General features: G+C 35.0%; 56 protein-coding genes and 1 CRISPR repeat array (2 of these 57 cut by a window edge). Of the genes, 19 read left to right on the top strand and 37 right to left on the bottom strand.

All coding sequences use genetic code 11. The features are described from left to right. From secA to csaB, 5 genes are all read left to right on the top strand, one after another. Positions 1 to 1910 carry the 3' portion of a preprotein translocase subunit SecA gene (gene secA, locus CKV65_RS03275; RefSeq protein WP_027889707.1) on the top strand. Its footprint begins 604 nt before the window's first position, so the window shows 1910 of its 2514 coding nt (coding positions 605-2514); its start codon lies off the left edge, out of view; the stop codon is at positions 1908 to 1910. Between the two features lie 104 nt (positions 1911 to 2014). After that, a protein-coding gene (prfB, locus tag CKV65_RS03270) for a peptide chain release factor 2 (RefSeq protein WP_197695388.1) occupies positions 2015 to 3122 on the top strand; the annotation gives its coding sequence in 2 pieces (ribosomal slippage) (positions 2015 to 2083 and positions 2085 to 3122; 1107 coding nt in all). A gap of 22 nt (positions 3123 to 3144) precedes the next feature. Continuing rightward, entirely contained in the window at positions 3145 to 3834 is a 690-nt protein-coding gene (locus CKV65_RS03265; protein ID WP_027889705.1) for an LmeA family phospholipid-binding protein, read from the top strand. A gap of 20 nt (positions 3835 to 3854) precedes the next feature. Next, entirely contained in the window at positions 3855 to 5909 is a 2055-nt protein-coding gene (locus CKV65_RS03260; protein ID WP_027889704.1) for a DUF5693 family protein, read from the top strand. After that, the gene (gene csaB, locus CKV65_RS03255) at positions 5902 to 6999 is read left to right on the top strand and encodes a polysaccharide pyruvyl transferase CsaB (protein ID WP_027889703.1); all 1098 of its coding nucleotides are present in this window, start codon (positions 5902 to 5904) and stop codon (positions 6997 to 6999) included. The genes CKV65_RS03260 and csaB overlap by 8 nt, the downstream gene beginning before the upstream one ends. A gap of 115 nt (positions 7000 to 7114) precedes the next feature. On the opposite strand, the gene eno is transcribed toward csaB, so the two are convergent. Continuing rightward, entirely contained in the window at positions 7115 to 8416 is a 1302-nt protein-coding gene (gene eno, locus CKV65_RS03250) for a phosphopyruvate hydratase (RefSeq protein WP_027889702.1), read from the bottom strand. A 201-nt stretch (positions 8417 to 8617) separates the two neighbouring features. Between eno and CKV65_RS03245 the strand changes: the two genes are divergently transcribed. The 6 genes from CKV65_RS03245 to CKV65_RS03220 all read left to right on the top strand — a co-directional run bounded on the left by CKV65_RS03245 (position 8618) and on the right by CKV65_RS03220 (position 12184). Beyond that, a complete protein-coding gene (locus tag CKV65_RS03245) occupies positions 8618 to 9166 on the top strand; it encodes an NUDIX domain-containing protein (RefSeq protein WP_027889701.1) in 549 nt (182 codons plus the stop codon). A gap of 15 nt (positions 9167 to 9181) precedes the next feature. Continuing rightward, positions 9182 to 9808: a site-2 protease family protein gene (locus tag CKV65_RS03240; protein WP_027889700.1), complete on the top strand. Its 627-nt coding sequence runs from the start codon at positions 9182 to 9184 to the stop codon at positions 9806 to 9808. 1 nt (position 9809) lies between these two features. After that, positions 9810 to 10577, top strand: a complete 768-nt coding sequence (locus CKV65_RS03235; protein ID WP_051177583.1) for a segregation and condensation protein A — start codon at positions 9810 to 9812, stop codon at positions 10575 to 10577. Between the two features lie 190 nt (positions 10578 to 10767). Continuing rightward, positions 10768 to 11121 (top strand): DMT family transporter, encoded by a 354-nt coding sequence (locus tag CKV65_RS03230; protein ID WP_036254456.1) that lies wholly within the window; start codon positions 10768 to 10770, stop codon positions 11119 to 11121. Next, positions 11114 to 11440 carry an SMR family transporter gene (locus CKV65_RS03225; RefSeq protein WP_027889698.1) on the top strand — a complete coding sequence of 109 codons (327 nt, stop codon included), beginning with the start codon at positions 11114 to 11116 and terminating at the stop codon, positions 11438 to 11440. The genes CKV65_RS03230 and CKV65_RS03225 overlap by 8 nt, the downstream gene beginning before the upstream one ends. Positions 11441 to 11554: 114 nt before the next feature. Beyond that, positions 11555 to 12184, top strand: coding sequence for a hypothetical protein (locus CKV65_RS03220; RefSeq protein WP_036254453.1), 630 nt, complete (start codon positions 11555 to 11557; stop codon positions 12182 to 12184). Between the two features lie 215 nt (positions 12185 to 12399). Here the strand turns inward: CKV65_RS03220 and CKV65_RS03215 are convergent, their stop codons facing one another. From CKV65_RS03215 to ylxM, 4 genes are read right to left on the bottom strand one after another with little or no spacing between them, the layout of a single operon-like run. Then, positions 12400 to 12630 carry a KH domain-containing protein gene (locus CKV65_RS03215; protein WP_027889696.1) on the bottom strand — a complete coding sequence of 77 codons (231 nt, stop codon included), beginning with the start codon at positions 12628 to 12630 and terminating at the stop codon, positions 12400 to 12402. A 15-nt stretch (positions 12631 to 12645) separates the two neighbouring features. After that, on the bottom strand, positions 12646 to 12921 hold the full coding sequence (gene rpsP / locus CKV65_RS03210; protein WP_027889695.1) for a 30S ribosomal protein S16: 276 nt from the start codon (positions 12919 to 12921) through the stop codon (positions 12646 to 12648). Between the two features lie 45 nt (positions 12922 to 12966). After that, positions 12967 to 14337: a signal recognition particle protein gene (ffh, locus tag CKV65_RS03205; protein ID WP_027889694.1), complete on the bottom strand. Its 1371-nt coding sequence runs from the start codon at positions 14335 to 14337 to the stop codon at positions 12967 to 12969. Positions 14338 to 14339: 2 nt separating this feature from the next. Further along, positions 14340 to 14675 (bottom strand): YlxM family DNA-binding protein, encoded by a 336-nt coding sequence (gene ylxM / locus CKV65_RS03200; RefSeq protein ID WP_231922708.1) that lies wholly within the window; start codon positions 14673 to 14675, stop codon positions 14340 to 14342. A 232-nt stretch (positions 14676 to 14907) separates the two neighbouring features. Here ylxM and CKV65_RS03195 point away from each other — a divergent pair, with 232 nt between their 5' ends. Further along, complete coding sequence (locus CKV65_RS03195) at positions 14908 to 15756, top strand: AraC family transcriptional regulator (RefSeq protein ID WP_027889692.1); 849 nt, start codon at positions 14908 to 14910, stop codon at positions 15754 to 15756. Here the strand turns inward: CKV65_RS03195 and CKV65_RS03190 are convergent. The 5 genes from CKV65_RS03190 to CKV65_RS03170 all read right to left on the bottom strand — a co-directional run bounded on the left by CKV65_RS03190 (position 15753) and on the right by CKV65_RS03170 (position 21317). Then, positions 15753 to 17390, bottom strand: coding sequence for a glycoside hydrolase family 36 protein (locus CKV65_RS03190; protein WP_027889691.1), 1638 nt, complete (start codon positions 17388 to 17390; stop codon positions 15753 to 15755). The genes CKV65_RS03195 and CKV65_RS03190 overlap by 4 nt on opposite strands. Before the next feature lie 121 nt (positions 17391 to 17511). After that, a complete protein-coding gene (locus CKV65_RS03185) occupies positions 17512 to 18774 on the bottom strand; it encodes a dicarboxylate/amino acid:cation symporter (protein WP_027889690.1) in 1263 nt (420 codons plus the stop codon). A gap of 164 nt (positions 18775 to 18938) precedes the next feature. Next, the gene (gene iadA, locus CKV65_RS03180; RefSeq protein ID WP_027889689.1) at positions 18939 to 20129 is read right to left on the bottom strand and encodes a beta-aspartyl-peptidase; all 1191 of its coding nucleotides are present in this window, start codon (positions 20127 to 20129) and stop codon (positions 18939 to 18941) included. A gap of 45 nt (positions 20130 to 20174) precedes the next feature. After that, positions 20175 to 20663, bottom strand: coding sequence for a YjiG family protein (locus tag CKV65_RS03175; protein ID WP_027889688.1), 489 nt, complete (start codon positions 20661 to 20663; stop codon positions 20175 to 20177). A 12-nt stretch (positions 20664 to 20675) separates the two neighbouring features. Beyond that, positions 20676 to 21317, bottom strand: coding sequence for a hypothetical protein (locus tag CKV65_RS03170; protein ID WP_027889687.1), 642 nt, complete (start codon positions 21315 to 21317; stop codon positions 20676 to 20678). A 265-nt stretch (positions 21318 to 21582) separates the two neighbouring features. On the opposite strand from CKV65_RS03170, the gene CKV65_RS03165 reads away from it, so the two are divergent. Next, complete coding sequence (locus tag CKV65_RS03165; protein WP_027889686.1) at positions 21583 to 23547, top strand: sigma-54 interaction domain-containing protein; 1965 nt, start codon at positions 21583 to 21585, stop codon at positions 23545 to 23547. 52 nt (positions 23548 to 23599) lie between these two features. Beyond that, the gene (locus CKV65_RS03160) at positions 23600 to 24628 is read left to right on the top strand and encodes a DUF362 domain-containing protein (RefSeq protein WP_027889685.1); all 1029 of its coding nucleotides are present in this window, start codon (positions 23600 to 23602) and stop codon (positions 24626 to 24628) included. 88 nt (positions 24629 to 24716) lie between these two features. On the opposite strand, the gene CKV65_RS03155 is transcribed toward CKV65_RS03160, so the two are convergent. The 4 genes from CKV65_RS03155 to CKV65_RS03145 form a co-directional block, all read right to left on the bottom strand. Beyond that, a complete protein-coding gene (locus tag CKV65_RS03155) occupies positions 24717 to 26972 on the bottom strand; it encodes an alpha-galactosidase (protein ID WP_027889684.1) in 2256 nt (751 codons plus the stop codon). Positions 26973 to 27656: 684 nt separating this feature from the next. After that, on the bottom strand, positions 27657 to 28079 hold the full coding sequence (locus CKV65_RS03150) for a DUF2335 domain-containing protein (RefSeq protein WP_051177582.1): 423 nt from the start codon (positions 28077 to 28079) through the stop codon (positions 27657 to 27659). Then, positions 28079 to 28252 carry a hypothetical protein gene (locus CKV65_RS10765; protein WP_155909547.1) on the bottom strand — a complete coding sequence of 58 codons (174 nt, stop codon included), beginning with the start codon at positions 28250 to 28252 and terminating at the stop codon, positions 28079 to 28081. The genes CKV65_RS03150 and CKV65_RS10765 overlap by 1 nt, the downstream gene beginning before the upstream one ends. Positions 28253 to 28499: 247 nt before the next feature. After that, a complete protein-coding gene (locus CKV65_RS03145; protein ID WP_027889683.1) occupies positions 28500 to 28700 on the bottom strand; it encodes a hypothetical protein in 201 nt (66 codons plus the stop codon). Positions 28701 to 28967: 267 nt separating this feature from the next. Here CKV65_RS03145 and clpB point away from each other — a divergent pair, with 267 nt between their 5' ends. Together clpB and CKV65_RS03135 are read left to right on the top strand one after the other, a co-directional pair. Continuing rightward, on the top strand, positions 28968 to 31556 hold the full coding sequence (gene clpB / locus CKV65_RS03140) for an ATP-dependent chaperone ClpB (protein ID WP_027889682.1): 2589 nt from the start codon (positions 28968 to 28970) through the stop codon (positions 31554 to 31556). A gap of 151 nt (positions 31557 to 31707) precedes the next feature. Beyond that, positions 31708 to 32256 (top strand): flavodoxin family protein, encoded by a 549-nt coding sequence (locus CKV65_RS03135; protein ID WP_027889681.1) that lies wholly within the window; start codon positions 31708 to 31710, stop codon positions 32254 to 32256. 208 nt (positions 32257 to 32464) lie between these two features. After that, positions 32465 to 33151: direct repeats of the CRISPR family, unit length 30 nt; unit sequence GATAAACCATAACAATTCTTGTACGAATAC. 127 nt (positions 33152 to 33278) lie between these two features. On the opposite strand, the gene cas6 is transcribed toward CKV65_RS03135, so the two are convergent. The 19 genes from cas6 to prmA form a co-directional block, all read right to left on the bottom strand. Then, positions 33279 to 33971 carry a CRISPR-associated endoribonuclease Cas6 gene (cas6, locus tag CKV65_RS03130; protein ID WP_027889680.1) on the bottom strand — a complete coding sequence of 231 codons (693 nt, stop codon included), beginning with the start codon at positions 33969 to 33971 and terminating at the stop codon, positions 33279 to 33281. A gap of 166 nt (positions 33972 to 34137) precedes the next feature. Continuing rightward, the gene (gene glyS, locus CKV65_RS03125; protein WP_027889679.1) at positions 34138 to 36195 is read right to left on the bottom strand and encodes a glycine--tRNA ligase subunit beta; all 2058 of its coding nucleotides are present in this window, start codon (positions 36193 to 36195) and stop codon (positions 34138 to 34140) included. A gap of 1 nt (position 36196) precedes the next feature. Further along, positions 36197 to 37075: a glycine--tRNA ligase subunit alpha gene (glyQ, locus tag CKV65_RS03120; protein ID WP_027889678.1), complete on the bottom strand. Its 879-nt coding sequence runs from the start codon at positions 37073 to 37075 to the stop codon at positions 36197 to 36199. A 274-nt stretch (positions 37076 to 37349) separates the two neighbouring features. Further along, positions 37350 to 37886, bottom strand: coding sequence for a flavin reductase family protein (locus tag CKV65_RS03115; protein ID WP_027889677.1), 537 nt, complete (start codon positions 37884 to 37886; stop codon positions 37350 to 37352). Between the two features lie 77 nt (positions 37887 to 37963). After that, on the bottom strand, positions 37964 to 38728 hold the full coding sequence (gene recO / locus CKV65_RS03110; protein ID WP_027889676.1) for a DNA repair protein RecO: 765 nt from the start codon (positions 38726 to 38728) through the stop codon (positions 37964 to 37966). Beyond that, entirely contained in the window at positions 38728 to 39372 is a 645-nt protein-coding gene (locus CKV65_RS03105; protein ID WP_027889675.1) for a DUF502 domain-containing protein, read from the bottom strand. The genes recO and CKV65_RS03105 overlap by 1 nt, the downstream gene beginning before the upstream one ends. A 45-nt stretch (positions 39373 to 39417) precedes the next feature. Then, positions 39418 to 40317, bottom strand: a complete 900-nt coding sequence (era, locus tag CKV65_RS03100) for a GTPase Era (protein WP_027889674.1) — start codon at positions 40315 to 40317, stop codon at positions 39418 to 39420. 79 nt (positions 40318 to 40396) lie between these two features. Beyond that, a complete protein-coding gene (ybeY, locus tag CKV65_RS03095; RefSeq protein ID WP_027889673.1) occupies positions 40397 to 40858 on the bottom strand; it encodes an rRNA maturation RNase YbeY in 462 nt (153 codons plus the stop codon). A 24-nt stretch (positions 40859 to 40882) separates the two neighbouring features. Further along, a complete protein-coding gene (locus CKV65_RS03090; protein WP_027889672.1) occupies positions 40883 to 41884 on the bottom strand; it encodes a PhoH family protein in 1002 nt (333 codons plus the stop codon). Between the two features lie 148 nt (positions 41885 to 42032). Then, on the bottom strand, positions 42033 to 42455 hold the full coding sequence (locus CKV65_RS03085) for a hypothetical protein (protein WP_155909545.1): 423 nt from the start codon (positions 42453 to 42455) through the stop codon (positions 42033 to 42035). A gap of 100 nt (positions 42456 to 42555) precedes the next feature. After that, complete coding sequence (gene floA, locus CKV65_RS03080; protein ID WP_027889670.1) at positions 42556 to 43554, bottom strand: flotillin-like protein FloA; 999 nt, start codon at positions 43552 to 43554, stop codon at positions 42556 to 42558. A 23-nt stretch (positions 43555 to 43577) separates the two neighbouring features. Then, a complete protein-coding gene (locus CKV65_RS03075; RefSeq protein WP_027889669.1) occupies positions 43578 to 44213 on the bottom strand; it encodes an NfeD family protein in 636 nt (211 codons plus the stop codon). Positions 44214 to 44390: 177 nt separating this feature from the next. Continuing rightward, positions 44391 to 45764, bottom strand: coding sequence for an MATE family efflux transporter (locus CKV65_RS03070; RefSeq protein ID WP_027889668.1), 1374 nt, complete (start codon positions 45762 to 45764; stop codon positions 44391 to 44393). A gap of 70 nt (positions 45765 to 45834) precedes the next feature. Next, positions 45835 to 46284: a GatB/YqeY domain-containing protein gene (locus CKV65_RS03065; RefSeq protein ID WP_027889667.1), complete on the bottom strand. Its 450-nt coding sequence runs from the start codon at positions 46282 to 46284 to the stop codon at positions 45835 to 45837. Between the two features lie 26 nt (positions 46285 to 46310). Next, on the bottom strand, positions 46311 to 46493 hold the full coding sequence (gene rpsU, locus CKV65_RS03060; protein WP_027889666.1) for a 30S ribosomal protein S21: 183 nt from the start codon (positions 46491 to 46493) through the stop codon (positions 46311 to 46313). A 122-nt stretch (positions 46494 to 46615) separates the two neighbouring features. Then, the gene (locus tag CKV65_RS03055; protein WP_027889665.1) at positions 46616 to 46966 is read right to left on the bottom strand and encodes a histidine triad nucleotide-binding protein; all 351 of its coding nucleotides are present in this window, start codon (positions 46964 to 46966) and stop codon (positions 46616 to 46618) included. A gap of 82 nt (positions 46967 to 47048) precedes the next feature. Then, entirely contained in the window at positions 47049 to 48344 is a 1296-nt protein-coding gene (gene mtaB, locus CKV65_RS03050; protein WP_027889664.1) for a tRNA (N(6)-L-threonylcarbamoyladenosine(37)-C(2))-methylthiotransferase MtaB, read from the bottom strand. 158 nt (positions 48345 to 48502) lie between these two features. Then, positions 48503 to 49231 carry a 16S rRNA (uracil(1498)-N(3))-methyltransferase gene (locus CKV65_RS03045; protein WP_027889663.1) on the bottom strand — a complete coding sequence of 243 codons (729 nt, stop codon included), beginning with the start codon at positions 49229 to 49231 and terminating at the stop codon, positions 48503 to 48505. Beyond that, the gene (gene prmA / locus CKV65_RS03040; RefSeq protein WP_027889662.1) at positions 49228 to 50169 is read right to left on the bottom strand and encodes a 50S ribosomal protein L11 methyltransferase; all 942 of its coding nucleotides are present in this window, start codon (positions 50167 to 50169) and stop codon (positions 49228 to 49230) included. The genes CKV65_RS03045 and prmA overlap by 4 nt, the downstream gene beginning before the upstream one ends. Before the next feature lie 124 nt (positions 50170 to 50293). Here prmA and CKV65_RS03035 point away from each other — a divergent pair, with 124 nt between their 5' ends. From CKV65_RS03035 to hcp, 3 genes are all read left to right on the top strand, one after another. Further along, positions 50294 to 51115 carry a carbon-nitrogen hydrolase family protein gene (locus tag CKV65_RS03035; RefSeq protein WP_027889661.1) on the top strand — a complete coding sequence of 274 codons (822 nt, stop codon included), beginning with the start codon at positions 50294 to 50296 and terminating at the stop codon, positions 51113 to 51115. A 142-nt stretch (positions 51116 to 51257) separates the two neighbouring features. Then, complete coding sequence (locus CKV65_RS03030) at positions 51258 to 52307, top strand: YeiH family protein (RefSeq protein ID WP_036254448.1); 1050 nt, start codon at positions 51258 to 51260, stop codon at positions 52305 to 52307. Positions 52308 to 52425: 118 nt separating this feature from the next. Beyond that, on the top strand, positions 52426 to 54066 hold the full coding sequence (hcp, locus tag CKV65_RS03025; RefSeq protein WP_027889659.1) for a hydroxylamine reductase: 1641 nt from the start codon (positions 52426 to 52428) through the stop codon (positions 54064 to 54066). Positions 54067 to 54131: 65 nt separating this feature from the next. Here the strand turns inward: hcp and CKV65_RS03020 are convergent, their stop codons facing one another. From CKV65_RS03020 to CKV65_RS03005, 4 genes are all read right to left on the bottom strand, one after another. After that, positions 54132 to 54644 carry a hypothetical protein gene (locus tag CKV65_RS03020; RefSeq protein ID WP_027889658.1) on the bottom strand — a complete coding sequence of 171 codons (513 nt, stop codon included), beginning with the start codon at positions 54642 to 54644 and terminating at the stop codon, positions 54132 to 54134. 207 nt (positions 54645 to 54851) lie between these two features. Next, entirely contained in the window at positions 54852 to 56264 is a 1413-nt protein-coding gene (locus CKV65_RS03015) for a glycoside-pentoside-hexuronide (GPH):cation symporter (RefSeq protein WP_027889657.1), read from the bottom strand. Between the two features lie 57 nt (positions 56265 to 56321). Then, positions 56322 to 56921 (bottom strand): cytidylate kinase-like family protein, encoded by a 600-nt coding sequence (locus CKV65_RS03010; protein WP_027889656.1) that lies wholly within the window; start codon positions 56919 to 56921, stop codon positions 56322 to 56324. Between the two features lie 355 nt (positions 56922 to 57276). Next, positions 57277 to 57671: the 3' portion of a glycoside-pentoside-hexuronide (GPH):cation symporter gene (locus CKV65_RS03005; RefSeq protein WP_027889655.1), read on the bottom strand. Its footprint extends 1018 nt past the window's final position; the window shows 395 of its 1413 coding nt (coding positions 1019-1413); the start codon falls outside the window, past its right edge — the gene reads right to left on this strand; the stop codon is at positions 57277 to 57279.

Raw genomic sequence — 57671 nt, 5'->3', positions numbered from 1 at the left:
TACACTATGCTATCATCGATGAAGTGGACAGTATCTTAATCGATGAAGCTCGTACTCCGCTCATCATTTCTGGCCCTGGTGCAAAATCTACTGAAATGTATGCTATCATGGCAAGAGCTGTAGCTAATTTAAAAGAAGGCGAAGATTATACTTTAAATGAAAAAGAAAAAACTGTTTCGCCAAATGAATCTGCTGTAGCTAAAGTAGAAAAAGCATTAAATATCAAAAACCTTTATGATAGCTCTAATATCGAAATGTCCCATTGCTTCACTCAAGCATTGAGAGCTAAAGCAATGATGAAACGCGACCGCGACTACGTTGTTCGCGATGGTGAAATCGTCATCGTCGATGAATTTACTGGTCGTTTAATGTTTGGTCGTCGCTATTCTGATGGTTTACACCAAGCAATCGAAGCTAAAGAAGGCGTAAAAATTCAGCGTGAATCCCAAACTTTAGCGACAATTACATTCCAGAATTATTTCCGTATGTATAAAAAATTAGCTGGTATGACTGGTACTGCTAAAACAGAAGAAAATGAATTCTTGAAAGTCTATAAATTGCCAGTTATTGTAATCCCTACAAATAAACCAATTCAGCGTATAGATTATCCTGATGTAATTTACAAAACAAAACGCGCTAAAATCAAAGCCGTTATCAATAAAATTAAAGAATGTAATGAAAAAGGTCAGCCAGTGCTCGTTGGTACGACTTCCATCGTTCAATCTGAAGAAATCAGTGGTTTCTTAAAACGTCAAGGCATTGAACACAAAGTATTAAATGCTAAATACCATGAAATGGAAGCTGAAATCATCAAAGACGCTGGTCAAAAGGGCGCTGTAACTATCGCTACAAACATGGCTGGTCGTGGTACAGATATCACGCTCGGCGAAGGTGTAGCAGAACTCGGTGGTCTCTTCGTAATCGGTACAGAACGCCATGAATCCCGCCGTATTGATAACCAGTTACGCGGTCGTTCCGGTCGTCAAGGTGACCCAGGTGCTTCTCGCTTCTATTTATCCTTAGAAGATGATTTAATGCGTCTGTTTGGTTCTGATAACATTGCTAATATCATGGATAAACTCGGCATGGGCGAAGATGACCCAATCGAACACAAACTTGTAACTCGTTCTATTGAACAGGCACAGAAAAAAGTTGAAGCTCGCAACTTTGATATTCGTAAACACGTTATTGAATACGATGATGTTATGAATCAACAACGTGAAGTTATTTATGACCAACGTCGTAAGATTTTACTTGGCGAAAACTTGCATGAAAACATCATCGATATGATACACCGCACTATCGATAGTGAAATGGATAGATTTGCTAATGAAAAACTTTATCCAGAAGAATGGACTTTAGATGGACTCATCACTGAAGCTGAAGGCATCTATGCACCAAAAGGTTCTTTAGTAAAATCTGAACTCGAAGCTATGAGCCGTGATGAACTCAAAGCAAAACTTTACAAAACAGCTGAAGACAATTACAATCAACGTGAAAAATTATTCGGCTCCGAAATCATGCGTGATTTGGAACGTCTCATCATGCTTAAAGTTGTCGACAATAAATGGATGGAACACCTCGACCACATGGATATGCTCCGCGAAGGTATCGGCTTACGCTCTTACGGTCAGAGAAATCCTCTCGTAGAGTATAAAATTGAAGGTCATAATATGTTCCAAGAAATGATTGACAATATTCAAGATGATATCGTTAGCCTTATGTATCGTGTAAATGTCGTTCGCGAACAACCACCACAACCAGAAGATAGATTGAAAAATGCTACTGTAAACCATGGCGAAAGCATTTCTAAATCCCCACAGGCGAAAAAAAATACTGTAGGCAGAAATGACCCTTGCCCTTGCGGTAGTGGTAAAAAATATAAAAATTGTTGTGGCAGAAATAAATAAATTCTGTATAATATACAAAGAAGGCTTTATTTGATTAATTTCAGTTGAGCAAATAGAGCCTTTCGTCAATTTAAATAAAATTTTATTTATAAGGAAGTGACATGATGCTCGAAGACTTACGTACTACAATTGTAGCCATAGAGAAAAAGCTAAATGAAATGGGGGATTCACTTTGACATCGCTCGCAAAGAAGAAAAAATTGCTGAGCTAGAATATAAAATGGGTGAGCCTACATTCTGGGATAATCCAGAACAGGCACAAAAAATAACCCAGGAATTAAACGATGTCAAAGCTGGTGTAGATAAATACAAGCACATTCTCAATAAATTCGAAGATATGCAAGTCCTTTGGGAAATGGGCATGGAAGACAAGGACGAATCTGTTCTTGATGATGTTGAAAATGAAATAAAAGAAATCAACAATGAAATGGAACAGTTAGAACTTGAATTGCTTTTATCTGATAGATATGATGCCAACAACGCAATTTTAACACTTCATGCTGGTGCAGGCGGAACAGAAGCACAAGACTGGACACAAATGCTACTACGCATGTACGGTCGTTGGGCAGAACGCAATGGTTTTTCTGTTGAAACAGTTGACCTTTTACCAGGTGATGAAGCTGGCGTAAAATCCGTTACTCTCATGATAAAAGGCCATAATGCTTACGGTTATTTAAAATCTGAAAAAGGCGTACACCGTCTTGTTCGTATTTCTCCATTTGATGCTAACTCTCGCCGTCATACATCATTTTCTGCTTGCGATGTAATGCCAGAAATCGATGATGATGTAGAAGTAGATATCAATATGGCTGATGTTCGTGTTGATACTTACCGTGCCAGCGGTGCCGGCGGTCAGCACATCAATAAAACAGACTCCGCAGTACGTATGACACATATACCAACAGGTGTTGTTGCACAGTGCCAAAGCGAACGTTCTCAGCTTCAAAACCGTGAACAGTGCTTGCGCTTATTACGTGCTCGTTTATTTGAATTAGAACAACAGAAAAAAGAAAAAGAATTAGCTGCACTTGAAGGTGACCAGCAAAAAATCGAATGGGGTAGCCAAATTCGCTCCTATGTATTCCATCCATACAACTTAGTAAAAGACCATCGTACTAATACAGAAACGAGTGATACGCAAGGCGTAATGGATGGCGATATCAATAGATTTATTGAAGCTTATCTCCATGCAAAAGCAAACCATCAAATTTAAAATAGAATAAGGTTGTGGTAATTTGCGCAAATTATTAATAACTATTGTCATTGTCCTTGTTCTCCTTTTCGGTGGCACAGTATTTTTCTTGCCATCACTTATCAACAGTCAGATATCTTCAAAATTACAGCAAAATATCCATGCTGAGAATATAACATCTTCTGTTGAAACCTCACCTAATTTCATGTTTTTATTCGGACAAGTTGATACGCTGAAAATTTCAGCTGACAATATTGATTTAGATAAAGTCAAATTAAACAATCTGACTTTGAGTGGTCAAGATATACAAATCAGTATATCAGATTTACTTTTAGCTCGTCATCTCGTAGTAAATTCTGCCCAAAATCTCACAGTAACTGGCACTATGGACGAAGCTAATTTAACTCGTTTCTTAAATGAAAAAGTAGAAAATATCTCTGATATACAAGCAAAAATTGCGCCTGATGGCATAGAAGCCACTGGCAAGGTTTCATTTTTAGGTAGAGAAGCTACTGTTCATGTAAAAGGACATGTTCTTATTGAAGGCAATGATTTAGTATTCCGCATCACAGATGCAGATACACAAAGCAGTTTATTTGGCAAAATCGGTTTGAGCTTTACAAAAGACATTCCAATTGTTCAAGCTACTTCATTGCCATTTGAAGGAATGCAATTTACTAATGTAGAACAGCAAAATGGTCAAGTGCTTATTGTAGCAACTATCAATAAGTAATATGAGTAAGGTGGAAAAAAATGACAAAGTTTAACTATAACCGTTTGTTAATCGTTTGCATAATAATTGGCCTAATAGCTGCTATTGTAGTAAATGTTCAGCGTTACAATGTTGAACAATCTAATAAAACTGTTGATTTAGCTATTGACTATGAAGATATGTTGAAATTGGCGCAAATGGAAGGTTTACCTGTAGAAGAAGTGCTTTCTCGTGCCAAAGAAGCAGGCATAACTTCATTAGCAGTATATGAAACGACTTTTGAAAAATTAAATAAAAGCGGTAAAACTATAGCTATTCCAGGCAGTCAACTATTAGAAAACTATTATAGTGGCACAATGAGTGACCCTGCTTGGCGCGCTTTGGTATCTAACGGCACGATTAAAGGCGACGAATCCTATGTAGTAGGTAATGACTTACAGACATACACAGAAGTAAAAGCAGATTTAATCCGCAGATTGGGTGAAGACCGTGTAACTGTTCTTCATGCGGGCGGTCAAGAATTTTTAGCAGTTAAAGCCAATCATACTGAACTGTTAAAAATGAATTTAGGTATGCCTACTGATGAAATGAAAGCCGTTAATGATGCGGGCTTTTATGTATTAGCTCGTCCAAGTAATTACAAAAATGTAACTGATGACGATATCGATGCTGTTTTTAAACGCTTAGACGGCATCAATGTATCTGAAATCGTATTTTCTGGCTCAGAAACATTGGGTGGCTTACACAATACAGCTCGCACTATCGAACAGATGAAAGAACGCGGTATTGCACTCGGTGCGATTGAACACGTAACACAGCTACAATTTTATCCACAAGATGGCTTATACGATATAATCCGTGGACTTGATTACAATGTAGCGCGTCTTTATGCCATTCCAAAAGATGAACAGCCAAAATTAAAGATGGATGTTGCTGTTGAACGTTGGGCAAACACTGACCAAGAACGCAATATCCGCATAAACTTAATGCGTATCTATGAAAAACCAGTCGATGATTTATCTTTATTAGATACGAATATGCAGTATATTTCCTTGACAAAAGATAAATTAATCGAAAAAGGCTTTACTATTGATAAAGCCAGCTGTTTTGAACCATACTTTGGCAACAAAGTTCTTCAAATCTTAATGCTCTTAGGCGTTTGCGCTGCGGGTGTTTTATACATTTCACTCGTATTCCCTAAAGTACCAAACAAAAATCTTTATGCATTGCTTGGTGTATGCTTTGTAGCTTGTTTGATATTTATCTTCCTAGGTAAAGGCTCTTTAATACGTGTAGCAGGAGCATTAGCAGCTGCCAATATCTTCCCAACTTTGGCTATGATTAGCCAACTTGATGTAATTCGCAAAAATCGCTTAATCGGTAAATTGAAATTTACTGCATTACTGCTCAAATCCGTAAAAGCCATAGTTTGTGCTTCTATTATTTCTTTAATGGGCGCAATGTTCTTATCAGGTATTTTATCTGATGTAGAATTCTTCTTGGAAATGAATATATTCCGTGGCATAAAACTCACTTTTGTTTTACCGTTAATTTTAGTAGCACTTGCCTTCATGCAACGCTTTGATATTTTCGGTGAAAAATTATTAAATCCGCCAAACATTAAAGTACAGATAAAGCGCATTTTAAATATGAATGTTTCTGTAAAAGTTTTGGCAGGTTTCGTTGTAGCATTGATTGCTGCTGTAATTTTTATCGGCCGTTCCGGTCATACAGCAGGTGTTCCAGTTCCTGGTATCGAACTTAAATTAAGAGCTTTCTTAGAACAAGCTTTTTATGCTCGTCCACGTTCTAAAGAACTCTTTATCGGTCACCCTGCTTTTATTCTCATGATGATGGCTTGGTATCGTAAATGGCCATCAGCTGTATTTTTCATTTTAACTATAATCGCTACTATTGGACAGGGTTCAATGGTTGAAACCTTCGCCCATATGCGTACGCCTGTATTTATGTCCTTGGTGCGTGGTATTGATGGCGTTATCTGGGGATGTATTTTAGGCTGTATTATCATGGGTGCTCTGTACTTATGGCAATATTTTACATCTTCGACAGACAGGAGCAAATCTTTGAATGAGTAATATTGTAATTTCCGGGTATTACGGTTCTAAAAATGCAGGAGATGAAGCAATGCTCTCTGCAATGTTAGAAATATTCTCGGAGCTTGACCCAAAACTGAATATTACCGTTATTTCATCTGACCCGGATTACACTAAAATCCGTCATGGCGTAAATGCTGTCAATTGGCTCAATGTCATCGATATCTTAAAAGTATTGTACAAAGCTGATTTACTGATAAGTGGTGGTGGCAGTTTATTACAGAATGTAACAAGCGGTCGTAGCTTATATTATTATATGGGTATATTATTTCTGGCTAAACTTGTGCGTACTCCAATAATGCTGTACGCACAGGGCATTGGCCCTATATATGGCAGATTTGCCCGTCGTTTAATGCGCTGGTTCGGCAATCATAGCAGTTTAATCACAGTACGCGATGAAGACTCTTTAAAAGAGCTTGCCATGCTAAAAATTATCAAACCACCTATAAAAGCAACAGCCGACCCTGTACTTGCGATAAAACCAGTAGACAAACAAGCAGGAAAAAATATTTTTCTCAAAGCGCATGTAGATATCTCCAAACCAATAATCGGGATATCCGTACGCGAATGGCGTGATTGGACTCATTATAAAGAAATTATTGCACAAGCTGCTGATTGTGCTACAGAAGAATTTAATGCTCAAATTGTATTCATGCCAATGCAATATCCAGAAGATGTAAAAGCGGCTAAACAAATTGCTGCTAAAATGAAAAATCCCGTTTATATTTTAAAAGAGGATTTTACTACAGCTCAGCTCATGTCATTAGTAGGCAATATGGACTTAATGATAGGTATTAGACTGCATGCACTTATATTTGCTGGTGTTATGGGAACGCCAATGATTGGTATTTCCTATGACCCTAAAATTGACAGATTTTTAAAATCCATTGATGAAGAAGTTGCTGGCGATTTACAAAATATAACAGTAGATGCCTTGATGGAGCAAATTCGTCAAAAATGGCACTACAAAGAATGCTATCGCCAAGCTAATTTAAAACGTATGAAAAATTTACGTATATTAGCAAAATCTAACGCTGAAATGGCTTTGGATTTCATTAACAGACAAAAATAAAAACCTTGCTGGAGGATATCAATATCATTTATCTTTCAGCAAGATTTTTTTATAGCTAAAATAAAAAACCTGCTCTACATAGTAGAACAGGTTTTTCTTATATCAATATTAAATTTTAATGTTTTTGATTATATGCACCAAAACCAGGATATACAGCAGCTTCGCCTAATGCTTCTTCAATGCGTAAAAGCTGATTATATTTCGCTACACGTTCACTTCTACTCGGAGCACCTGTTTTAATTTGACAAGTGTTAAGTGCAACGGCTAAATCTGCTATCGTTGTATCTTCTGTTTCACCAGAACGATGGGAAGTTACAGCCGTATAGCCTGCTTTATGTGCCATCTTAATAGCTTCTAACGTTTCTGAAATAGATCCAATCTGATTTAATTTAATCAAAATGGAATTACCGCAACCTTCTTTGATACCTCTAGCTAATCTTTCAGTATTCGTCACAAATAAATCATCGCCAACAAGTTGAACTTTATCGCCAATGGCAGCTGTCAATTTTTTCCAGCCTTCCCAATCTTCTTCATCAAGTCCATCTTCTAAAGAAACGATAGGATATTTTTCCACTAAGTTTTTCCAATGAGCAATCAGTTCATCAGTTGTAAATTTCTTGCCAGCTTTCGGCAATACGTATTCACCTTTTTGACTGCCTTTCCATTCACTAGCCGCAGCATCAATTGCTATCATGAAATCTTTACCCGGTGTATATCCTGCTTTTTCTATAGCTTCTAAAATCACTTCGATTGTTTCTTCATCACTAGCAAGGTTCGGTGCAAAACCACCTTCATCACCCACAGAAGTTGCAAGACCTCTTGTCTTTAACAATTTTTGTAAAGCATGGAACACTTCTGTGCACCAACGAAGCGCTTCTTTAAAGCTTGGCGCACCTGCAGGCATAATCATGAATTCTTGAATATCCACTGTATTTGTAGCATGAGCGCCGCCATTTAAAATATTCATCATCGGCACTGGCAATCTATTGCCAGAAATACCACCAAAGAAGCGATATAAAGGAATACCCAATGATTTTGCAGCCGCTTGAGCGCTGGCAATGGAAACAGCTAAAATAGCATTTGCACCTAATTTAGATTTATCTTTCGTGCCATCAGCTTTAATCATAGCATTATCAACGGCGTAAATATCAGTAGCATCTAATCCTACAACAGCATCATTGATGATTGTGTTGATATTTTCCACAGCTTTTGTAACACCTTTACCAAGAAAACGATTTTTATCGCCATCACGCAATTCTAAAGCTTCAAATTCTCCAGTAGAAGCACCACTAGGAGCACAACCTCTGCCCACTGTTCCATCAGCTAAAATAACTTCAGCTTCCACTGTTGGATTGCCACGAGAATCAATGATTTCTCTACCAATAACTTTTTCTATTTTTGTTTTATTAAAAATCATTTACAAAACTCCTTTATCATTTAAATATCAGATAAAATTTTATCTAAATAATCTCAACTTGATGTACCTAATATAACATAAATGATAAAAATTATCAATATCGTTTTGTAAAATAATTTTCATAGCTTGCTGACAACTTTAATGATATAATTGATGATATCAGTAAATTAAAATTTTTTCTGTTTAATGGAGGATTTTGGTATGTACGAAGATTTAATTGAAGAAAAAATTTCTTCAGAAGATATTTTTGACGGAGTTTTGCTCCATGTAAAACGCGATTATGTAAAATTACCGAATGGCAACAAAGCTGTACGTGAATGGATTAAACATCAAGGTGCTTCCGCTGTAATTCCACTTCTTCCTAATGGCAATATCATCATGGTTCGTCAATATCGTTATCCAATCGGCAAAGTAACTTTAGAAATTCCAGCAGGCAAACTCGATAGCATAGATGAAGACCCATTGGTTTGTGCTAAACGTGAATTATCTGAAGAAACTGGTTACAGCGCTGAAAAATACACTTTACTTCATAAATTAGCTACAACAGTTGGTTTTTCTAACGAATGGATTTACATTTATTTAGCTGATGGCTTAACAAAAGGCAAACAACATACAGATGATGACGAATTTATTAATTTAGTAGAAATTCCATTGAGTGAAGCTGTTGAACTCGTCAATAAAGGTGAAATTTATGACGCAAAAACCGTGACAGCTATTTTAATGGTAAATAATTTACAAAACAATAAATAATTTTGGAGGTATTCAATGTTTGGTTTCGGTCCCGATATGATTTATGCTATACCAGGACTTTTAATTGCAATGACAGTACACGAATGGGCACATGCTAAGGTTGCGGATAATCTTGGCGACTATACGCCTCGCATGCAAGGACGTTTGACACTCAACCCAATATCACATATTGACCCAATTGGATTGATTATGCTGTTTTTCGCTCAAATCGGCTGGGCAAAACCTGTGCCGATTAACCCTAATAATTTCTCTAATTATCGTAATGGTATGATGCAGGTCTCACTAGCTGGCCCACTTTCTAATTTGATTGTTGCCCTGGTTGCAACTGTCTTATTTGCACTCACTTTTAAATACAATATGTCTGCACATTGGCTCACAGCCATTTTGCAACTTATTATTATTTACAATGTCAATTTTGCTATTTTCAATTTAGTGCCAATCCCACCACTTGATGGTTCTAAGGTCTTGCTTTCACTTTTGCCAGGCGAAATGGCATATAAATATGAAACATCTATAATTGCTAGATACAGTTTTATTTTGCTTATTCTGCTCGTATTTACTGGCATTTTAGGCTTCATCATTCGTCCGATTAGCGGACTTATCATCAGCTTTTTAAATATAATCGTATCTCTCATCGTTTAATATGCAAAAAGAACAATATAAAGTACATCTTAAAAGTTTTGAAGGACCACTCGATTTACTCCTACATTTAATCGAAAAAAATCGCATCGATATTTATGATATCCCAATCGCTCTATTAACAGAGCAATACATGGATTATTTAAACACATTCAAGAAATTCAATATTGAAATTGCCAGTGAATTTCTCGTAATGGCTGCGACTTTATTACAGATTAAATCAAAGATTTTATTACCTGATACAAAGATAGAAACGGATACAACAGAAGAAGATGAAATCGACCCTCGTCAAGAATTAGTGGAACGACTTTTGGAATATCGCCGCTACAAAGAAATCAGTAGCATATTAAGCGATATGGCAGAAGAAGCAGGACAGAGATATTTCCGCAAATCTACGCTGCCTGAACCAAAACATCTGCCACCGGTCGGTCTTGATGTAAAACTTCTCTGGCAAGCTTTTCAAAATGTACTAGAAGGACAACTTGAACATACGCCAATCGTTGCCAATGTAGCGCGCGAACAATACACTATAGAAGATAAAATCGTATATTTGCTCGCACTATTAAAAGAAAATAACGGCAACATCTGCTTTAATTCGGTATTTACAACGAAGACATCAAAAGCAGAATTAATCACGACATTTTTGGCAATGCTCGAGCTTATAAAAATTAAACGCATAACAGTTTATCAAACAGGGTTATTTTCCCCGATTTATTTAAAAATCAATGATACTGATGATACTATACAAGAAAATATTTCCCAGAATAAATAAAAATAACGGCTTTAACTGATTTAAAGGTTAGAGCCGTTATTTTTTATAAAATACTTTTTTATCTTATTTAAAAATATTAGTAAAAATAATTTTTATGCACTTGACTATGGTTTTATACCATAGTTTAAAATAGATATATAAGCTAAAAATCCCTATCATTACTAAATTCTTGTGAAAGGAAGTGCATAATATGGCTAAGACAACTGCATGGTATATGCTGTTTCTGGCGATTGCCTTAGAAGTAACAGGAACATCCACGATGAAATTTTTCGCCACGCATGGACGAATGGAAGGTTATGTTTTCATGCTCATATTCATCGGTCTGTCCTATTTTGCTTTGAGCAAGGCCGTCATTAGAATTCCCATCAGCGTAGCCTACGCCACCTGGGAAGGTGTCGGTCTAATCGGAACGGCGTTTGTCGCCTGGTTTGTTTTCAACGAGAATATGCCGCCGCTGAAAATTTTAGCCTTTGCCGTTATTCTAAGCGGTCTTTTAATGATAAAAAAAGGCACGCATACTGCCGGAGGTGATAAAAATGACTGACGGTATTCTCGGCACAATCCTCATAATCTGTTCTGTCTGCTTTGATGTGCTTGCCAATATTTTTCTAAAAAAATCGCATGGTTTCAAACGCAAATTATACGGTATAGCAGCAATAGGCTGCGTCGGCATCGCTTTTTTATTTCTAGCCAAAGCCATCACTGTTATGGATTTAAGCATAGCCTATTCGCTTTTCGGCGCATTCGGACTGCTGCTTACCACCTTTGTCGACAAAACATTTTTTCACTTAAAAATAACGTCGCTGGGCGTCGCCGGCATAATTACGATGATTTCCGGCATAATATTAATAAAAATGATTTGACCAGAAAAACAGCCGCGGAGGCTGTTTTTTTGATTAGACAAAAAGCTCCGATTATAGTAAACTTTAGACAAAGATACATCTTTAATCCAAATTTGCTTACAGGAGTTGAAAGTTATGTTAAAAAAAATATGCCGCTTAATAGTGCTTCTCATATGCTTGACGGCGGCTCCTCTATGTGTACAGGCAGCTCCCGCTACACCAGATACAGGGATTAATGCTGCTGACATGAATAGTGCGCTGGATGCGGAAAAAGTCCGGCTGCACGGCGAAATCATGCAAATGCTACAAAATGAACAACAAAAAAAAGAGTTGCAAGATTATCTCATAGCTACACGACCTATAATCGAACAATATCAAGAATATTTTAATACAGCTTCTCGTTTCGCCATTTGGTCAGAAGAAAACATTCCAATAATCGGGCATTTGCTCTCTAATGTAACTATGAGTATTGTAAATCATTTCTATCAAAATGCCTTGCAAGAAGTAGCTCAAACAGAAGTGGCTCAAAAATTTGCTGAACTCCGCTCTTATGGTATTAATATTGATTTAAATATATTCCAGCAAGCAATAGCCGATTACTTATTAAAACAAGGTGTAGATTTATCTTTAGTTTTGGATTTACAACAATTACTCAATCAAAAATCAGAAGTTCATGATTTCATGCAATCAATTATAAAATCTTCTGGCGCCGAATTTATGCCGATTGATGAAGGCGATATTTTACCAAAAATGCCAGATATTTAAACTTAATCTATAAAATACTAAAAGACGAAAAACCTAAATGGATTTTCGTCTTTTTTTATTAAAAATAAACACTAATTTAATCAAAAATTACTTTCAAATTTGTAAACGACACCTAAATGGCACCTAATAAAAAAGTTACCAATGATATATGTAAAATAAAAACGCCGAAAGTCTTGATTTAAAAGACTTTTCGACGTTAGATAGCTATTTAAAAACTATTCGACAATGTCGACGGTAACTTTTTTATTTTCACAGGCTGCAACGGCTTTTACTACAGTACGAATTGCTTTCGCAATGCGTCCTTGTTTGCCGATTACTTTGCCCATGTTGGCTGAAGCTACACGCAATTCTATTAGAACATGATTTCCGTCAACTTTTTCATCAACGATAACCTGTTCTGGATAATCAACGAGTGATTTTGCTATTACTTCAACAAGTTCCTTCATTTAATTGCCTCTTTCTTATTTTTTAGCAAATTTAATTGTATCAAGTTTAGCCATGATACCTTTTTTGCTAAATAAAGATTTAACTGTATCTGTAGGCTGAGCACCTTTAAGCATCCAGTCTATAGCTTTTTCTTCATCAATGTTGACAATAGCAGGTTCTTTTGTGGAATCATAGTTACCTAAGATTTCGATAAAACGACCATCACGTGGAGCGCGAGAATCTGCTACAACGATACGATAGAATGGACGTTTTTTAGCACCCATACGATTTAAACGAATTTTAACTGCCATGTTTTCACCTCCTTAAAGTGATTAAGAAATTTATATTATGAAGGTTTATCTAAATAATGAAGGAAGTTTAAAACCGCCTTTACCTTTTTTACCCTTCTTATTAAACTGTTTCATATTGGACATTTTTTTCATCATTTTTTTCATTTCATCAAATTGCTTTAAGAGCTTATTGACTTCCTGAACCTTTGTACCACTACCCATAGCGATACGTTTGCGACGTGAACCGTTAATGATTTTGGTATTGCGCTTTTCTTCTGGTGTCATGGCTCTGATAATAGCTTCAATATGCTTGATTTCTTTGCCATTCATATCTAAATCTACACCATCGAGTTTCTTTTTAAGATTTCCCATACCTGGTATCATGCCCAAAATACTTTCAAAAGAACCAAGTTTTCTCACTTGATTAAGTTGAGAAAGGAAATCATCAAGTGTAAACTCATTTTTACGGAATGCCTTTTCCATTTTTTTAGCTTCTTCCGCATCAAAAGCCGATTGAGCTTTTTCAATAAGTGTGAGAACATCGCCCATACCTAAGATACGTGAAGCCATTCTATCTGGATAAAATGGTTCAAGTGCTTCTAATTTTTCACCAGCACCGACAAATTTTATCGGACAACCTGTTACAGCTTTGACAGAAAGTGCAGCACCACCACGTGCGTCACCGTCCATCTTAGTCAAAACTACGCCATCTAAGCCTAAGTCATTGTTGAAGCTTTCAGCTACGTTGACAGCATCTTGACCAGTCATAGCATCTACCACTAATAAAATTTCATGTGGTTTGACTTCTGCTTTAATAGATTTTAACTCTTGCATAAGATTTTCGTCAATATGCAAGCGACCAGCTGTATCGATGATTACAATATCATTAGCATGAGAATGAGCATATTCTATACCTTCTTTAGCTATTTTCACTGCATCTTTGCAATCTTCTTTTGCAAATACTGGTATATTAATTTGACTGCCAAGTACCTGCAACTGTTTAATTGCTGCTGGACGATATATATCGGCTGCTATCATAACTGGATGTTTGCCTTGCTTTTTAAACATCAAAGCGAGTTTGCCTGCTGAAGTTGTTTTACCTGCCCCTTGCAAACCTACCATCATGATGATTGTCGGTGGTTTTGGAGAAATATTAATGTGGCTTTGTGTTTGCCCCATCAATGCAGTTAATTCTTCGTTGACAATTTTAATAACAGCCTGTGCTGGAGTCAAGGACTCTAAAACTTCTTGACCTACGGCACGTTCTTTTATCTTTTTAATAAAATCTTTAACTACTTTAAAATTTACATCGGCTTCTAATAAAGCTATGCGGATTTCCCTCATTGTGGCATTTACATCATCAGCTGTGAGCTTTCCATGCCCGCGTAACTTTTTAAAAGTTTCTTGTAAACGGTCAGCTAAACTTTCAAAAATCAAATTTATGCCTCCTTGCTATCACTTGTTAAAACAGAAATACGTTCTATTATATTATTAAGTCTGTCATCATGTATTTCCTGCTCGATTTGTGTTAAATCGTTCAGAATAGAGCTAAGTTCTTTTTTTTCTTTTATAGAACGAGCCGCCAAACCAAGTTTATCTTCATACTGTTGCATGAGTTGTTCACTGCGTTTCAGCATATCATAAACAGCTTGACGTGAAATACCAAGCTCTGCACTGATTTCCGATAAAGAAAAATCTTCAAATAGGTGCATTTGTAAACAACGGTTCTGCTTATCAGTCAGCAAAGGTCCATAAAAATCAAATAATGCGCTCATGTGCAAAAACTTTTCCAGCATTATATCACCTGAGCTTTCTAAGACACTTGCCGCATTTGCGACCTTGATTATTATATCTAAGAAAAATAGTTGTGTCAAGTATTTTTACTTGTCAGCATAAAAAATTTTTTAGCAGGAATAAATTATGATGTAGAGAACAAATATTTTAAAGCAATTATTTAAGTAAAATAAAAACAATCTATCTATACATAATTTAATTTAGAGGTGAATTATGGACAGAAATCAACATATTATGGAGCGTAAAACTTCATCCAAAGAATTATATTTACTATCTTGTGGCTGGGAAAAATGTACATCAATCCAATCTTATGGCCCCGCTGTGCGCAATTATTATATGCTTCATTTCGTTTTAGAGGGTTCTGGTTTTTATTTCATTGAAGATAAAAGTTTTAAAGTAAACACAGGACAATGTTTTCTCGTTGAACCAGGCAATTTAACTTTTTATAAAGCGGAGTCGACAAACCCATGGACTTACACATGGATTTGCTTTAATGGCAGTATAGTACCTGAACTTTTAGTCCAATGCCATTTTACGCCCAATCAACCAGTTGTTACCTTATCATCAGTGCAATCAATAGCAAAAATAATCCGTAGCATGATGCACCATGATAAATTAACACCTGCTAATGAGTGTTATATTCACAGTGAATTATATTTATTATTCGCTAAACTACAAGAAGATTTACATGCTAATTACAATGCTGTTGAATTAAATGATAATTTTTATATAACGAAAGCTATTGAATACATTGAAAAAAATACATTCACTGACTTAAGCGTGAAAAACGTAGCGCGCTATTTAAACATCAGTCGCAGTTATTTATACGCATTATTTGAGCGCGAACTTCACACTTCACCGCAACAATTTTTGATGAACGCCAAAATAGCAAATGCACGTGAATTATTACGCAAAAGCACTGTTCCCGTCGCTAGTGTCGCACTATCTTGCGGGTACAAAAATGCATTTGCTTTTTCACGTGCATTTAAACAAGCTACTGGTATGTCGCCTCAATTATATCGAAAAACATATTATAAGCCTAAAAACTTACTCAATTCTTAACCGATGATTGATAAATACGGCGTATAGCGAACGGCTTGCGTTTTAAATCTAACGCCACATTCTTCATACCAATTATATTTTCTTTTAATATTATTCAGTTTATCTTCCCATTCTTCCGGGCAATCAGTATCTTCCCAATCAGTTGGAACTACATGATGTTTTTGCTCCGAAGCTATTACCATTATTTTATGAAGTTCTTCATTTTCTGCCTCAGATAAGAGACCTGGTCGAGCTGAAACGAATAATGATGTACCACTTTGTGCTAATAAATCAGCCCATTGCTTATTGAATTTCCAAGAAACACCATAATCAATGCCCACACAATCAGCATCCACTTCATAGAATTTACCGTGTTGTGGCAAACGAAAAGCCAGTGTATTTATGCCCATGCTGCGCGTTCTTTCCCAATTTAATCCGCTCGTATCATCACCTGTGCGGTTCATATGCATAAGTCCTGCACCGAGATGACCGATAGCATTGCAACCTAAGATAATTGTATTCGTTTCCTTTGAAGCTTCTAAAATAGCTTTATACAATAATTTCACGACTTCCGCACTCGTCATGCTTTCATCGTAAAAATGCCAGCCATCTTTAGTCACCAATGGGTTCATCTCAAAACCCCATCTACCGAATAAATCAAAAGTAGAAAAGTCATGTTTAATCAAGGTATAGCCCCAATCACAAATGCGTTTTACATCACGCTTGATATATTCTAGTGCCTGAGGATTAGACGGGTCAAGACAGCCATTTGTCGATAACCTCCATTCACTTGGAATGTCCTCTGCTTCATTTTGCAAAAATCTTACCCAAATGCCAGGGCGAACACCTTTAGCTACTAATTTTTCTGCTAAAGCTTTCATATCAGGAAATTTTTCATTGCCTTTTGTCCATGGGCCACCATTGTATTCATTTAAACGATGATGTTCTTGCCAGCAATCATCAATTACCATATACGGTCTATTTTTAATACCTTCTGTGAGTTTTACGATATAATCTGTATCGCTTAAAATTTCTTCTTCAGAACTATCGCCATATGCATAATACCAATTATTACTGCCATATACTGGATATGTAGGCAATATAGGGTCTGTACACATATCACCACAGAAATCGCTCAAAGCTTCGAACGAAGTACAATTTAAGAACTTTGTTCCAAGAACTTCTGCCACCTCTAATTTACGACCGCCAAGTTTTACACCATTGCCACCGCAACGCACATCCATAAATAAAGTCATGCCCATACTATCCACTTGCCAAAAACACATGGCTGATGGTCTGACTTTAACGCCATAGCAAATGGTGTTATTTTCATGCGTTGCCGCAAAATACCATGGCATAAAGCGTCTAGCACTCATTCCCTGCCACTGTAAATCGCTGTAGCCACGTTCCCAAGCATCACCTAAAAAGCGTGCTTTTTTATCCCAAGTCATATTATTCCAGCGAAGTTTTATCCAGCGCACTGGTGTGATATCCGCAGTCAAAAATATAGCACAATGTTCACCAGTTTTAGCAAATTCTACACGTACATCATCAAATTGTACTAAATCATTATTTATTATTGTTTCACGTTCATTTTTATCTGTACCGATTGTAATATAATCCGGTTGCCTTATATCTATAATGCATTTATCCATTGTAATCTATCCTTTAACTATAAATTATCACCCAGATGATTATAGTTAAATTATACATTACTGCATTATAAATACCATGTCCAAAATATGCTAAAACATTGCTAAATGTCTTTAAAATACATTAAGCTTTTTCTTGTTTATTAAAATTATTTTTATAAGCGTGTACTATTTCTTCACGTTTAATATCTCTTTCCCAAAGACCGACAACTACAGTTGCAATACAGTTACCGAAAATATTGCAGAAAGTACGCGCCATATCCATGATACGGTCTACACCTAAAATAATCGCAATACCTTCTGTTGGAATACCAAAAGAAGCTGCTGTACCTGCAATTACAATGATAGAAGCACCTGGAACACCAGCAATACCTTTCGTAGAAATCATCAAAGTCAATAACATTATAATTTGCTGTGTAATACTAAATTCAATATCATACATTTGGGCAAGGAAAATAACGGCAAGAGAACTATATAAAGTTGAACCATCAAGGTTAAATGAATAACCTGTTGGCATTACAAAAGTAACAACCTGTTTTGGCAAGCCGAGTTTTTCCAAACATTTCATGGCAAGTGGCAAAGCTGCTTCACTACTTGCTGTAGAATAACCGAGTAATAATGGTTCGCGTAAAACTTTGAAAATATGCCAGAAATTAAGTTTTGTAATCATTGAAGCGATAAATGCCAAAATACATAAGAATATTATAATAGCAAAATAAAGTGAGAATACCAACTTACCAAGCGGAATGAGCATTTCCAAGCCAAATGTACCAACAGTATAAGAAATCATAGCAAAAATACCGATTGGCGCAAACATCATTACATAATGAGTTACTTTAAACATAGCTTCAGCAATACCACGGCAACATTCTACAACGATTTTACCTTTTTCACCGATATGTGCTAATGCTACCCCGAAGAAACAAGTGAAGAAAATGATTTGAAGCATATCGCTTTTAACACAAGCTTCTACAATGTTCGCTGGAATGATATTTAATAAGTGCATAGAAATACTAAAGGATTGCGCTGTTGCTGCCGCATTTGCACCAGCTGCTGCACCGATAGCAGGAAGTGATACACCTACACCTGGCTGAAGAACATTTACTACAACCAAACCAACAATAAGAGCTAATGCACTGGCAACTTCAAACCAAATGATAGCTTTTCCACCAAGGCGACCAAGCTTTTTAAAATCGCCTGTTCCAGCAATACCGATAACTAATGTACTAAAAATGAGTGGTACAACAATCATCTTAATCATTCGAATAAATGCATCACCGAGTGGTTTTAATTGTGAACCAAAGTCTGGAAAAAAACAACCAAAAGCTGCCCCTAATATCAATCCCAGAAAAATTTGTGCTGTTAAACTAATACGTAATCTTTTCATTTAATCCATCCTTTCTAAAAAATAAAGACAACTCTCTAAAATAAAACTAACTTTTATATCTTATCATATTTTAACGATATTTTCGCTATTAAAAACTAAAATAGAGGTATTTTTATCACAAAATACCTCTATTTTTATTCATCTTATTAAATTAAACTACCTTATTAATATCTTTTTTCAAATGTACCAAAGACAATTGGTTTGCCATTTTCCACCATATGTGTGCCTCTTGCCCATACATCTTGAAGCATTAAATTTTTATCCAAAACTAAAATATCTGCATCACTATTTTTATTGATTGAACCTTTATTTGGATATAATTTAAGATTTCTAGCTACATTGCTAGTAATAGTTTTGATAGCATCAGTAATGGCAATTCCTTCTTTTTGTACCATATCGCGGAATTCTTCTAATAAAGAAGATTGACTGGCAACGCCTACACCGATATTATTACCTTCATCATCAAAAATAGGCATGCTACCATTTCCATCAGAACTCATAGTAATTTTACTGATATCCACACCTGCATCAAGTGCTTGTTTTACAGCTTCGCTAGGTTTTAAACCTTTAACTGAACCAGTTGCAGGACTTACGCTAGAAGTTATATCTATTAACCCACCCTGTTTTGCCCATTTTACACATTCTTTAAATAAACGTTTATGACGATTAGCATGTGTAGGAATAATTTGTGTTTTAGGTATTTCTCCATTTTTAGTGATTTCGTATAACATTTTCAATCCATCTTCGCCATCACCGAGGTGCATATTTACAACACCAGCTTTTCCACTAAGCATACCACCTACACGAGCTTCAGCTGTGATTTGCTGATATGCTTCTTTTGGAGATTGGGAAGAGCGATGGTCGCACATAGCAATTTCACCAGTACCGATTACTTTATCAATTAAAATAATATCTTTGCGTACACTGCCTGTGATAGTTGGTGTTGGAATTTCATATGAACCAGAATAAATATATGCTGTAATACCTTCATCTTCTAATCCACGTGCTTTAGCTAAAAGACTTGCTACGTGGCGAGTTACACCATCTGTTCCCAAAAGACCAGCAACAGTTGTAACACCTGAAGTCGTTATATCTGTAAGTTGAATTTCTGGTGTTCTTGTAGCATAACCACCTTCACCACCACCACCAATTAAATGCACATGCGCATCGATAAATCCAGGAACAATGTATTTATCTGTACAATCCACTACTGTGCAATCATAACAACCTGGCAAAGATAAATCACTGCCAATAGCAGCAATTTTTTCACCTGCTATTAAAATGTCCTTTACGCCTAAATCTTCTGGCGCAATAACATGTGCATTTTTCAACAATGTAAAAAACGGTTTTTCCATATTAAATACCCTCTTCATTTAAATTATATTAATTTATACAATATATTATAAAAACATCATAATCAAGCGCATTGCCCAAATAGATAATAATGCATTTATCACGCAAATTAAAATAATTGCTGGATAATGTTTTGTATTTACATCAGCAATACCGAGGCAACGGCCGACATTTTGTACAGGATTTCCCATTAAATAAATAGCAGGAATTAAAACTGTAATCTGCGTAGCATCTAATGTGCCAGCTGTATAAAGACTCATGGCAACACCTACACCACCGCCCATACTCATAAGTGCAGTGATAAGTACTGTAGCAGCTTCGCCAGGTAAGCCCCAAAGTCCCATGACTGGTTCAAATACAACGCCGATTAAATGTAAAAGACCTGTAACATCTAAAATACGAATTACAACAAATGCCATCACTACATTTGGCAATAAACTGGTTGTCCCAATTGTAAAACCTTTTCTAGCACCTTCAATAAATAAATCTAAAACATTTTTATTTACTTTTACTTCTGTATTATTTACGTTACTCATGATATCGCCACCTTATTGTCCTAAAAATTTGAAATACAAACGCATTAAATTAGCACCAACTATTTTAAAGACAAAAATAACAAAAATAGGTACAATAATCGGTGCGAGCATAATACTAAATGCCGCTGCTCCAGAAGAAAAATAATTTGTAATAAATGCGCTACCACTTGTTTGATATGCAATGATGATAGAACGTTCTTTATCAGTAATCAAACCATTATCTTTCAATTCTTTAACCATACCAGCTGCAGCATCTGTACTCTGCATATTAGCAATATTGGCAAGAGCAGAAATACCAGGTACACCTAAAAGTGGTTTTAAAAGTGGATTCATGATTTTCTGTGCTGCTTTTAAGCCACCTAAACCATCAATAACATTTACAATGCCAAGTGCTAAGATAACAGCAGGAATGAGTTCTAATGCAAATAAAAATCCATCTTTAGCACCGCTACCGCCAGCCCCTCTAAAGCTCATAGCTTTATCTGTCGGAATTTGACCAAAGCTACCATTTAATACATTGAAATCTAATGCACGTAAAATGCCATCAGATGAGGAAAAAATTCCTGAGAATAACAAAATAGCTAAGATAAATACAACATAACCATACCAAGGAACTTTAATTTTAATGTTATCATTTTTATTCGGTTTTTCCATAATAATCACTCCTCAAAATTATATACACTATATTCATATGCAAATTGCATGCCAATTTTTAAAAAATCGATAAAAAAATTTTCATTTCACCATAAAGAAATAAACAAATGTACTTTTTATTTAAGTATATTAACAATTTACCTTATTAAAATTTATTGTTAAGCTTACAATAAATTCAATAGGATATTTCTGTTTTATTGGTGAATATTATATAAAAATACCATTATTTTCCCATTAAATAAAAAATAATAAGGAAGTGCCACTCATGAAAAAACTCGTTGTAATTTCACTTGGATATAACACAGGTCAAACGATATACCATCAACTATGTAATTTATTCTCTTCTATTTTAGATATAGAATATTATTTTCTTTCTTCACCACCACCACATAATTTCGAAGCTGATTTAATCGTATATTCCAGTAATGCTGCTTATCAAAAGATGCATAAATTAGCAGATAATCATCCTTACATCATTGCTCGCCGTTCAATAAATTATCATGAAATAAATAAATTATTTAAATTACCTCGTTATACAGAAGCACTTTTAGTCAACGATACAAAAGAAAGTGCTGAAGAAACCATTTTATTATTACAAACTTTAGGTATTGACCATATAAATTTATCACCGTATTATCCAGAAATAAAAAATTATCCTAAATTAACTATAGCCATAACACCAGGAGAAATTGAACATGTTCCGCCTTGTGTAAATAAAATCATTGATATTAAAACTCGTCTTGTCGATATAACGTCTCTCATTGAAATTTTGACTTATTTTAATATGCTAGAAAAATTTGCTCATATTTTATCAGCTAAATACATTCAAGATATCATTAAATTGATAAAAACTGGCAATAAATTGCTCACAGATAGCAGTCGAATGAAAGAACGATTTAAGACAGTCATCAATAATGTTCATGATGGTTTAATTGCCATAAATAAAGAAAATAAAGTATCCGTATTTAATCCTATTGCTGAAAAATTATTCAATAAAAAAGCACTCAATGTTATTGGACAACCTATAGAAGAAATTCTAGACAATAAACTATTAGAAACTGTCAACAACCCACGCAAAGAAGGTATTTTAAAATTGCCTTCATATGAAATTCTCATTTCGGAAATGCCACTTTATGCAAAAAATGCCGATAGAGGTCGTTTATATGTATTAAAAGATGTATCAGAAATCCATCGCTTAGAAGAATCTGTACGTCGCCGTTTATATGAAGAACAGAATATCGCTCGCTATAATTTTGCTGATATAATTGGCAATAGTCCCGCTTTAAAAAAAATCTTATCTTTGGCAAAAAAAATGGCAAAAACCGATGCTACTATTTTTATTCAAGGTGAAAGTGGAACAGGCAAAGAATTATTAGCTCAAAGTATCCACAATGCTTCATCTCGCCGAAAAGGACCATTTGTAGCCATTAATTTTGCAGCTTTATCGGAAACACTTCTTGAATCTGAACTTTTCGGTTATGAAGAAGGAGCATTCACAGGCGCAAAACGCGGTGGTTCTGCAGGTTTATTTGAAATAGCACATAAAGGCACGTTATTTTTAGATGAAATCGGTGATGCTCCACTACCTTTTCAAGTAAAATTATTGCGTGTATTGCAAGAAAAACAAGTTCGCCGCGTTGGTGGTTTAAAAGTAATCCCTATAGATGTTCGCATTATCGTTGCTACAAATCATAATTTAAAAGAAGATATTAAACTAAAATTATTTCGCGAAGATTTATATTATAGATTAAATGTTTTACCTTTAAAAATCCCTGCATTAAGAGAACGCCGAGAAGATATTATGCCTCTTTGTTATGCATTTTATAAAAAATATAGACCTCTATCCAATGATGCCAAAATATATTTTAAAAATATACAGCCTTATTTAGAAGCTTATAATTGGCAAGGCAATATTCGTGAATTGCAAAATGTCATTGAATATTTAACGAGTATTTGCCCTGATGATATTCCACAAAGCAGTGATTTACCCGAAGATATAAAAGTACAATTATTCACTGATAAAAGCAATACAATAAATTTAAAAGAAGCTATCTTTTTAGAGATAAAACGCTGTAATCAAAATCATGAACCAGTTGGCCGTCGTTCTTTAGCTAATAAATTCATGCTTTCAGAAAATAAAATTCGTGATATACTTCTCAGTTTAAAAATAGAAAATAAAATTATGATTAGCCCTGGGAAATATGGTTTAAAAGCTATTGACTTAAAGTAAACTCAAAGCAATATAATAAAAATATCTTACAAATGAACTGGAGGTATTTATTATGACAAGTGTTTCTAGACGTGATTTTTTTAAGGTTGCCGGCAGTGCTGTATTAGGTGCAGCAGCTTATAGTATTACAGGTACTATTCCTAAAGCTTCGGCACAAGCTCCTGTCATAGGTAGTACCCAAGTAACTTCTGCCAATACTGTTGGCTCTAAAGCAAAAGTATATTTTACAAAAAATATTGACGCAGACCATTTAATCAAATTATATGATTTAATCAATGAAGGAATTTATGGTAAAGTTGCCATCAAGTTACATACAGGCGAAAAAAATGGCCCAAATATCATTCCTCGTAATATGGCAAAAGCCTTTTGGCAACACATTCCAAACAGCAATATAGTAGAAACAAATACTCTTTACAAAGGAGATAGATATACTACAGAAGGTCATCGCGAAACACTTAAAGTAAACGGATGGACATTTTGCCCTGTAGATATCATGGATGAAAATGGCACCGTTATGCTGCCTGTTCGTGGTGGCAAACATTTTAAAGAAGTTTCTATGGGTAAAAACATTGTAAATTATGATTCAATGGTCGTTTTAACTCATTTTAAAGGTCATGCCATGGGTGGATACGGTGGCTCTATGAAAAATATCGCCATTGGTTGCGCTGATGGTCGCATAGGTAAAAGCATGGTACACGGTGTTCCTATTGATAATCAGCCAGCTGATTGGGGCGTATGGCCAGGCAAAGAAACATTGATGGAAAATATGGCTGAATCTGCCAAAGCTACCATTGATTATTTCGGCAAACATATCGTATTTTTAAATGTAATGCGCCGTATGTCAGTTGATTGTGACTGTGCCGGAACAGCTGCTGCTGAACCAACAATTCCAGATATTGGCATCTTAGCTTCTACAGACCTTTTAGCGATTGACCAAGCTTCTATTGACCTTGTCTACGCTTCACCAAATAATGCAGATTTAGTAGAACGCATTGAAAGTCGCCATGGCTTACATCAACTCACAGCTATGCGCGATTTAAAAATGGGTAATGATAAATATGAACTCATTACCATTGATTAAATAGATAACCCCTTTTTCCTTTAAAACTAATAAATACAAAAAAAGAACCTCTGATAATTATCAAAGGTTCTTTTTTATGGATTAATGATTAATCAACTTTTTTAAAGTGCCAAATGAATGCGCCGTAATCGCCTTGGATTGCATCAGTAATCATACCTGCATACATATCTTTAGCATCGTCTGTTGCTTTTGGAGCAGATGTAATTGCATATGGTACATTAATACCAACTTGCATTAATTCATCACCGCCATAAACTTCGCCGGTGCGCATATCTTTGTATTTTGCGTCTGCGTCTAAGCCAGTAGCATAAACTGTTGCAAAAGCGCAGTTTGGTTCAGCCATTTTGCGGAAGAAGCTTACAATTGCTTCAGATTTATCTTTAGCAACAAAGCTCCAAGCACATGTATTGCTGCCAAATGGGCTCTGTAAACGATAGAAATCGCCAAACTGAATAAGTTCTCTAACTTCTTTATAGAAAGCAACTTGAGATTTTGCCTGCATTTTTTCAATTTCAGTGAGTTTTGTTAAATCGAGTTCATAACCAAAGTTACCACTCATTGCACAAATACCACGAGTAGCAAATGGTGTTATACGATGTACTTGATGGTTTGGTACTGCGGAAACATGGCAACCCATGGATACTGATGGATAAACCATAGAAGTACCATACTGGATAGCAAGACGTTCCATAGCATCAGTATCATCACTTGTCCAAGTCTGTGGCATGTAGTATAAGATACCTGGGTCAAAACGACCGCCACCACCAGAGCAGCTTTCAAATAAAATTTTAGGGAATCTTGAAGTGATTTCATCCATGATGCGATATAAACCGAGCATATAACGATGAGCTACTTCACGCTGATTTTCTGGTGGAAGTGTAGCAGAACCGATTTCTGTCATATTGCGGTTCATATCCCATTTTACATATTCGATATTTGCACTGGATAATACACTTGAAACAGATTCAATTACATAATCACAAACTTCTTTGCGGGAAAGGTCTAAAATCAGTTGACGGCGAGCAGTGGAACGAGTACGGCCTTCGATATGCAAGCACCAATCAGGATGTGCTTCATATAATTTACTGATAGGACAAACCATTTCTGGTTCAAACCATAAGCCGAATTTAAGTCCCATAGCATTTACTTCATCAACGAGTTTTTTCAAGCCACCATGAATTTTATTTTCATTGACAACCCAATCACCGAGTGAACGGTCATCATTATTTCTTTCACCAAACCAGCCATCATCAAGTACGAACAATTCAATACCGAATTCACTTGCCTGTTTAGCAATTGCTTTGATTTTAACTTCATCAAAATCAAAATATGTTGCTTCCCAGTTATTAATGAGAACTGGACGTACTTTATCACGCCAATAACCACGCATTAAACGTTTGCCGTAGAAATTCTGATAAATATGGCTCATGCCTGTTAAACCTTCACCAGAATATACGAGTACAGCTTCTGGAGCTTGGAAGCTTTCACCAGCTTTTAATTGCCATGTGAAATCAAATGGATTGATACCAATTTGCAATCTGCTATTGTTATACATATCAACTTCTGTATTAGCTAAGAAGTTACCGCTATAAATAAGACTTACAGCATAAGCATCGCCTGTATTTTCTGTAGTTTCTGGGCGAACAAGTGCCATAAATGGATTTTGAGCATGGCTACTAGCACCTCTGCGACTTTCTACACATTGACCACCAGATCTAAGTGGTGTACGAATGATATGACGTTCTCTTGCCCAAGAACCAGAAAGCTGTATCATTTCAAAATTGCCATCTTTGAAATCAACGTTAGCACTTAAAACACGCTGTATTTTTACAGTATCATCGCTCTTATTAACAACTTTTACACTGCGAGCGATAGCATCGAATTTATCGAATACACTGTAAGAAAGAACAACTTCTACATTTTTTACTTTATCAAGTAAAGTAATTTCTAAAGTCTGAGCTTCATCTTCGCTTTCAACATATGTTGCTGGGAGACCTTCAAGTTTTGGTTTACCTGCTGTAATTTTATGACTCAAATATCTAAAATCAGTTGCACTTGTTCCGTCGCCATATACTAATTCAATAGCAGGACTACGTAAATCTGTAGAACCATAACCAGGATATTCTTGTGCTAAAGCTTCCAAATGAAATTCTTGAATATTATCTGTATTTGCTACGAAGCTGAAGAAATCACGACGGCGAACAGCATAATCAAGATTATTTGTATGCAATGATTTTCCCCAGTAAACATGTATCAAATGGCCACTATCCAAAACTTTCATAACATAGCTTGTTTTTGCCGTTTTTAAATGAAAAGTTTTTGCCTGTTCATTAAATAAAATCATTATTTTACCTCCCCATTAATATAACAAATTTGCAAATTCTAAGAGTTTTACAAAATCTCTACTGTGTTGCAAACGTTTTCCAAATTTATATACATTATAATATTTATACTATTTAAAATCAATAAACAATGTTTTTTAAAATTGTATTTATGTTGCACAAATACCCTTTAAAAATTTTATCTGCATAAACATAAAAAAGCTGTATATTCCACTTAATATAACTATTTTTTTAATTTACTTCTGAAGCAATTTGACTTAAACTATAATTGAAAATTGACAACAAAACACAAAAAAATATATTGTCAAGGAGTGATTTTTATGAAGTATTGCCCAAATTGCCAGCAAATGGTCGAGCCAACCAAAAAAGTATCTTGGTTTCCACTGATTTTACTATCATTCATAACGGGCGGTTCATGGCTCATCATCTACGCTATATATTACTTTATATTTAAATCATCGGAATGTCCTATGTGCGGTGCTAAAAATTTAAAGAAAAGATAATTCCTATCCAAAAAAATCATCTAGTGCAATATAAATAAAAAATCTATTTATAAATTTATCTAAATTGCACTAGATATCTTCTATAAAACATTTTTATACATAACAAACACTGAGAATTTATCAAATTCAAAATAACAACATACCAGAAATAAAAAACACTCACTAAATAAGTGAGTGCTTAATTTATTTATTTCGTTGATTTTTTGAATTAGTAGTAGGTTTCCCAACCCTTACATTAAATGTTCGAATTATCCAAACTATAAAAACAAGACCACCAACTCCTGCAAAAGTCATATTTCCTAGATAAAGTGCAAAAAATATTATTGCCATCAAGCATAAAGTTAAAATAAAAGCCATCCATTGTCCGCGAATATCACGCTCTATTGCATACTTTTGAGCTTGTTCCTCTCCTTTTCGATAATGTTCCGAATTCTTTTCAAACTCTTTCATTATGCGTTCAGGAAAGCTAGGATCAATGTTTTTATAACCTTCCATAATAGACGGTAAAGGTAATGGTCCTTGATAAATTCCAGCATGAAGTTCAGTATTTTTTTGTTGAAGTTCTACTTGTGTATGATTACTATTTGGAATATTTTTCTTAGCCATTAATATTTACCACCAATTTTAACCATTGCTTCTTTTAATCTATTTCCTGTAATTTGCCATGCTTTTTTAGAAATATCTTTTGATATATAGCTATTGTAATCTGTATCTGGTGTAATTAAAAATGAAGAAAAGCCTTGTTTTATCATTAGATACATCTCTTGTATTTTTAACATGATAAACAACCACCTTTTTAATATATAAAATTTTTTATATCTAATAAACACTGCTACAATGTAGCAGTATCTTAGTTCAATTTTATTATACTTGGTTACCAATATCAAGAAAAATTGTGTCTGCAAGCACACGAAAGAATTTATTTTACTATAATATATGTTCTTATACACTCAAATCAATACAAAATTTGCGATTTTATTTTTATATTTTAATTAATATAATAGGAGCTAAAATTTTTTTATTTTATCATTTCTGTATAATATGCCATTCACCATTAATTTTTATCAGTTCATCATCATAAAATTTCCTATAACTTTCAATAGCTTTTCTAGGTGCTCTATCCGTTAATTTATAACAAAAATTTTCTTCATCGAAATAATACCACTTTTTATTTTTCATAAAATATGGTTTTAATGTATCATTCGTCATCATTTCATCAGATATCATTGATATTTACTCCTTTTGTTTTAATATCATAAATAATTTCTCATATCCCATTTAAGATACTCATTACAATATATTTTATTACATTTAATATAACTTTTTTAATTCCACTATATAAATAAAAATAAAATGTCAAAAAGTCAAAAATTTTTATTGACAATTTGACCTTTTGACTTTATAATGAGTTTAGTAAACAAAAACAAAGAGTTTACTATTACTTCTGACCATAATTTTATTAGAATATAATCATCATGATTGGAGGAATTCTTCATGGGTGAAGAAAAATATACACAAAAAGTTCTTGAAGCTATGCAATCTGCTCAGCAGGAAGCTGCGCTTCGCTATCATCAAGAAATAACGTCAGCTCATGTTTTAGCTGCTCTCATAAAAGAACCGGAAGGTTTACTTGCTACTATTTTCAGTGAATGTAGAGTCGATTTGCCAATGCTTAAGGCAAAACTTGAACAAATGCTCAAAAAAATTCCGAGCGTTAAAGGTCAAAGTCGTCTTGGCATGAGTACTGAAATGGTACGTGTTCTCGGTCGTGCTGCAAAACTCGCCGAAGATATGAAAGATGAATATATCAGCACAGAACATTTACTCTTAGCTATCGTCAGCGATAGTGATGATGAAATGCAATCACTTTGCCGTGAATTCAATTTACATCAAAATAAAATCATGTCTGTTATTAAATCAGAACGTAAACAAAATGTAAACAGTGATAACCCTGAAAGTGGTTATAAATCATTGGAAAAATACGGCCGTGATTTAACTGCTATGGCAAGAGTTGGCAAACTCGACCCAGTTATCGGTCGTGATGAAGAAATTCGTCGTACAGTCGAAATTCTTTCACGTCGTACTAAAAACAACCCAGTATTAATCGGTGAACCTGGTGTCGGCAAAACAGCCATTGTCGAAGGTCTTGCTCGTCGTATTGTCGCTGGTGATGTACCTGAATCTCTTAAAAATAAAACTCTCTATTCCCTCGATATGGGCTCATTAATCGCTGGTGCTAAATACCGTGGTGAATTTGAAGAAAGATTGAAATCCGTACTCAATGAAATCGCTAAATCCGATGGACAAATTTTATTATTCATCGATGAAATCCATACAGTTGTCGGTGCTGGCGCTGCTGAAGGTGCTATGGACGCAGGCAACCTCTTAAAACCAATGCTTGCTCGTGGCGAATTGCGCTGCATTGGTGCAACAACTTTAAATGAATATCGTAAATATATCGAAAAAGATACTGCTCTTGAACGTCGTTTCCAACCTGTAATGGTTGACCAGCCTACTGTAGAAGATACTATCTCCATTTTACGTGGCTTGAAAGAACGTTATGAAGTTCATCATGGTGTAAGAATTCGTGATAATGCACTCGTATCCGCTGCCGTTTTATCCGATAGATATATTTCTGACCGTTTCTTACCAGATAAAGCAATCGACCTTGTCGATGAAGCAGCCGCTAAATTGCGTACAGAAATCGAATCCATGCCAGAACCAATTGAAAAATTACGTCGTAAAATCATGCAACTTCAAATTGAAGAAGAAGCTTTGAACAAGGAAACAGATGCAGCATCTAAAGAAAAATTAGATAAATTAATTGAAGAAAAAAATAAATTACAAGTTGAAGAAAATACTTTGATGGATAAATGGAACAAAGAAAAACAAGGTATCGTTCGTGTTCGTGCCATCAAGAAAGAAATGGATTCAGCTAATACAGAAATGGAAAAAGCTCAGCGCAACGGCGATTATGCTAAAGCTTCTGAAATCAAATACGGCAAAATTCCACAATTGCAAAAAGAACTCTCTGAAATGGAAAAAGCCGTTCAAGATGATGAAGGCAATCGCTTATTAAAAGAAGAAGTTTCCGAAGAAGATATCGCTCAAGTTGTCAGCCGTTGGACTGGTATTCCTGTTACTAAAATGCTCCAAGGCGAACGCGATAAACTCGTTCATCTCGAAGATGTATTACATGAACGTGTAGTCGGACAAGATGAAGCAGTAAAAGCAGTAAGTGAAGCAATTATCCGTGCTCGTGCTGGTATTAAAGACCCTAACCGTCCAATCGGTTCATTCATCTTCCTTGGCCCAACTGGTGTCGGCAAAACAGAACTTGCTAAAACACTTGCTGAAAGCTTGTTTGATGATGAACGTAGCATGATTCGTATTGATATGAGCGAATATATGGAAAAACACTCCGTTGCTCGTTTAATCGGTGCGCCTCCAGGATACGTTGGATATGATGAAGGCGGTCAGCTTACTGAAGCCGTTCGTCGTCGTCCATACAGTGTAATCTTGCTTGATGAAATCGAAAAAGCACATCGTGATGTATTTAACGTATTGTTGCAAATTCTCGATGATGGTCGTCTTACTGATGGTAAAGGCCGTGTCGTAAACTTCAAAAATACAGTTATCATCATGACTTCTAACCTCGGTAGCCATGAAATTTTAAATCAGAGCGATTTTGCTACAGCTCAAAAACTTGTAAAAGACATCTTGAAAGATTATTTCCGTCCAGAATTCTTAAACCGTGTCGATGATATAATCGTATTCAAAGCTCTCGATAAACAACAAGTTAAACAAATCGCTTCTATCATGCTCAATAACCTCAACAAACGCTTACAACGTCAAATCAACATTTCACTTTCTTGGTCTGATGAAGCTCTTGATAAATTGGCAAATGAAGGCTTTGACCCTAACTTCGGTGCTCGTCCACTTCGTAGATTGCTTTCCCATACTGTTGAAACTGAACTCAGTAAGGAAATCATCAAAGGCAATGTCAAAGATGGCGATACTGTAGATATTGATGTAAGCGGTGATGATTTCACATTTAATCCAATCCGCAAAATGGAAGATTAATATATAAATATAAAACCCCTGTTATTTTATATAGCAGGGGTTTTTGTTGTAAAAACAACGGAAATTAAATTAAAAATAAGATATAATTTATTCATTGCATTAAATGATATAGTATAATCTGCTCTAAAAGAATTAGAAAGAAGGAATATTTTTGCATAAATGGTTAATCGTTTATTCCAGCCTAACTGGCAACACAAAACAAATCGCTGAAGCTATGTATACTACATTTACTAATGGTGAAGCGGATATTTTTTCTATCAAAGAAATAGATAAAATAAATCTCGATGATTATGATTATATCGCTGTGGGTTATTGGTTGACTCGTGGTGCACCTGATAAAACTGTTCAAGAATTTTTGACTACAATCAAGCATAAAACAGTCATGTTATTTCAGACTCATGGCACAGAACCTGGCAGTGAACACGCTGTAACAGCATTTGCCCGTGCTGCTTATAAATTAGGCGAAGATTGTACTATACTAGGAACATTTTCCAGCCAAGGCAAGATAAATCCTGCGCTATTAGCTCGCCGTCAAAATAATACTGATAAAAATGACCCTCATGCAGCTACAGAACGCAATAAAAAACGCTGGGAAAGTGCAGCAAAACACCCCGATGAAAATGACATTCAAAGAGCGAAAGATTTTATCGCCGCTATGAAACATAAATTAGCATTAAGAGAAAAATATCTTAATAAATAAATCCCCAAAAGGCTGAATGATTACATTCAGTCTTTTATATTTACCAGCCCAAAAAATTGTAAATATTTTAAAACCCTTTATTTATAAGCTTTTATCACGCTTTTTTATAAAAACAGAAAAAATCTTCATCACTTGGTAAAAATCAGCAAAACCTTGTCAAATAAATAAATTTAAGCTATACTAAATATACAAACCTTGATTTTACAAGGATAAACCATAACAAAATTTGTACGAATACGTTTCCATTTGCGAATAAACCTGGTATCCTTTTCTATGATAAACCATAACAAAATTTGTACGAATACAATTAACCCCCCAGTTTTTTGATTTTTTTGATAAGATAAACCATAACAAAATTTGTACGAATACTAAACTGTATATAACACATATTTTTCCTGAATATAAGATAAACCATAACAAAATTTGTACGAATACTGTAAATGAGATGATTTATAATCTTCAGGGTAGCTAGATAAACCATAACAATTCTTGTACGAATACCCGCCAAATAAAAACGGGAGATGTTAAATGCAACATGATAAACCATAACAATTCTTGTACGAATACGTATTTAGTTCTGTTAAAAACTTTTTAAAATTATCTGATAAACCATAACAATTCTTGTACGAATACTTAAAAAACTTATTAGCACTTATTTTGTTAATCAATGATAAACCATAACAATTCTTGTACGAATACTTTGCATGACTTGGGAAAATCTTGGGTTATTTCCATGATAAACCATAACAATTCTTGTACGAATACGTAGATCCAAAAACAAATGTAGAACCAAATACAAGATAAACCATAACAATTCTTGTACGAATACCATGGTCATGTCTTTTTCCAAATTTATGGGCAACCAGATAAACCATAACAATTCTTGTACGAATACTATATTTGAAGTTGATACAACGCTTCAACACTAAAAGATAAACCCTAACAATTTTTGCAAATAACTAAAAAAGGCATAAAAAAACAGCATGAAATTCATGCTGCTTTTTTATTTTCATTATTTATTTTTATAACCAGCGATAATTTACAAAACCTGCTCCGCGGGAGTTCATTTCTCCTAAGCCTGTGCCTAATGACATATATGCCATCTTTTGCGCTATTTCATTATCCGCAACGCTTAGACGAATTTTATCACCTAATAATTTTACATTTTTATATTCTATCGAAATAGGAACTTTATTCAAAAACTCCATTGTTGTATATAATTGAAAATTTTCATCTATATTATCATTATTGAACGAATTCCATTTATTGGCTAGATTTATGCGTATGCGCCTTGCAAATTCTTCTTCACTCATCACACTTCGCCAATATCCTCTTTCATCTTTTACAATGAGCGGTGTTAAAGTATAGATGAATTCAATTATTTTCTTTGGCAGAATTCTAAAATCCACATTTAAACCTTTTATATATCTTGTATATGTATTTACACAAATTTGTTGAAAAAAATCCGCCATATTTTTATCTATCGTACGAATAGTCAAAGTGTAGATATTGCCTTTTTTATAAATCTTATCCGCTTCTACAGGATATAATAAATCGTAGCAATAATTTTTATACGTATTTACTTCATGCAAAACAGATAACTCACGCTTTTTTAAAAAAGCTCTATCGATAAAATCCGTAATTCTTGTCTGCACGCTATTTACTGGAATATCCTCCAATAAATACACTTTCATTCTTATTTGGTATACTTCCATATTCTTCCCCTTTATTTCCTTCTCTTTATATAAAATTATATTACACATATTATATTACTACAAAAATTTCTAAATATGTGTTTTTTATATTATCCTTATATTTAAATTTATAGTACAAAAAACCCTTTAACAGATTTTCTCTGCTAAAGGGCTTTTTGCTTTATTATTACAATACAATTTTGCTGAAGTCAGCGATTGTTTTAACGAGGTTATCGATATTTTTCAAGAGAGCAAGACGATTGTTTTTAATCTGTTCATCTTTATCCATAACCATTACATTATCGAAGAAATTGTTGATTGGTGCAGTGAGTGCCTGCATTTCTTCAATAGCTTTTACATAATCCACTTTAACGATAGCATCATGTACTTTGCTTTCAACTGTACCGTATGTTTCATATAAAGCTTTTTCTTCATCGAGTATGAATAATGCTGGATTTATTGTAGTGTTTTCTGCTTTTTTGCTGATATTGTTTACACGAACAAAAGCTTGAATTGCATCGTTGAGTTTGCCAGAGCTGATTTCTTCTGCTGTTGCGCAAGCTTTAGCATAAGCATCAGCAATGCTGCCTACATGTCTTAAAACTGCATCAATGATATCATAGCGAATGTTATTTTCGCTGAGGATATTTTTCAAGCGGAGCATGAAGAAGTCTTCCAAGTTTTTCTGGATTTCAGCGCGTTTAGCTTCATCTGTGATATTGAGTAAATCCATAGCTTTGTCTGCAACTTCATATAAAGGAATTTTATAATCAGCTTCAATCATTGTATAAACGATACCGAGAGCTTGACGGCGTAATGCAAATGGGTCTTGAGAGCCTGTAGGCACGAGTCCGCGGCTGAATGTAGCCACGATATTATCCATTTTATCTGCGAGAGAAACGAGTCTGCCTGCTGTTGTTGATGGTTCAACATCACCTGCAAAACGTGGCATATAATGTTCATAAATTGCTGTTGCTACTGCTGGATTTTCACCATCTAAGAGTGCATATTCACGTCCCATAATACCTTGAAGTTCTGTGAATTCGCATACCATAGCTGTTACAAGGTCAGCTTTAGCAAGTTTTGCAGCGCGTTTAGCTACAGCGATATCAACATCATTTGCGCCTGTTTTTTCACCGATGAAAGCAGCGAGTTCTTCCAAGCGATTTGCTTTATCGTAAATAGTTCCCAAACCTTCTTGGAATACTACAGTTTTCAATTTTTCTACATAATCTTCTAATTTATGTTTTCTATCTTCATCAAAGAAGAATTGCGCATCAGCAAGTCTAGCACGAAGTACACGTTCATTACCATGCTGTACTGTTTTGAGGCAATAATCGCCGCCATTTCTTACAGTTATGAACAATGGCAATAAGTTATTGTTGTCATCGAGTACAGGGAAATAACGCTGATGGTCGCGCATTGGAGTGATTACAGCTTCTTTTGGTAATTTAAGGTATTTGTCTTCAAAGCTACCGCAAAGTGCTGTAGGATATTCAACGAGATAAGTTACTTCTTCTAATAAATCTTCTGTGATTTCAGCATGACCATTGTGCTGAGCTGCGAGTTTTTCAATCTGTTCTTTAATCATATCGCGGCGTCTGTTCTGGTCAACGATAATAGAAGCTTTTTCGCAATCTGCAACGTAATCGCTTGCTTTAGCGATAGTGAAATCGCCATCACTTAAGAAACGATGACCACGGGATACTCTGCCAGATTTTACATTTGCAACAGTAAATTCCATAACATCAGTATCGAAAAGTGCTACAATCCAGCGAAGTGGACGAACAAAACGGAAATCTAAATCCCCCCAACGCATATTTTTAGGGAATGTGAGGTTTTCGATAAGATTTTTTAATAATTCTGGTAAAAGCTGTGCAGTGTCTTTGCCTTCTTCTTTGCTTACTGCATAAACATAGCCGTCTTTTACAACTAAGTCTTTAACATCTATTTTTTTGCCACGAGCAAAGCCCATAGCTGCTTTTGTTGGATTGCCATCAGCATCAAATGCAATAGCAACAGAAGGGCCTTTGTATTCGCTTGAAGCACCAGTTTGTTTTTCTGCTAAATTTTTAACGAGTAAAGCAGTTCTTCTAGGTGTGCCAAGTGTTGTTATATCTTCAAATTCAAGACGCATTTCTTTAAATTTTGCGTCTGCTTTTTCTTTTAATTGAGCTAAAATTCCTGGCATAAAATGAGCAGGAACTTCTTCTGTACCAATTTCTAATAATAAATCTTTAGCCATATTATTTAGCTCCTTTCTTTAAGAGAGGATAGCCTAATTCTTCACGCTGTTTTAAATAGCATTGAGCACATAAACGAGCGAGGTTGCGCACGCGAGAAATGAATGCAGTACGTTCAGATACGCTGATAGCTCCGCGTGAATCAAGCAAATTGAAAGTATGTGAACATTTAAGCACATAATCGTATGCAGGGTGAACATAACCGAGTTCAATTACACGGATTGCTTCACGTTCATATTTATCGAATAAATCGAATAAAAGTGTTGTATCTGCTAATTCAAAGTTATATGTGGATTGTTCAAATTCGTTTTGATGGAACACATCACCATAAGTATATGTGCCATTCCAATCTATATCATAAACATTTTCTTTTTCTTGAATGTACATTGCAATACGTTCAAGACCATAAGTGATTTCAGAAGAAACAGGTTTTACATCAACACCGCCAACTTGTTGGAAATAAGTGAACTGTGTGATTTCCATGCCATCGAGCCAAACTTCCCAACCAAGACCCCAAGCACCGAGTGTAGGAGATTCCCAGTTATCTTCAACGAAACGAATGTCATGTTCTTTTTCGTTGATGCCGAGTTTAGCAAGGCTCTGTAAATAAAGTTCTTGAATGTTATCAGGAGATGGTTTCATGATAACTTGGAATTGATGATGTTGGAATAAACGGTTTGGATTTTCACCATAACGACCATCAGCTGGGCGGCGAGATGGTTCTACATAAGCAACATGCCAAGGTTCAGGGCCAAGTACACGCAAAAATGTAGATGGGTTCATTGTGCCTGCACCTTTTTCCACATCATAAGGCTGTGCTAAAATACAGCCCTGTTCAGACCAGAATTTCTGCAAAGTCAGGATAATTTCCTGAAATGTCATAAGAATGCCTCCTTAATTCATGGGCGATAAAATAAAAAAACTCGCCCATGTAACAACTATACTGTTACAGGGACGAGATTATACCCGCGGTTCCACCCTGATTGACTTGAAAAATCAAGCCCTCTTTAGAATGTATTATTATCTTAAAGCTCCCCGGTGCCATTCACTTTCATGCAGTCTCACACCCTCACTGCTCGCTGATGGATAAAGCTACTTCTCCGGTTCATCACTGTATAAAACAGTCTAGCAAAAGTAAACTATATTGTCAATAAATTTATTCTATGATATATGCGCTCACAATTTCGCCATAATAAGCGATATGGCTATCTTTATTGCTACCAGAAAAAGAGCTATCTACATCTTGCGGATAATGGATTTTGCATAATTCTTCGGAAAGTGCTTTCATATCCTGTTTTTGTTTATAAATAACTTTACATTCTAGTGTAAGTGGCAATTCCGCTATCGCTGGTACGGAAATTTTTTCGCCTTCTTCTAAAGTCAAATTCAAATCAGCAATTTTATCTGTATCTTTTCCACTATGCGTTCCACAATAGCCAAGTATTTTTTTATCAAATGGTTTAAATGGAATGTTCACTGTAAATTCTCCATTTTCATCTAATTGAAAGCGCGTAAAACGATTTTCACGCACAAAAGCGATGAATATAGGTTTTCTCCATTCAATGCCAAGAGTGCCCCAGCCGATTGCCATTGTATTTACTTTGCCATGAGCTTTTGTCGTAAGCAATACCCCCTTAGGAATTGCCTGCAATATTTCTTTTGCATAATCAAAAACATCAACATATTTTTTCATTTTAAAACCTTCTCTTTCGATTTAATCAATTTATAAAAAAGCAGCCAATCATAAAATAAATGGATTGACTGCTAATTTTATCTTTTTATATTTCTTGCCATATTATTTAATTGAGTTACTTGCTTTATAAAAGCCAGCGATTTAAATGGCTTGCCGATTAATCCTTGAATGTAATTGAGCAAGATTTGCTCTGCCGCAACTAAATCTGCGCCTTTGACTTGGAATTTAGGGGGATTGTCCCAATCGAGCAATAACATATTTGTGATAAACGCTCGCAGTGAAGCGGAAAAATTATGCGCTTTATGACCACTACATTCATCACATAATACACCTCCTTGTTGCGGATTGAAATACGCATCACCCGTGATTTTTGTTCCGCAAAGGGTGCATTTATCATAATGTAGCTGACAACCTGTGTACTCAAAAATTTGATAAGCACTAGCAACAGCACAAATTCGCGGATTATTCTTCGTAAGGCATGGTAATATCTTTAAAAGCGTTTGATAAATCTCTGCCTGTGGTTCATCTTCACTGCAAAGTTCTTTGGCAAATTCAGCGATAAATGAGCCGTATGCCATAGCGGTTAAATCTTCATATAAGCCAGCAAAAAATCCCTTGTGTTCGCATTGGCGAATTGTATCCATTCGTTCACCGCGCGAAAGCTGTACATCAAGCCAAGAAAAAAGCTGCATAGATGAAGCGAGTGGACTTTTAGGACGACGGCAACCGTAAGCCGCCGCCGTTATCTTGCCATATTCAGGTGAAAGCAATGTAACTATCTTATCAGCATTACCCCAATTTTTAACACCGATGACTAATACTTCCGTTGTGTACAGTGCCACTATTTTTTATTTGCATTTTGCTGAGCAGACATTTCTTGAATTTTAGCTAAATCCTTCTTTATATCTGCCCCTGGCATAACACCGCCAGCAGTTAAAATATACTGAAAAGCATCTTCTACGGAAATATCAGTAAATATTATATCTTTTTTCGGTATAAACACATTAAAACCAGAAGTCATATTTAAACTCCATGGCAAAAATACCGATTCATATTCTTCGTCTTTGCTAAGATATGGCGCTATAACTTTTGATGGTTTCGGCATTAAAAAACCAATTGTTTTCATACCAGGGCTTGGATACGGGATTAATACAACTTGACTGAACATTGTTTTTGATTCAAACAACATAGTTGAAACCCGTTTAACACTGCTATAAATAAATTTTACAACAGGGATTTTATCAACAATGCTTTCAAAATAATTGATGATTTTTTCTGAAGCCCATGTACAAGTAGAAGTTATCCAGCCTGCCACTAAAATTACAACAAGTAACAGCGCTATGCCTGCCCCTGGAAATTTTAAAGGAATGTAACTTTCTACAAGTCCTTCAATTATAGAAAAAATCGTTGCGATAACTATATAAGTGATGGCAATAGGCACTAAAACAATAAGCCCATTAATAAAATAATGTGATAATCTATTCATTTTCTTTATACATCTTCCTCAAAAACTAAATTAATTTCTTTTTACTCAAGGATTTTTAAATCCAAATTCGCGCAATACATTACTTCTATCACGCCAATCTTTTTTAACTTTTACCCAAAGGTCAAGTTTAGTCTTAGAGCCTAGCATCGTTTCTATATCTCTGCGTGCCATTGTTTTTATTTTCTTTAACAAACTACCTTGTTTGCCGATTACAATACCTTTTTGTGATTCACGTTCTACGTAAATAGTAGCACGGATATCCACTTTACCATTTGGTTGTGCTTTCATTTCTTCCACTTCTACAGCGATTGCATGCGGAACTTCATCACGTGTTAAATGCAATACTTTTTCTCTAATCATTTCTGCCGCGATGAGTCGTTCTGGCTGGTCTGTAACGGTATCTGCTGGATAATACTGTGGTCCTTCTGGCAAATACTTATTGAGTTCAGCCAATAAGCTATCTAAATTTAATTTTTCTTTAGCAGAAATAGGCACAACACCAGCAAATGGATATGCCTTCGTGTATTTTTCAATAACTGGTAAAACGGACTGTCTATCAATTAAATCCAATTTATTCACAATTAAAATTACTGGTTTTTTCGTAGCCTGCAATCTTTCCATGATATAGCGTTCGCCGCCACCTAAATCTTCTGTTACATCTACAACGAATAAGATAGCATCTACTTCCTGCAATGTTCCTTCAGCGGCTTTAACCATATATTCACCTAATTTGTGCAATGGTTTATGAATACCTGGTGTATCGAGGAAAATCACCTGTTCATTATCTGTAGTTAATACGCACATTATACGATTGCGTGTTGTCTGCGGTTTATCGGACATTATAGCGATTTTTTGACCGATAAGACTATTGATTAGAGTTGATTTTCCTACATTAGGACGACCTATAACAGCTACAAAACCTGATTTAAATTTTTTATTTTCCAAAAAAATACTCCTTTTTATTTTTAATAATATATCTCAAAAATGTACCTTAAATAACTTAAATGTTAAATAAAATTAAAATTTATCTGCTTATGCCAAGTTTTTCCATCACGAAATCTTCTTCTTGACGCATTTCTTTGCGGTCTTCTTCTTCTATATGGTCATAACCCAATAAATGAAGCATGCCATGCACTGTCAAAAATGCTACTTCTCGTTCAACGCTATGACCATAATCACTTGCTTGTTCTACGGCTTTTTCTACAGAAATAATGATATCGCCTAAAACATTAACAGGTGCGCCACCTTCGATTTCTGGTTCATCACCTTCATTTAAAGCAAATGAAATTACATCTGTAGGGCGGTCTACTTTGCGATATTCTCGATTGATTTCATGAATATGTTCATTATCTGTAAAAGTAATGCTCACTTCTGCATTATCTAAACCATAAAGTTCACCAACTTTATAAGCGGCTCTTCTAACTGTATCAACAATATCTACATCAATTTCCAGATTTTCTGGCATACTGCTTAAAATTATTTCCATAATAAAATCTCCATTTACATTTACTTAATTTTTATTATCCTTTTCATTATTCTTATGTTCAGTATGTGTAGCTTCATATGCATCATATGCTCTTATAATACGAGCTACTACATCATGACGAATTACATCTCTATCATCAAATTGAATTACAGAAATTCCCTCAAGTCCGTCTAAAATCTTTGTAGCTTGTGTGAGTCCTGAACCGCCACCACGTGGCAAATCAATCTGGCTCAAATCTCCATTTACTACCATTTTAGAGCCAAAACCAAGACGAGTTAAAAACATCTTCATTTGACGCGGTGTCGTATTTTGCGCTTCATCGAGGATAACGAAAGCTCTTTCTAATGTGCGACCACGCATATAGGCAAGTGGAGCAATTTCAATGATATTGCGTGTCAACATTTTTTGATACGTTTCCAAGCCTAATATATCTTGCAAAGCATCATAAAGTGGTCTTAAATATGGGTCAATTTTTTCTTGTAAATCTCCTGGCAAAAAGCCCAATCGTTCGCCAGCTTCTACTGCTGGACGAGTTAAAATCAATTTATCAACTTCATGATTGCGCAATGCCATTACTGCCATAACTACTGCTAAATACGTTTTTCCTGTGCCAGCAGGGCCAAGACCAAAAGTAATACTATGGCGACGAATGGCATCAACATAGATTTTCTGTCCGATAGTCTTAGGGCGCACACATTTTCCGCGTGAAGTAACAATTAAAATATCTGTGAACAGCGATTTTAATTCGTTAGACTGACCAGCTTTAACCAGTTTTATACTGTAACGCACTTCGTGCATGGTGAGTTTTGTTCCTTGTCGATACAGTAAAAGCAAAGCTTCAATTACCTGCATAGCAGCATTGACTTCGCCTTCTTCACCGTTTATGGACAAATTTGTATCTCTGCCCAGTATGCGACAAGCAAAACTATCATTTAATACACGTAAATATTCATCATTTTCTCCCAAAATACCGATTGTTTCGGCTCTGTCCTGAAAAGATACTTTTAATTCAGCAAAATTTGGCAAAAGTTACTCTCCCTCCATACATCCTTAAAATATTTTAAGCATATAATGTATTATACCATAAAAATAAAAAATGCTAATCTGTTTTATATAAAATTTGTATGAAATCGTTTAAAAGCCTAAAAGCCGACAAAAATTGCCGGCTTTTATTTTAATCCTTGTGTATTATACGTTTTATGCCATATCTTTTTAGATAATAAACAGATTTTGGCATTTCTAAAACCTGTGCATACATTATAGCATTCATGATACTTTCATGCGCTATATCGATTTGCACTTTTTTCTTTTCATCAGTCGATTTTATTTCTGTATTTTGAATATAATCCTTTACCTCTTTATGATGCATTTGTTGTTCTTTTTTTCTTAAATATTCTTGATAAATATTGTTTACATCATCTTCTTTTGGTTCAACTGATATTTTTTCTTCAACGATTTCAGGCTCTGTATAAATTTCTGTTTTATCGACATTTTGAGTCTTAGGTCTTGCCATCATATAATCAAGAGGTCTTTCACCCCTTGTAGGGTTTTTTTCTTGCTCTGGTGGAAAATCTTCTTTGTACACTTTAGGCGGCAATTTTCTTTTTTGATAACGCGCTTTGTTCTTTGCCCTTTGAAAGAGCATATTTATCACAATTATGACAACAAAAATCAGGAATGAATACAATCCGTCCATATTATTTTATCGGCACTTGACCTTGCGGTACTGTGCTATCTCCTGTTCTACTTATTGCTTCGCGCATCTGTGTATCGGCATTGATATTATTTAAATTATAATAATCCATTACGCCGAGTTTGCCATCACGCAAAGCTGTGGCAAGCGCATGCGGCACTTCTGCTTGCGCTTCGACAACGCGTGCCTCCATTTCCTGAGTATATGCTTTCATTTCCTGTTCTTTTGCAACTGCCATTGCACGTCTTTCTTCTGCCTTTGCCTGTGCTATTCGTTTATCTGCTTCCGCTTGGTCTGTTTGCAGTTCTGCGCCGATATTTCTACCTACATCAACATCAGCTATATCGATGGATAAGATTTCAAAAGCCGTTCCTGCATCTAAGCCTTTGCCGAGTACAGTCTTAGATATATCATCTGGATTTGCAAGTACATCAGTATGACGTTCGGAAGAACCTACTGAAGTTACTATGCCTTCGCCTACACGCGCGATGATTGTCGGCTCACCAGCACCGCCAACTAATCTATCGATATTAGCTCGCACTGTAACTCTTGCTTTGATTTTTAACTCGATACCATTTTTTGCCACCGCCGATACAACTGGTGTTTCAATGACTTTTGGATTAACACTCATCTGTACTGCTTCAAGCACATCACGACCAGCAAGGTCAATGGCTGCACTGCGTTCAAATGGAAGTGGTATTTGCGCGCGATGTGCAGCTATTAACGCATCGACTACTTTATCGACATTGCCACCAGCTAGATAATGCGCTTCCAGTTGATTTACATTGACATTAAGCCCCGCTTTATTTGCCTTGATTAGCGGTAATACGATTTTTTGTGGTGGAACACGGCGCATGCGCATACCTACAAGAGTGAATATACCTACATGCACATTTGAGGCAAGTGCTGAAATCCATAATCCAATCGGCACGAAATGCAAAAATACCATTATCGCGACGATTATGATTACAATAACAAAACCCGAACCAATTATTGCTTCCATACAAAAACCCTCCTAAAATAAATTTATTCAATTTTGCGAACGATAATTCGCATACCTTCTATTTTTACTACGCGAACTTTTTCGCCTTTGGAAATGAATTTTCCTTCCGATACGACATCAACAGGCACGCCATCAATTTCCACTGAACCAGACGGGCGAAGTTCGGTTAATACTATACCTTCTTTATTTAAATACTGAGAATAATCAACGCTACTGACATAGCCTTGCTCAGTTGAGGAAGTATTCGTCAAAATGATTTTCTTCCATAATTTACTCGAAGGCAATTTCTTTATGATGATAGCAAAGATGATAATGGCTATTACCAAAGATATTGCCATCATATAAATAGCGTTGATATCTCCACCCATAGCTAAAATCAAACTATAAAAGATAGCTACGACACCGATACCAGCTAAAAGCCCGACAGTTGGTGTCAAAATTTCTATGATTATAAAAATTACACCAACTATAAATATCGCAATTTGATATAAACTAACAAGCCCCTTTACATAACTACTGCCCCAAAATACAGCCGCCGCAATTAGTCCCAAAAGAGCGCCGACACCTGTACCGCCAGTCTTGATTTCTACCAATATAGATAAGAAAATCACAACGAGCAATAACGACTGCACCATTGAGGAATCTATGATAAAATCCATATCATCACTTCCTTTTATTATTTTTTTCCAAGACATATTTATAAATTTTATTAATATAATTCTACAATAAATATCCATATACCTTTATAAAAGTATCTAATAAAATATAAATTTCAAACAAAAAATAAACTGCATCTTATCGTTATCTTACTAACTTTAAAATGCAGTCTATAATCATCACATTTTTTCTGTATTCTCTATTTTTTTCAACCGTCTCCATACTACCATCATCATGGTACTAAAACATGCTAAACCACCGACAAAATTTGAAATCATCTCTGCATAAAAAACGCCATATACACCTAAATCCCATACATTAGGCAAGAAAATAGTAAGTGGAATTACTAAGATTACTTTGCGAAACAGGGAGAAAAATGTCGCAAATTTTCCCATGCCCAAAGAAATAAACGTAGTCTGCCCTGTAGATTGAAATGCCATCATAAAAAATCCTAAAAAGTATATATGTAAAGCTGGCACCCCAAGCAATAACATTTCTTCTTCGCTGTTGAATAGATGAATAAAAAATTCTGGGAAAAAGTCCAATATGCACCAAGCTAAGCTCGTGTACAGTAAAGTTATCTTAGCTAAAAATTTTATTCCCTGTCTTACACGCAAATACTGTCTAGCTCCATAATTATAACTGAGCACTGGTTGCGCTCCTGAGCGTATTCCTTCTATTGTCATTTGCAAGACATCGCGTATGGAGTTCAATACTGTCATTATACCTACATAGATATTTCCGCCCCAAAGCAATAATACATTATTGCATACAATCTGAACTAAACTTCCTGTGGTGGCAAAAACAAATCCCGAAAATCCCAGAGAAATAATCTCTTTTATAAGTTTAAAATCGAGCTTCATACATGATTTTTTTATACGATATATGGCTTTATCACTTAATAAAAAGCGCATTACCCACATCGCTGAAATAAATTGCGCGATGACTGTCGCAATCGCCGCACCTCTTATGCCTAAATCCAAGCCAAAAATAAAAATCGGGTCTAATATAATGTTGATAATAGCTCCGATTAATATTGTAACCATGCCTTTTTTAGCAAAACCCTGTGCATTTATAAAAGTATTCATACCCAAGCCTACCATGACGAAAATACTTCCCCAAATATATATAGAAAAATATTCATTGGCAAAAGGATACGTTTCATCACTTGCCCCAAATAAATACAATAAAGGTTTTTTCGCCAATAACCCTATTGTTATCAGAATACAACTGCAAATAATCAGCATAGAGAAAGAATTCCCTATTATTTTTTCTGCTCTTTTATCATCGCCTCTACCTCTAGCGATTGAACAAAGTGGCGCACCACCCATGCCAAACAAATTAGTAAATGCAGTAATCAACATAATAATAGGAAAAGTTATGCCAAGTCCCGTTAAAGCCAAAGTAGAATTTTGTGCTAAATGCCCTATATACATTCTATCGACTAAGCTGTATAAAACATTAATCAACTGTGCTACAGTCATCGGGATTGCCAAACTCATTATATTATGAGCCATGCTATTTTTTGTAAAATCATTCGTCTTGTTTTGCATAAATCATCACCTAACACCCCTGAAACCTATATAAAAAAACAGGTAAGACTACAGTCCTACCTGTTTTTCATCAACCTAGTAATTCTTTGACGATGGTATTAACCATTTTTCCGTCAGCGCGTCCTTTAACTTTAGGCATGAGCTGTCCCATAACTTTGCCCATATCCTTGATAGTAGTCGCGTTAGTATTAGCAATAGCTTCTTTTACTAATGCTCTAACTTCTTCTTCTGATAATTGTTTTGGTAAATATGGCATCAAAACGGCAATTTCAGCTTCAGTCTGTTCAACTAAATCTTCACGACCGCCTTTTTTAAATTCTTCTATAGAATCTTTGCGCATTTTTACTTCTTTGCTGATTAACGCAATAACATCATTATCATCGAGTTCTTTCTTACCATCAATTTCAGTTTGACGAATAGCGGAGCGTACCATGCGGATAACAGCAAGTTTCTGTTTTCCTGCTTCTTTAGCTTTCATGGCTGCTTTCATATCATCCATTAACTGGGTCTTAAGTGACATATGAATTACCTCCGAATCTCGAGCAATTAAGCTCTGTATCTGCGTTTTCTAGCAGCTTCTGATTTCTTTTTACGTCTTACGCTTGGTTTTTCATAATGCTCACGTTTTCTAACTTCAGCTAAAGTACCAGCTTTCTGGCAAGTACGTTTAAATCTGCGGAGAGCGCTATCAATAGTTTCATTTTTACCAACTTTGATTTCAGATGACATTTATATTTCCCTCCCCTCCACTAACACGGGAGTGTTGCATTTAATAATCATACCCAAATATTATACATTGCACTCTAGTACATTGTCAACTAGAACATTGTAGTATATTTAGGCGATTTTTATCAACCTGGAGGCCATTGCATGGAGCGGCCACCAATGATATGGAAATGAAGGTGCTGTACTGTTTGACCGCCTTCTTCCCCTGTATTGACTACGGTACGGAAGCCTTTTTCTGCTACATTTAATTTTTTAGCAAGCTGCGGGATTACATCGCAAGTAATATGAGCTAAAAGAGCTTTGTCTTCATCTGTTGTATCAAGTAAACTTGCAATATGTTTTTTAGGAATAACTAAAACATGTACTGGACCTTGTGGTTCAAGGTCTTTAAAAGCAACAACCATATCATCTTCATATACGAATTGTGAAGGGATTTCCTTATTAGCTATTTTGCAGAAAATACAATTATCTGACATATATTTTGCACCTCCTTCTTTATTGCAGTACTATATACATTCTCCTTTTTATCGAAAAAACCTCTTTTATTTTACAATAATTTTATAAAATTTTTCCTAAAATACCATCTTTAAAAATTTCTTCGAGTTTTACACTACAAATTTCACCAGATGGAATTTCTCCTTTTACATAAACTTTAATATAATTAGAAGTTAAGCCTTCTGTATATCCTTCATGTGTCTGTTCAAATAAAACATCTAATGTCTTGCCTAAAAATCTCGTATGGAAATCTAATGCAGATTTTGCTTCCATCTGTTGCATTAAATGCACGCGTTGTTTTTTAACTGCTTCATCAACTTGATTAGGCATAGTAGCGGCTGGCGTGCCTTTGCGTTTAGAATATGGGAATACATGAATTTTAGCAAAGTTCATGGACTTAGCAAATTCTAAGCTCTTCTGGAATAATTCATCTGTTTCACCTGGGAAACCAACAATGATATCTGTAGAAATGGCAATATCTGGCACTTCATGGCGAATGTTTTCAATTAATTTAGCAAAATCAGCCGTTGTATAATGGCGATTCATTGCCTTTAAAATTTCATCACTGCCAGCTTGCAATGGTAAATGAAGGTGTTTCGTAAATCGTTTTTCATTTTTCACAAGCTCTAATAAATGCGGTGAAACCTCTATTGATTCCAAAGAGCCAAGGCGCAATCTTTTTAATTTAGGATTTTTTAAACAAATTTCCACTGCATCGCTGAGCGAAATATTTTCATTTTTAAAATCTCTGCCGTATGCGCCGAGATGAATACCTGTAAGCACTACTTCATGAAAATTATCTTCTACTAATTTATCGAGTGCTTCTTTAACGCTGTCTAAACGGCGTGAACGAATTGGCCCACGTGTATAAGGAATTATGCAATATGAGCAATAATTGCAACAACCATCTTGAATTTTTAAGAAAGCACGTGTGCGATGTGGTGTACCGTATAATGGAATGTCTTCAAATTCATGTGTGTGCATGATATCTGAAACTTCGTTGAACAAACCGTCTTCACGCGCTGCTTGTTCCACTAAGTCTACAATTTTATGGCGTTGCTGTGTGCCGATTACGACTTTTACACCTTCGATAGCTGCAATTTCATCAGCGGCAATCTGCGCATAACAGCCTGTAACGGCGACAATAGCTTTATTATTTAAGCGATTGGCACGGCGAATTAATTGGCGCGATTTTCTTTCACCTAAATGAGTAACAGAACAAGTATTTATAATATAAAAATCAGCGGGCTCTGAAAAATCAACAATTTCATAACCACGCTGACGAAATAATCCTTCCATTGTTTCAGTTTCAACTTGATTTACTTTACAACCAAGTGTAGTTAAAGCAACCTTTGGCACTGTATTAAAATCTCCTTTATTTATAAAATCTAGTTTAATGCCCTTTGATATTTTACTATACCAAGTACTTTTTATCTACAAATATTTTATCTTTATCCCAAAAGAGATTTCCAACAGCTAAAAAACTGTGAAAATCTCTAATTGGAATAAATTTTATTTTACAAGCCGTTTTTTTCGTACATCAAAATGCTCAATACTGCTAATGAAGCCGTTTCTGTGCGCAAAATACGTTTGCCCAGTGAAATACTTTTAAAATTATTTTGCTTGCAAAATTCCACTTCATCTTTGCTAAGCCCACCTTCTGGGCCAATTAAGATTAAATATTTATCGGAATTTATGCTCTGCAAAGCTTCTTTTATGCTCAACTGGTCTTCCGCTTCATAACAGATAAGACAAGTGTAATCACTATAGCTTTCCACCAATTGCTTAAAATCAATAATGGCTTCTACTTCTGGCTTAATCGTTCTACCGCATTGTTTAGCTGCTTCATCAGCAATTTTTTGCCATTTTTGTTGGCGTTGCAATTTCTTTTTAGCATCGTATTTAACAACGCAGTGTTGACTTACTACTGGAACAATGCTTTTTACGCCAAGTTCCACTGCTTTTTGCACGATGTATTCCATTTTATCGCCTTTAGGCAAGCACTGCGCTAATACAACATCAATCAATGGCTCAGTATCAGCATTATCTATATAATGAAGAAATTTCATCTGCACAGTATCAGCACTACAAGCTACTACTTTTGCCTGTGCGACTTTGCCATCTTTATCAACTATTGTAAATTCTTGCTCCGGTCTAACGCGCATGGAATACAATAAATGTTTAGCATCATCACCCGTTATTGTGAAATTTTCACTCAACGGCACATCCAAAAACAGCCTTCTCATTGCATATCTTCCTTGCGACGAAAGATGATTGCTGCCCAGCCAGCTTTTTCATTCATTTTATCAACGACAAAACCTTTTTGTTCTGCTTTTTCAATGACTTCTGGAATGCGGTCAGCAATGATACCACTAGTTAAAATAACACCATGTGGGTTTAATTTTGTATCTACATCATCGAACATGCGAATGATGATATCTGCTATGATATTAGCGATGATGACATCTGCCTTGCCTGTCATATTTTTTAATAAATCACTTTGGAAAATAGCGATATGGTCATCTTCATGATTTACCGCGATATTTTCTTTAGCTACATCTACAGCAACAGGGTCATAATCGGCAGCTTGAATATTTTTAGCGCCCAATTTAGCAGCAGTTATAGCTAAAATACCGCTACCTGTACCTACATCAAATACGTCCATGCCTGGTTTTACATATTCTTCTAAGAATTGCACGCACATTGAAGTTGTCGCATGTGTTCCTGTACCAAAAGCCATGCCAGGGTCAATTTCGATAACGATTTCATCATTTACAGGAGTATACTCTTCCCATGATGGTTTTACAACAATCTTTTCCCCTATCTTTTCTGGGTGAAAATACTGTTTCCAATTATTAGCCCAATCTTCATCTTGAATTTCACAACAATTGATTGTACCGCAATCTTTCTCGAAAATTTGACTCAATTCGTCTATATGCAGGCGAAGTTGTTCCATTTTATTCGGCAAAGTTTCATCAGTTGGAAGCCAAGCTTTGACTGTAACAATATCAGTTTCTTCAGCAAGTGGAATATCAGTATAATCCCAAGCTCCAGAATGAATATAATCATTCACAAGTTCTGGGTCTTCAATCAAAACACCAGAAGCCCCAAGTTCATGAAAAATTTCTGCTACAGCTTCTGTAGCTTCATGCGAAGTTTGAATACTAATTTCAGCCCATTTCACAGGAAATTCCTCCTCAATAAAGTAATTTGGCAAAATACATAACTCTAATTATACTTTTTCCCCCGCTAATTGTAAACCATAATTATTTTTTATGGTAAACTAGAATAAAAAAGGGGTTGATTTTATGAAATTATTACAATTGCAGACAAAAGTATTTGCTGATAAAACTGAAACCTTGAATTACATTGAAAAATTTATAAAAAATACAATAACTCCAGAAGTAGATTTTATAGCTCTGCCAGAAATGTTCAGCTGCCCATATGAAAATAAATTTTTTCCATTGTATGCTGAAACATATCGCGACACTACTTATAAATTTTGCCAAAATATAGCAGAAAAATATCACGTTTATCTTTCAGCTGGCTCAATACCTGTAATAAATGCACACGGTAATATTTTTAATATGGCATACGTCTTTGATGATAACGGCAATGAAATTACTCATTACGCTAAAATGCACCTTTTCGATATCGACATCGCTAACGGTCAATATTTTAAAGAGTCCGATACTTTAACTGCTGGCGATGAAATAGCCGTCTTCGATACGAAATGGGGCAAGATGGGCATCTGCATTTGCTATGATTTTCGCTTTCCTGAACTTAGCCGTCTGATGGTCGATAAAGGTGCTAAAGTGATTTTTGTTCCTGCTGCTTTTAATATGACAACTGGCCCGCTTCATTGGAATTTGATGTTTCAAAGTCGCGCTGTAGATAACCAAGTTTTCACAATCGGCACTGCACCAGCTTATAATAAAGAAGCATCATATCATTCTTGGGGACACAGTATCGTTGTTTCTCCTTGGGGGAAAATATTAAACGAACTAGATTTAACAGAAAATCATCAAATCACCGATATCAATTTAAACGAAGTAAATGCTGTGCGCGAGCAATTGCCACTGTTAAAACATCGCCGTTTAGATATCTATAATTTAAAAGAAATAAAATAAGCCTTGGATTTTCATAAGAAAATTTAATATATAACGCCTATTGCATTGATTATGGCAATGTATTAGAATAAATTCTTGCTATAATAAAAGCTTATATATTTTAAATAAATGATAATCTTTAAAATATAGGAGGATTTATTCAATGTTATTAATCAAAGACCGCTGGCAAGGAATTTTAGCCTGCTTAGTCGTCGCCATTCCTGCTTTTTTCTTAGGCAAAGAATTTGAAATCATAGGTGGCCCTGTTTTCGCTATCTTAATCGGCATGTGTTTATCAAAATTCGTCCGTGAAAAAAATATCTTAAACAGTGGTATTACTTTTACTTCTAAAAAAGTTTTACAATATGCCGTTATTTTACTTGGTTTCGGCTTAAATTTAGGAACTGTTATCGCTGTAGGTGCTACATCTTTACCAATTATCATCTCCACGATTGCAACTTCATTAATCACAGCATATATAGTTTTTAAAATTTTAAAAATACCTGCTAAATCTTCTGTTTTAATCGGTGTTGGTTCATCTATCTGTGGTGGTTCTGCTATTGCCGCAACTGCTCCTGTAATCGATGCTAACCATAAAGAAATAGCTCAAGCAATTTCCGTTATCTTCTTATTCAACATCATCGCTGCATTAATTTTTCCTACACTCGGCGGTATGCTCGGTTTAAGCGACCAAGGTTTTGCTATCTTCGCGGGAACTGCAGTCAACGATACTTCTTCTGTTACTGCTGCTGCCTCTTCTTGGGATAGCATGCATAATACTGGTACAATGGTTTTAGATGGTGCCACTATCGTAAAACTCACTAGAACACTTGCTATCATTCCTATCACTTTAGTTTTAGGTTTTTATATGGCAAAAAAACATTCTGGTACAAACAAAGCCAGTGTAAAATCAGCATTTCCTATGTTTATCTTATACTTTGTAATCGCTTCCATCATTACTACTATTTGCAATTACTGCATGGATAGCAATATTTTTTCCGCTGAAATTTCTAGTGCTATTTTATCATTCTTCGCTTTAATGAAATTTTGCAGTAAATTCTTCATCATCATGGCTATGGGAGCTATTGGATTACACACTGATATCATTGACTTAATTAAAAATGGTGGTAGACCTATCATAATGGGCTTTTGCTGTTGGGTAGCCATCGCTTGTGTAAGCCTTGGTGTACAACATTTATTCGGTCTTTGGTAAATAAAATAAAAATAATAATGAAGCAAAAAGTATGTTGTAAATACAACATACTTTTTTTATTTCTCTTTATATAATAAATACAGTTCTTAATTAAAAAAACTAATTGGAGAGATTATATATGGAAAATAAAATGTTTTGCTTTCAATGCCAAGAAACTGCTGGTTGCCGTGGTTGCACTCGTGTCGGCGTATGCGGTAAATCCGCCACTACAGCAACATTACAAGATTTATTAATTTATTCTACAAAAGGTCTTTGTGAAATAACAACTCTGCTTCGCGCTGAAAATAAACCTATTGCCCGCAAAATAAATCAATTCATCTGTGAAAATCTTTTCACTACTATTACAAACGCTAACTTCAATGATGAAATCATCACTGAACGCATCACTAAAACACTTGCTTATAAACAAGAATTATTACAAGAATTAAATGACACAACAAAATTATCTCCGATTGCCCTTTGGACAACTGATGATACATCATCTTATCTTGCAAAAGGCGCTCAAGTCGGCGTTTTATCCACTGAAAACGAAGACATTCGCAGCTTGCGCGAATTAATCACTTACGGCTTAAAAGGCATGGCAGCTTATAATAAACATGCTAATGCTCTTGATACTTTTGATGACGAAATTGATACTTTCCTTCAAGCAACACTTGCTAAAATCACTGATGATAATTTAGGTGCAGAAGAATTAACTGCGCTTGCACTCAAAACTGGTGAATACGGCGTAAAAGTAATGGCTCTGCTCGATAAAGCTAATACTTCTCACTATGGACAACCAGAAATCACAAAAGTTGATATCGGTGTTCGCAATAATCCTGCAATCCTCATATCCGGTCATGACCTCAGAGATTTAGAAATGTTACTTGAACAAACTCAAGGAACTGGTGTTGATGTATACACTCATAGCGAAATGCTTCCAGCTCACTATTATCCATTCTTTAAAAAATATCCTAATTTTGCAGGAAATTATGGTAATGCTTGGTGGAAACAAAAAGAAGAATTTGCTTCTTTCAATGGCCCAATACTTTTAACTACAAATTGCCTTGTTCCACCAAAAGATGAATATAAAGATAGAATTTATACAACAGGTGTTGTCGGCTTTGCTGGTTGCAAACACATTCCTGGTGAACTCGGTGAAGAAAAAGACTTCACACCAATTATCGAACACGCTAAACGCTGTGCTCCACCAACACAGATTGAAACAGGCTCTATTGTCGGCGGTTTTGCTCACAATCAAGTTTTAGCACTCGCTGATAAAGTAATCGAAGCTGTAAAATCTGGTGCTATTAAAAAATTCGTTGTAATGGCTGGATGTGATGGTCGTCAAATGGCTAGAAATTATTACACAGATTTTGCTAAAGCATTACCAAAAGATGCCGTTATCTTAACAGCTGGTTGTGCTAAATACAAATATAATAAATTAAACTTAGGCGATATCAACGGTATTCCGCGTGTTTTAGATGCTGGACAATGCAACGATAGTTATTCACTAGCTGTCATTGCTTTAAAATTGAAAGAAGTATTCGGTCTTGATGATGTAAATGATTTACCTATCATCTACAATATCGCTTGGTATGAGCAAAAAGCTGTAATCGTACTCTTAGCATTATTACATCTCGGTGTAAAAAATATCCATCTCGGTCCAACTCTTCCAGCTTTCCTTTCTCCAAATGTAGCTAATGTCCTTGTAAATAATTTCGGCATTGCTGGCATCGACACTGTAGAAAACGATATTAAGAAATTCTTTCAAAACTAAATAATCATATAAAAAAAGGATTTATTGCCAAAAACAATAAATCCTTTTTCTTTAATTAAAAACAGTTAATTAAATTCAATCTGTAATTTACATTCAATATCTTTGTGTTCTTCTTTAAACCATGTATTCATCATATTAATCATCGCAATGAAACAAGAAGAAGAAATATCTTCAATGATATTTTGAGATTCTTTAGAGCGTCCGCCCACGTACTCTAAAGAAATACTTTGAGAATTATCTTCATCCGCACCTTTATATAAGGTATTGATTACTCCATTTAATGTAGCTTCATTGATAACTTCATAATCACTTAAATCATTATTGCATAAAATAGTTGTCAAATTAAAGAAGCCTTTTTCACGGTCATTAATCGGAATAGCAAAATATCTATTTTCATACTTCTTATTGTATGGAGCATCAGAAGTGTTTTCATTGTCTCTTGCTTCGTATTTACCTATTAAATACATATTGTCTGTAGATTTTTCTGCATTTGTTGCTATCTTTACTAACTCTTGAAAAGCTATTCTAAAAGTATTTTCTCTAAAGCCTTTTTTATTAATATAAAGATATACTCTCATTTACTACTAGACCTCTTTTCTCTTAAATTTTATATTACTAATAATACCATTATATTAATAAAACGTCTATTTAAATGAATATTCAATGAAAATTTAATTTTTAAATAATAAGCAATAATTTAGAGCAATAAAAGAGGACACTCTTATAAAAAGAATGTCCTTTTCACAAAATATTATTTTATTTTAAGAAGATGTTTGGTGAGTTAATTATTTATTATCTTTACCCCAAGTACGTTCAAGTTCTTTAACGATTTCAGCATGTTTTTCTTCCGTTAATTTAACTTTAGCTTTGTAAATGAATGTTGCTATGATAAGTAAAACAAATGGAATTGCGAACATGATTAATTGGAAGTTAAGTAAGTTTTCAGGAGTAATGCTTGCTGCTGTTACTTTGTTACCAGACATACCAACCCAAACAGCTGTGAAACCTACGATAGCAGATGTAATAGCACCGCCTAATTTATCAATTAAAGGACGTACGCAAAGTACGAGTGCTTCGTCACGATGACCAAGTTTTAATTGACCATATTCAACAGTATCTGTGATTGTCATTAATACAACAAGGAAGATAAGTGGCTGTGGTAAAGCAAATAAACCAGCACCAAGTAATGTTAAATATACATTTTGACCTGCAAAATAGTAGATTACGATAGCAATTAACATAATTGCAATAGAATAGAAGAATAATTTACGTCTACTGAATTTTTTAGTTAATGATGGGAATAAAGCAACTGCCATCAAACCAATGATAACGTTGATTACACCTAAGAAAGAGAATTGAGAAGAATCACCTAATACATAGATGAAGTAATAAAGGTTGAAGTTATTGATAAGGTTCTGACCTAAACCAAAGATAAGGTATGCAAATGCAATCCATAAGAGCTGGTCATTTTTCATTAATACAGAGAAAACTTGACTAAAAGATGTATCTGTTTTGTTTTCACGAAGAGCAGAAGCATGTTCTTTTGTACCAATACCGAGGATAATTGCACCAGCTGTTGCGATTAAACCACCGATTGCAGCAAATGCGAACCAACCTGTAGCATCACCGGCACCACCGTTGCTGTTTTTAGAGAATGCTAAAACAATTGGAATAACGATGATAGTTACGAGCTGACCACCAAATACAGAACCAATACGAGCATAAGTAGCTGTGATTTCACGTTCACGGGAATCAAAGGAAAGTGCTGGTATCATAGACCAAATAGCAACGTCTTTTGCTGAGTAGAATACGTCCATAATTATATATAAGATAGCGAAAACAACTAAGTACATTACAGGACTTGTTTCAGCCAAACCGCCAATATCTGTGAATAAGATAGCTAATGTAACTGCAGCGATAACTGCACCAGAAAGAACCCATGGTTTAAATTTGCCCCATCTTGTTTTTGTTTTATCGATAGTGTTACCGATAAATGGGTCGATGAAAAGTTCTGCAACACGGATAACAAGGATAACCGTTGTTACAAGACCAATCATATACTCGTTGTAACTTGTATTTTCTGTATTAAACAGATTACTTGTTACGAAAATCATGAAATAAGTACCAATCATTGCATAGAAGAAGTCATGCCCAAAGGTACCACACGCATATGCCACACGTGATAAAAATTTTGACATATAAAGCCCTCCCATTATATTATTAAATTTTTAATGATTACGCTTTTTTATAAATATTTATTTAACGGTATTTATATATTCAATGATAGCATCAGCTATTTTATCTAAAGGTTCATTACTAGTGTTTACTACTAAATCATAATTTACAGGGTCTCCCCATTTTTTACCAGTATAATAGTTATAATATCTAGCTCTCTTGTCATCTTCCTGATTTAATTCTTTTAAAGTTTTGCCATCATAAACATCTTTACCTCTTTGTTCTCTATATGCATCATTAGCACAAACAAATATAGAAAAATGATTTGGCTCATCTTCAAGTACATAATCAGCAGAACGACCTAAAATAACGCAAGGACCATCTTCAGCAAGTTTTCTAATTACACCTGCTTCGGCAATAAACATACCACGGCTAGATTCACCTGCATGATTACCGAAAGAATGGAATGGTACATAAGTAAGTGTCATTGGCTGAACGGTATTTTCTAATTCTTTTAAATCTTCTTCGCTCAAATCATCAATACCAAGTTTAGCAGCCGCAAGGTGAATAATTTGTTTATCGTACAAATTAACGTTCAATTTTTTAGCTAAAATTGTTGCTAATTCACGTCCACCACAGCCATACTGACGACTAACCGTTATTACGACATTCTTATTCATAAAAATCCCCTACCTTTAAAAAATAATATAAATCAACATAAAAAACACAAAAGATGAATTTGTTCGTTTTTTATGAAAATTTAACATTCATTGAAAACGTTTACCCTTGTTCATTCAAGTTATATTATATTATTTTCTGAAAAAAATGCAACAGGTAAATGTTGTAAAATTTTGATATTATGTTGTTTATTTTAGTATTTTTTTATAAAATATTTTTTTCAAATTAGCAAGTATTAAAAAAAAATTCTAATAATATTTTTAATATCAATACAAAAATCCCTGTCATCAAATTATGATAACAGGGATTATCTATTCCATTATTAAAAATTCATTATTATATATTATAAACTATTAATTATTTATTATCTTTGCCCCAAGTACGTTCGAGTTCTCTAACGATTTCAGCATGTTTTTCTTCCGTTAATTTAACTTTCGTTTTGTAGATTAAAGTTGCTACGATTAAGAATACGATAGGAGTTGCAAACATAATCATTTCAAAAGTGAATTTATTAGCATCTGTGATGGAATCTGCTGTAGCACCGCCAGACATACCAACCCAAACAGCTGTAAATCCTACGATAGCACTTGTAACAGCACCAGATAATTTATTAATCAATGGTCTTATGGAGAGAATAAGACTTTCATCACGGTGACCAATTTTAAGCTGACCATATTCAACAGTATCAGTAATTGTCATCAATACAACAAGAAATACGAGTGGCTGTGGGAGGTTGAATAAACCTGCAGCGA

This window comes from Megamonas hypermegale (genome assembly GCF_900187035.1).
Taxonomy (GTDB): Bacteria; Bacillota; Negativicutes; order Selenomonadales; family Selenomonadaceae; genus Megamonas; species Megamonas hypermegale.
This window is presented reverse-complemented; position numbering and strand designations above follow the sequence as displayed.

Bases quoted from the DNA above. Each gene is read 5' to 3' on its own strand.
- CKV65_RS03115 (WP_027889677.1), bottom strand. From the start codon at position 37,886: ATGAAAAAATATGTTGATGTTTTTGATTATGCAAAAGAAATATTGCAG.
- CKV65_RS03010 (WP_027889656.1), bottom strand. From the start codon at position 56,921: ATGAATAAGAATGTCGTAATAACGGTTAGTCGTCAGTATGGCTGTGGT.
- CKV65_RS03035 (WP_027889661.1), top strand. From the start codon at position 50,294: ATGAAATTATTACAATTGCAGACAAAAGTATTTGCTGATAAAACTGAA.
- CKV65_RS03150 (WP_051177582.1), bottom strand. From the start codon at position 28,079: ATGGCTAAGAAAAATATTCCAAATAGTAATCATACACAAGTAGAACTT.
- CKV65_RS03215 (WP_027889696.1), bottom strand. From the start codon at position 12,630: ATGAAGGAACTTGTTGAAGTAATAGCAAAATCACTCGTTGATTATCCA.
- CKV65_RS03075 (WP_027889669.1), bottom strand. From the start codon at position 44,213: ATGGATTTTATCATAGATTCCTCAATGGTGCAGTCGTTATTGCTCGTT.
- csaB (WP_027889703.1), top strand. From the start codon at position 5,902: ATGAGTAATATTGTAATTTCCGGGTATTACGGTTCTAAAAATGCAGGA.
- CKV65_RS03230 (WP_036254456.1), top strand. From the start codon at position 10,768: ATGGCTAAGACAACTGCATGGTATATGCTGTTTCTGGCGATTGCCTTA.
- CKV65_RS03105 (WP_027889675.1), bottom strand. From the start codon at position 39,372: ATGAATAGATTATCACATTATTTTATTAATGGGCTTATTGTTTTAGTG.
- clpB (WP_027889682.1), top strand. From the start codon at position 28,968: ATGGGTGAAGAAAAATATACACAAAAAGTTCTTGAAGCTATGCAATCT.
- CKV65_RS03155 (WP_027889684.1), bottom strand. From the start codon at position 26,972: ATGATTTTATTTAATGAACAGGCAAAAACTTTTCATTTAAAAACGGCA.
- CKV65_RS03145 (WP_027889683.1), bottom strand. From the start codon at position 28,700: ATGATATCTGATGAAATGATGACGAATGATACATTAAAACCATATTTT.
- hcp (WP_027889659.1), top strand. From the start codon at position 52,426: ATGGAAAATAAAATGTTTTGCTTTCAATGCCAAGAAACTGCTGGTTGC.
- CKV65_RS03195 (WP_027889692.1), top strand. From the start codon at position 14,908: ATGGACAGAAATCAACATATTATGGAGCGTAAAACTTCATCCAAAGAA.
- CKV65_RS03240 (WP_027889700.1), top strand. From the start codon at position 9,182: ATGTTTGGTTTCGGTCCCGATATGATTTATGCTATACCAGGACTTTTA.
- CKV65_RS03065 (WP_027889667.1), bottom strand. From the start codon at position 46,284: ATGTCACTTAAGACCCAGTTAATGGATGATATGAAAGCAGCCATGAAA.
- eno (WP_027889702.1), bottom strand. From the start codon at position 8,416: ATGATTTTTAATAAAACAAAAATAGAAAAAGTTATTGGTAGAGAAATC.
- glyS (WP_027889679.1), bottom strand. From the start codon at position 36,195: ATGGCTAAAGATTTATTATTAGAAATTGGTACAGAAGAAGTTCCTGCT.
- CKV65_RS03220 (WP_036254453.1), top strand. From the start codon at position 11,555: ATGTTAAAAAAAATATGCCGCTTAATAGTGCTTCTCATATGCTTGACG.
- CKV65_RS03225 (WP_027889698.1), top strand. From the start codon at position 11,114: ATGACTGACGGTATTCTCGGCACAATCCTCATAATCTGTTCTGTCTGC.
- CKV65_RS03070 (WP_027889668.1), bottom strand. From the start codon at position 45,764: ATGCAAAACAAGACGAATGATTTTACAAAAAATAGCATGGCTCATAAT.
- rpsU (WP_027889666.1), bottom strand. From the start codon at position 46,493: ATGTCATCTGAAATCAAAGTTGGTAAAAATGAAACTATTGATAGCGCT.
- CKV65_RS03245 (WP_027889701.1), top strand. From the start codon at position 8,618: ATGTACGAAGATTTAATTGAAGAAAAAATTTCTTCAGAAGATATTTTT.
- CKV65_RS03175 (WP_027889688.1), bottom strand. From the start codon at position 20,663: ATGAGTAACGTAAATAATACAGAAGTAAAAGTAAATAAAAATGTTTTA.
- CKV65_RS03020 (WP_027889658.1), bottom strand. From the start codon at position 54,644: ATGAGAGTATATCTTTATATTAATAAAAAAGGCTTTAGAGAAAATACT.
- cas6 (WP_027889680.1), bottom strand. From the start codon at position 33,971: ATGGAAGTATACCAAATAAGAATGAAAGTGTATTTATTGGAGGATATT.
- CKV65_RS03045 (WP_027889663.1), bottom strand. From the start codon at position 49,231: ATGAGAAGGCTGTTTTTGGATGTGCCGTTGAGTGAAAATTTCACAATA.
- CKV65_RS03015 (WP_027889657.1), bottom strand. From the start codon at position 56,264: ATGTCAAAATTTTTATCACGTGTGGCATATGCGTGTGGTACCTTTGGG.
- CKV65_RS10765 (WP_155909547.1), bottom strand. From the start codon at position 28,252: ATGTTAAAAATACAAGAGATGTATCTAATGATAAAACAAGGCTTTTCT.
- iadA (WP_027889689.1), bottom strand. From the start codon at position 20,129: ATGGAAAAACCGTTTTTTACATTGTTGAAAAATGCACATGTTATTGCG.
- CKV65_RS03235 (WP_051177583.1), top strand. From the start codon at position 9,810: ATGCAAAAAGAACAATATAAAGTACATCTTAAAAGTTTTGAAGGACCA.
- rpsP (WP_027889695.1), bottom strand. From the start codon at position 12,921: ATGGCAGTTAAAATTCGTTTAAATCGTATGGGTGCTAAAAAACGTCCA.
- CKV65_RS03185 (WP_027889690.1), bottom strand. From the start codon at position 18,774: ATGAAAAGATTACGTATTAGTTTAACAGCACAAATTTTTCTGGGATTG.
- CKV65_RS03170 (WP_027889687.1), bottom strand. From the start codon at position 21,317: ATGGAAAAACCGAATAAAAATGATAACATTAAAATTAAAGTTCCTTGG.
- CKV65_RS03030 (WP_036254448.1), top strand. From the start codon at position 51,258: ATGTTATTAATCAAAGACCGCTGGCAAGGAATTTTAGCCTGCTTAGTC.
- ylxM (WP_231922708.1), bottom strand. From the start codon at position 14,675: ATGAGCGCATTATTTGATTTTTATGGACCTTTGCTGACTGATAAGCAG.
- floA (WP_027889670.1), bottom strand. From the start codon at position 43,554: ATGGAAGCAATAATTGGTTCGGGTTTTGTTATTGTAATCATAATCGTC.
- glyQ (WP_027889678.1), bottom strand. From the start codon at position 37,075: ATGACATTTCAGGAAATTATCCTGACTTTGCAGAAATTCTGGTCTGAA.
- ybeY (WP_027889673.1), bottom strand. From the start codon at position 40,858: ATGGAAATAATTTTAAGCAGTATGCCAGAAAATCTGGAAATTGATGTA.
- CKV65_RS03165 (WP_027889686.1), top strand. From the start codon at position 21,583: ATGAAAAAACTCGTTGTAATTTCACTTGGATATAACACAGGTCAAACG.
- CKV65_RS03260 (WP_027889704.1), top strand. From the start codon at position 3,855: ATGACAAAGTTTAACTATAACCGTTTGTTAATCGTTTGCATAATAATT.
- CKV65_RS03055 (WP_027889665.1), bottom strand. From the start codon at position 46,966: ATGTCAGATAATTGTATTTTCTGCAAAATAGCTAATAAGGAAATCCCT.
- CKV65_RS03190 (WP_027889691.1), bottom strand. From the start codon at position 17,390: ATGGATAAATGCATTATAGATATAAGGCAACCGGATTATATTACAATC.
- CKV65_RS03160 (WP_027889685.1), top strand. From the start codon at position 23,600: ATGACAAGTGTTTCTAGACGTGATTTTTTTAAGGTTGCCGGCAGTGCT.